At 71.1% G+C, this 57,307-nt stretch carries 49 protein-coding genes, 3 pseudogenes and 1 riboswitch (1 of these 53 only partly in view); of the genes and pseudogenes, 17 read left to right on the top strand and 35 right to left on the bottom strand.

Annotation, left to right across the window (positions count from 1 at the left end):
* The 5 genes and pseudogenes from CTZ28_RS28045 to CTZ28_RS28030 all read right to left on the bottom strand — a co-directional run.
* Positions 1-66 carry part of the coding region annotated (locus CTZ28_RS28045; protein ID WP_472926672.1) for a P-type ATPase actuator domain-containing protein on the bottom strand (this coding region is incomplete at its 3' end). 628 nt of the annotated region lie to the left of the window's left edge, so 66 of the 694 annotated nt are shown.
* A gap of 32 nt (positions 67-98) precedes the next feature.
* Positions 99-1,760, bottom strand: coding sequence for a potassium-transporting ATPase subunit KdpA (gene kdpA / locus CTZ28_RS28040; RefSeq protein ID WP_121892482.1), 1,662 nt, complete (start codon positions 1,758-1,760; stop codon positions 99-101).
* 8 nt (positions 1,761-1,768) lie between these two features.
* Positions 1,769-1,858: a K(+)-transporting ATPase subunit F gene (gene kdpF / locus CTZ28_RS28035; RefSeq protein ID WP_016434100.1), complete on the bottom strand. Its 90-nt coding sequence runs from the start codon at positions 1,856-1,858 to the stop codon at positions 1,769-1,771.
* Between the two features lie 624 nt (positions 1,859-2,482).
* Positions 2,483-2,593, bottom strand: coding sequence for a hypothetical protein (locus CTZ28_RS49670; protein WP_398656869.1), 111 nt, complete (start codon positions 2,591-2,593; stop codon positions 2,483-2,485).
* Between the two features lie 50 nt (positions 2,594-2,643).
* Positions 2,644-2,902 (bottom strand): annotated as a pseudogene (locus tag CTZ28_RS28030) (histidine kinase); the annotation flags it as partial.
* 256 nt (positions 2,903-3,158) lie between these two features.
* On the opposite strand from CTZ28_RS28030, the gene CTZ28_RS28025 reads away from it, so the two are divergent.
* The 5 genes from CTZ28_RS28025 to CTZ28_RS28000 are packed head-to-tail and all read left to right on the top strand — an operon-like array spanning position 3,159 to position 8,750.
* Positions 3,159-4,469 (top strand): helix-turn-helix domain-containing protein, encoded by a 1,311-nt coding sequence (locus CTZ28_RS28025; protein WP_121892499.1) that lies wholly within the window; start codon positions 3,159-3,161, stop codon positions 4,467-4,469.
* Positions 4,466-5,221, top strand: a complete 756-nt coding sequence (locus CTZ28_RS28020) for a toll/interleukin-1 receptor domain-containing protein (protein ID WP_121892481.1) — start codon at positions 4,466-4,468, stop codon at positions 5,219-5,221. The genes CTZ28_RS28025 and CTZ28_RS28020 overlap by 4 nt, the downstream gene beginning before the upstream one ends.
* Positions 5,218-7,209 (top strand): hypothetical protein, encoded by a 1,992-nt coding sequence (locus CTZ28_RS28015; protein ID WP_259471840.1) that lies wholly within the window; start codon positions 5,218-5,220, stop codon positions 7,207-7,209. The genes CTZ28_RS28020 and CTZ28_RS28015 overlap by 4 nt, the downstream gene beginning before the upstream one ends.
* Entirely contained in the window at positions 7,206-8,288 is a 1,083-nt protein-coding gene (locus tag CTZ28_RS47255; RefSeq protein WP_183154618.1) for a hypothetical protein, read from the top strand. Before CTZ28_RS28015 ends, CTZ28_RS47255 begins: the two co-directional genes overlap by 4 nt.
* Positions 8,289-8,318: 30 nt before the next feature.
* Positions 8,319-8,750: a hypothetical protein gene (locus tag CTZ28_RS28000; protein WP_259471839.1), complete on the top strand. Its 432-nt coding sequence runs from the start codon at positions 8,319-8,321 to the stop codon at positions 8,748-8,750.
* Positions 8,751-8,766: 16 nt separating this feature from the next.
* Here CTZ28_RS28000 and CTZ28_RS27995 read toward each other — a convergent pair whose 3' ends face one another.
* The 3 genes from CTZ28_RS27995 to CTZ28_RS27985 form a co-directional block, all read right to left on the bottom strand.
* On the bottom strand, positions 8,767-9,171 hold the full coding sequence (locus CTZ28_RS27995) for a hypothetical protein (protein WP_121892479.1): 405 nt from the start codon (positions 9,169-9,171) through the stop codon (positions 8,767-8,769).
* 124 nt (positions 9,172-9,295) lie between these two features.
* Positions 9,296-10,681: an esterase/lipase family protein gene (locus CTZ28_RS47250; protein ID WP_183154617.1), complete on the bottom strand. Its 1,386-nt coding sequence runs from the start codon at positions 10,679-10,681 to the stop codon at positions 9,296-9,298.
* Positions 10,678-15,111, bottom strand: coding sequence for an NACHT domain-containing protein (locus CTZ28_RS27985; protein ID WP_147481206.1), 4,434 nt, complete (start codon positions 15,109-15,111; stop codon positions 10,678-10,680). The genes CTZ28_RS47250 and CTZ28_RS27985 overlap by 4 nt, the downstream gene beginning before the upstream one ends.
* 131 nt (positions 15,112-15,242) lie before the next feature.
* On the opposite strand from CTZ28_RS27985, the gene CTZ28_RS27980 reads away from it, so the two are divergent.
* Entirely contained in the window at positions 15,243-16,304 is a 1,062-nt protein-coding gene (locus tag CTZ28_RS27980; RefSeq protein ID WP_259471838.1) for a translation initiation factor 2, read from the top strand.
* A gap of 31 nt (positions 16,305-16,335) precedes the next feature.
* Here CTZ28_RS27980 and CTZ28_RS27975 read toward each other — a convergent pair whose 3' ends face one another.
* The gene (locus CTZ28_RS27975; RefSeq protein WP_259471837.1) at positions 16,336-16,773 is read right to left on the bottom strand and encodes a DUF4231 domain-containing protein; all 438 of its coding nucleotides are present in this window, start codon (positions 16,771-16,773) and stop codon (positions 16,336-16,338) included.
* A gap of 115 nt (positions 16,774-16,888) precedes the next feature.
* Here CTZ28_RS27975 and CTZ28_RS27970 point away from each other — a divergent pair, with 115 nt between their 5' ends.
* Together CTZ28_RS27970 and CTZ28_RS48685 are read left to right on the top strand one after the other, a co-directional pair.
* Positions 16,889-17,851 carry an LLM class flavin-dependent oxidoreductase gene (locus CTZ28_RS27970; RefSeq protein WP_121892495.1) on the top strand — a complete coding sequence of 321 codons (963 nt, stop codon included), beginning with the start codon at positions 16,889-16,891 and terminating at the stop codon, positions 17,849-17,851.
* 558 nt (positions 17,852-18,409) lie between these two features.
* A pseudogene (locus CTZ28_RS48685) lies at positions 18,410-18,552 on the top strand (IS256 family transposase); the annotation flags it as partial.
* Between the two features lie 86 nt (positions 18,553-18,638).
* Here CTZ28_RS48685 and CTZ28_RS27955 read toward each other — a convergent pair.
* From CTZ28_RS27955 to CTZ28_RS27940, 4 genes and pseudogenes are all read right to left on the bottom strand, one after another.
* Positions 18,639-18,920, bottom strand: a complete 282-nt coding sequence (locus CTZ28_RS27955) for a hypothetical protein (RefSeq protein WP_259471836.1) — start codon at positions 18,918-18,920, stop codon at positions 18,639-18,641.
* Positions 18,921-19,703: 783 nt separating this feature from the next.
* Positions 19,704-20,714, bottom strand: a pseudogene (locus CTZ28_RS27950) (DNRLRE domain-containing protein); the annotation flags it as partial.
* Positions 20,715-20,976: 262 nt separating this feature from the next.
* A complete protein-coding gene (locus CTZ28_RS27945) occupies positions 20,977-22,317 on the bottom strand; it encodes a class I SAM-dependent RNA methyltransferase (protein WP_121892475.1) in 1,341 nt (446 codons plus the stop codon).
* 207 nt (positions 22,318-22,524) lie between these two features.
* Entirely contained in the window at positions 22,525-24,573 is a 2,049-nt protein-coding gene (locus tag CTZ28_RS27940) for an APC family permease (protein ID WP_121892474.1), read from the bottom strand.
* Positions 24,574-24,962: 389 nt separating this feature from the next.
* Here CTZ28_RS27940 and CTZ28_RS27935 point away from each other — a divergent pair, with 389 nt between their 5' ends.
* A complete protein-coding gene (locus CTZ28_RS27935; protein ID WP_121892473.1) occupies positions 24,963-25,634 on the top strand; it encodes a potassium channel family protein in 672 nt (223 codons plus the stop codon).
* The gene (locus CTZ28_RS27930; RefSeq protein WP_121892472.1) at positions 25,634-26,305 is read left to right on the top strand and encodes a potassium channel family protein; all 672 of its coding nucleotides are present in this window, start codon (positions 25,634-25,636) and stop codon (positions 26,303-26,305) included. The genes CTZ28_RS27935 and CTZ28_RS27930 overlap by 1 nt, the downstream gene beginning before the upstream one ends.
* 94 nt (positions 26,306-26,399) lie before the next feature.
* Here the strand turns inward: CTZ28_RS27930 and CTZ28_RS27925 are convergent, their stop codons facing one another.
* The 8 genes from CTZ28_RS27925 to CTZ28_RS27890 all read right to left on the bottom strand — a co-directional run bounded on the left by CTZ28_RS27925 (position 26,400) and on the right by CTZ28_RS27890 (position 34,026).
* Entirely contained in the window at positions 26,400-27,161 is a 762-nt protein-coding gene (locus CTZ28_RS27925; RefSeq protein WP_121892471.1) for a DUF3159 domain-containing protein, read from the bottom strand.
* Positions 27,162-27,164: 3 nt separating this feature from the next.
* Complete coding sequence (locus CTZ28_RS27920; RefSeq protein ID WP_121892470.1) at positions 27,165-27,563, bottom strand: OB-fold nucleic acid binding domain-containing protein; 399 nt, start codon at positions 27,561-27,563, stop codon at positions 27,165-27,167.
* Between the two features lie 167 nt (positions 27,564-27,730).
* The gene (locus tag CTZ28_RS27915; RefSeq protein ID WP_121892469.1) at positions 27,731-28,417 is read right to left on the bottom strand and encodes a response regulator; all 687 of its coding nucleotides are present in this window, start codon (positions 28,415-28,417) and stop codon (positions 27,731-27,733) included.
* On the bottom strand, positions 28,414-30,969 hold the full coding sequence (locus CTZ28_RS27910) for a sensor histidine kinase (RefSeq protein ID WP_121892468.1): 2,556 nt from the start codon (positions 30,967-30,969) through the stop codon (positions 28,414-28,416). The genes CTZ28_RS27915 and CTZ28_RS27910 overlap by 4 nt, the downstream gene beginning before the upstream one ends.
* 204 nt (positions 30,970-31,173) lie before the next feature.
* Positions 31,174-31,869 (bottom strand): ABC transporter ATP-binding protein, encoded by a 696-nt coding sequence (locus CTZ28_RS27905; RefSeq protein WP_121892467.1) that lies wholly within the window; start codon positions 31,867-31,869, stop codon positions 31,174-31,176.
* Between the two features lie 231 nt (positions 31,870-32,100).
* Positions 32,101-32,865: a DUF3710 domain-containing protein gene (locus tag CTZ28_RS27900; RefSeq protein WP_121892466.1), complete on the bottom strand. Its 765-nt coding sequence runs from the start codon at positions 32,863-32,865 to the stop codon at positions 32,101-32,103.
* Position 32,866: 1 nt separating this feature from the next.
* Entirely contained in the window at positions 32,867-33,445 is a 579-nt protein-coding gene (gene dut / locus CTZ28_RS27895) for a dUTP diphosphatase (protein WP_259471835.1), read from the bottom strand.
* Complete coding sequence (locus CTZ28_RS27890; protein WP_121892465.1) at positions 33,442-34,026, bottom strand: PaaI family thioesterase; 585 nt, start codon at positions 34,024-34,026, stop codon at positions 33,442-33,444. The genes dut and CTZ28_RS27890 overlap by 4 nt, the downstream gene beginning before the upstream one ends.
* 724 nt (positions 34,027-34,750) lie before the next feature.
* On the opposite strand from CTZ28_RS27890, the gene CTZ28_RS27885 reads away from it, so the two are divergent.
* Positions 34,751-35,218, top strand: a complete 468-nt coding sequence (locus CTZ28_RS27885; protein ID WP_121892464.1) for a DUF3093 domain-containing protein — start codon at positions 34,751-34,753, stop codon at positions 35,216-35,218.
* Between the two features lie 37 nt (positions 35,219-35,255).
* Here the strand turns inward: CTZ28_RS27885 and CTZ28_RS27880 are convergent, their stop codons facing one another.
* The 4 genes from CTZ28_RS27880 to CTZ28_RS27865 all read right to left on the bottom strand — a co-directional run bounded on the left by CTZ28_RS27880 (position 35,256) and on the right by CTZ28_RS27865 (position 38,871).
* On the bottom strand, positions 35,256-36,215 hold the full coding sequence (locus CTZ28_RS27880; RefSeq protein WP_183154616.1) for a hypothetical protein: 960 nt from the start codon (positions 36,213-36,215) through the stop codon (positions 35,256-35,258).
* A gap of 13 nt (positions 36,216-36,228) precedes the next feature.
* Positions 36,229-36,525, bottom strand: coding sequence for a DUF4193 domain-containing protein (locus CTZ28_RS27875; protein WP_005481602.1), 297 nt, complete (start codon positions 36,523-36,525; stop codon positions 36,229-36,231).
* Between the two features lie 439 nt (positions 36,526-36,964).
* Positions 36,965-38,212, bottom strand: a complete 1,248-nt coding sequence (locus tag CTZ28_RS27870; protein ID WP_121892463.1) for a sensor histidine kinase — start codon at positions 38,210-38,212, stop codon at positions 36,965-36,967.
* A gap of 5 nt (positions 38,213-38,217) precedes the next feature.
* Positions 38,218-38,871: a response regulator transcription factor gene (locus CTZ28_RS27865; protein WP_007387794.1), complete on the bottom strand. Its 654-nt coding sequence runs from the start codon at positions 38,869-38,871 to the stop codon at positions 38,218-38,220.
* Positions 38,872-39,285: 414 nt separating this feature from the next.
* On the opposite strand from CTZ28_RS27865, the gene CTZ28_RS47245 reads away from it, so the two are divergent.
* The gene (locus tag CTZ28_RS47245; RefSeq protein WP_183154615.1) at positions 39,286-39,459 is read left to right on the top strand and encodes a hypothetical protein; all 174 of its coding nucleotides are present in this window, start codon (positions 39,286-39,288) and stop codon (positions 39,457-39,459) included.
* A gap of 883 nt (positions 39,460-40,342) precedes the next feature.
* Here the strand turns inward: CTZ28_RS47245 and CTZ28_RS27860 are convergent.
* Both CTZ28_RS27860 and CTZ28_RS27855 read right to left on the bottom strand, forming a co-directional pair.
* The gene (locus tag CTZ28_RS27860; protein WP_121892462.1) at positions 40,343-41,158 is read right to left on the bottom strand and encodes an inositol monophosphatase family protein; all 816 of its coding nucleotides are present in this window, start codon (positions 41,156-41,158) and stop codon (positions 40,343-40,345) included.
* An 8-nt stretch (positions 41,159-41,166) separates the two neighbouring features.
* Positions 41,167-42,294 carry a ferrochelatase gene (locus CTZ28_RS27855; protein ID WP_121892461.1) on the bottom strand — a complete coding sequence of 376 codons (1,128 nt, stop codon included), beginning with the start codon at positions 42,292-42,294 and terminating at the stop codon, positions 41,167-41,169.
* A gap of 206 nt (positions 42,295-42,500) precedes the next feature.
* On the opposite strand from CTZ28_RS27855, the gene CTZ28_RS27850 reads away from it, so the two are divergent.
* Together CTZ28_RS27850 and CTZ28_RS27845 are read left to right on the top strand one after the other, a co-directional pair.
* Positions 42,501-43,739 carry an MFS transporter gene (locus CTZ28_RS27850; protein WP_121892460.1) on the top strand — a complete coding sequence of 413 codons (1,239 nt, stop codon included), beginning with the start codon at positions 42,501-42,503 and terminating at the stop codon, positions 43,737-43,739.
* Complete coding sequence (locus CTZ28_RS27845) at positions 43,699-45,018, top strand: D-arabinono-1,4-lactone oxidase (RefSeq protein ID WP_121892459.1); 1,320 nt, start codon at positions 43,699-43,701, stop codon at positions 45,016-45,018. The genes CTZ28_RS27850 and CTZ28_RS27845 overlap by 41 nt, the downstream gene beginning before the upstream one ends.
* On the opposite strand, the gene CTZ28_RS27840 is transcribed toward CTZ28_RS27845, so the two are convergent.
* Entirely contained in the window at positions 44,942-45,703 is a 762-nt protein-coding gene (locus tag CTZ28_RS27840) for a hypothetical protein (RefSeq protein WP_398656854.1), read from the bottom strand. The two genes, CTZ28_RS27845 and CTZ28_RS27840, sit on opposite strands and share 77 nt — an antisense overlap.
* Before the next feature lie 468 nt (positions 45,704-46,171).
* Between CTZ28_RS27840 and sepH the strand changes: the two genes are divergently transcribed.
* A complete protein-coding gene (gene sepH / locus CTZ28_RS27835; protein ID WP_121892458.1) occupies positions 46,172-47,206 on the top strand; it encodes a septation protein SepH in 1,035 nt (344 codons plus the stop codon).
* Positions 47,207-47,285: 79 nt separating this feature from the next.
* On the opposite strand, the gene CTZ28_RS27830 is transcribed toward sepH, so the two are convergent.
* Complete coding sequence (locus tag CTZ28_RS27830) at positions 47,286-48,137, bottom strand: sulfurtransferase (RefSeq protein ID WP_121892457.1); 852 nt, start codon at positions 48,135-48,137, stop codon at positions 47,286-47,288.
* A 322-nt stretch (positions 48,138-48,459) separates the two neighbouring features.
* Between CTZ28_RS27830 and CTZ28_RS27825 the strand changes: the two genes are divergently transcribed.
* Complete coding sequence (locus tag CTZ28_RS27825) at positions 48,460-49,263, top strand: VOC family protein (RefSeq protein WP_121892456.1); 804 nt, start codon at positions 48,460-48,462, stop codon at positions 49,261-49,263.
* A gap of 86 nt (positions 49,264-49,349) precedes the next feature.
* On the opposite strand, the gene CTZ28_RS27820 is transcribed toward CTZ28_RS27825, so the two are convergent.
* The 4 genes from CTZ28_RS27820 to CTZ28_RS27805 all read right to left on the bottom strand — a co-directional run bounded on the left by CTZ28_RS27820 (position 49,350) and on the right by CTZ28_RS27805 (position 54,795).
* Positions 49,350-50,000, bottom strand: coding sequence for a thymidine kinase (locus CTZ28_RS27820; RefSeq protein ID WP_121892455.1), 651 nt, complete (start codon positions 49,998-50,000; stop codon positions 49,350-49,352).
* Between the two features lie 51 nt (positions 50,001-50,051).
* The gene (locus CTZ28_RS27815; protein WP_121892454.1) at positions 50,052-51,251 is read right to left on the bottom strand and encodes an alkaline phosphatase family protein; all 1,200 of its coding nucleotides are present in this window, start codon (positions 51,249-51,251) and stop codon (positions 50,052-50,054) included.
* Positions 51,251-51,847 (bottom strand): DUF5998 family protein, encoded by a 597-nt coding sequence (locus tag CTZ28_RS27810; RefSeq protein WP_121892453.1) that lies wholly within the window; start codon positions 51,845-51,847, stop codon positions 51,251-51,253. The genes CTZ28_RS27815 and CTZ28_RS27810 overlap by 1 nt, the downstream gene beginning before the upstream one ends.
* A 98-nt stretch (positions 51,848-51,945) precedes the next feature.
* Positions 51,946-54,795, bottom strand: coding sequence for a bifunctional acetate--CoA ligase family protein/GNAT family N-acetyltransferase (locus CTZ28_RS27805; RefSeq protein WP_121892452.1), 2,850 nt, complete (start codon positions 54,793-54,795; stop codon positions 51,946-51,948).
* A 176-nt stretch (positions 54,796-54,971) separates the two neighbouring features.
* Between CTZ28_RS27805 and CTZ28_RS27795 the strand changes: the two genes are divergently transcribed.
* A complete protein-coding gene (locus CTZ28_RS27795; protein ID WP_121892451.1) occupies positions 54,972-55,253 on the top strand; it encodes an HPr family phosphocarrier protein in 282 nt (93 codons plus the stop codon).
* A 182-nt stretch (positions 55,254-55,435) separates the two neighbouring features.
* Here CTZ28_RS27795 and CTZ28_RS27790 read toward each other — a convergent pair whose 3' ends face one another.
* The gene (locus tag CTZ28_RS27790; protein ID WP_121892450.1) at positions 55,436-56,131 is read right to left on the bottom strand and encodes a GntR family transcriptional regulator; all 696 of its coding nucleotides are present in this window, start codon (positions 56,129-56,131) and stop codon (positions 55,436-55,438) included.
* Positions 56,132-56,318: 187 nt separating this feature from the next.
* On the bottom strand, positions 56,319-57,074 hold the full coding sequence (locus CTZ28_RS27785; protein ID WP_121892449.1) for a M23 family metallopeptidase: 756 nt from the start codon (positions 57,072-57,074) through the stop codon (positions 56,319-56,321).
* A 13-nt stretch (positions 57,075-57,087) separates the two neighbouring features.
* Positions 57,088-57,277, bottom strand: a riboswitch (cyclic di-AMP (ydaO/yuaA leader).
* Between the last annotated feature and the right edge of the window lie 30 nt (positions 57,278-57,307).

Genomic DNA, 57,307 nt, shown 5'->3' with positions numbered 1-57,307 from the left:
CTCGGCCGGCTTGTGCCCGGTGGGCACGTCACTGTGCGGCGCCCTGGTGGGAGTGGCTGTGGACATGGTGTCCTCTGACTTCTCTCTGCGGGTGGTCTTCACGCCAGCCCCTCGGCGAGCGGACCCAGCGCCAGGGCCGGGAAGTACGTCAGACCGGTGATGATCAGGATCGCGCCCACCAGCAGGCCGGCGAACAGGGGCTTCTCCGTGCGCAGGGTGCCCACGGTGACGGGAACCGGCTGCTGTTCGGCGAGCGAGCCGGCCAGCGCCAGCACGAACACCATCGGCAGGAAACGGCCCAGCAGCATCGCGAGTCCGCTCATGGTGTTGAACCAGTCCGTGTTCGCGTTCAGACCGGCGAAGGCGGAGCCGTTGTTGTTCGCGGCGGAGGTGAAGGCGTACAGCACCTCGGAGAACCCGTGCGCACCCGAGTTCAGCATCGAGTGCGGCGGCGTCGGCAGCGCCATGGAGGCCGCCGAGAAGACGAGCACCAGCGCCGGGGTGATCAGGATGTAGACGGCCGCCAGCTTGATCTGACGCGAGCCGATCTTCTTGCCCAGATACTCGGGCGTACGACCGACCATCAGACCCGCGATGAACACCGCGATCACCGCCATGATCAGCATGCCGTAGAGACCGGAGCCGGTGCCGCCGGGCGCGATCTCGCCCAGCATCATGCCGAGCATGGTGATGCCGCCGCCGAGGCCGGTGAAGGACGAGTGGAAGGAGTCGACGGCGCCGGTCGAGGTCAGGGTGGTGGACACCGCGAAGATCGACGAACCACCGACCCCGAACCGGACCTCCTTGCCCTCCATCGACGCGCCCGCCGCCTGGAGCGCCGGGCCGTGGTGGGCGAACTCGGTCCACATCATCAGGGCGACGAAGGCGACCCAGATGGTGCCCATCGTGGCGAGGATCGCGTACCCCTGCCTCACCGAGCCGACCATCACACCGAAGGTGCGGGTCAGCGCGAACGGGATCACCAGGATCAGAAAGATCTCGAACAGGTTGGAGAACGGCGTCGGGTTCTCGAAGGGGTGGGCACTGTTGGCGTTGAAGTAGCCGCCGCCATTGGTACCCAGCTCCTTGATCGCCTCCTGGGACGCGACCGCACCACCGTTCCACTGCTGCGAGCCGCCCATGAACTGGCCGACCCCGTGGATCCCGGAGAAGTTCTGGATCGCACCGCAGGCCACCAGGATCACCGCCGCGACAGCGGCGATCGGCACCAGGATCCGCACCGTGCCCCGCACCAGATCCGCCCAGAAGTTGCCGATCTCCCCGGTACGCGCACGGGCGAAGCCCCGCACCAACGCCACAGCCACGGCGATACCCACGGCGGCGGAGACGAAGTTCTGCACCGCCAGACCCGCCGTCTGCACGACATGCCCCATGGTCTGCTCGCCGGAGTACGACTGCCAGTTCGTGTTCGTCACGAACGACACCGCCGTGTTGAACGACTGCGCCGGACCGACGGAGGAGAAACCCAGCGAACCCGGCAGCACACCCTGAAGACGCTGCAACAGATACAGGAACAGCACACCGGCCACGGAGAAGGCCAGCACCCCCCGCAGATACGCGGGCCAGCGCATCTCCGTGTCGGGATTGGCACCGATCCCCTTGTAGATCCATTTCTCGACGCGCAGGTGCCGGCCGGAGGAGTAGACCCGGGCCATATAGGTGCCCAGTGGGATGTAGACCAGCGCGAGCGCGGATATGAGCGCCAGTAGCTGGAGAAAGGCAGCAAGTTGGGGACTCATGGTGTCTCTCAGAACCTCTCCGGGAAGATCAGGGCGAGGACGAGATAACCCAGCAGGGCGACGGCCACGACCAGGCCGACAATGTTCTCGGCGGTCACAGCTTCGCCACCCCCTTGGCGACAAGTGCCACCAACGCGAACACCGCGATCGTGGTGACGACGAAGGCCACATCGGCCATCGCGAACTCCTGAAGTGAGGTTCGACAGAAACGGACGGATAGAGGAAAACGCCTCATCGACCGGATCAGGTCGTGCGTTGACGGCTCTCATACGGCCGCCCGCACGCCTTTGACGGACCTCTTACGACGCTCGACCGATACGGCCCGAAGACCGGTGACCCAGGTCACAGCAGCCGGAAGCACGGCCGGCTCTCGGTCCGCATCGCACGCGAGACGGCGCGTATCGTTTCACCGTGTCCCGGAGGGACCAGCCGCCCGGCCGGCAGGGGATGACGACGCCGACCGGGTTGGTGACGTCCACTGCGGGGCCGGCCACCGCATGACGCAGGTGCTGACACGACCCGGGTCCGGCGCATGATCGGGCCCGGATGGACGTGTCCGCCCGGCCGGCCGAGCGCGCCGACCGGTTCGGCCTCCGCCCGCCACAGCTCCGGTGTCTCCCGGGGCAGAGATGAGTGCGGAGGCGTCGTCGTACGCCCGCACGGCCATCGGCGTCGGCACGCAGGCCATCGTCGCCGACGGGGGCGTACGGGGTCCGGGCCCTTCAGTTCCAGGACTCCGCGTACCGGCGGGCCTCCGGCAACGACACCACCATGGTCAGACCGCCGCCCGGAGTGTCCTCCGGGGTGAGGGTCCCGTTCATGGCCTCGGTCAGGCCCCGCGCGAGGGCGAGCCCCAGACCGAGACCGGTGGTGTTGTCGGTGTCACCCGCGGCCGGCGTGCGAGGACCGCCGTCAGGTCCCTCTCCTCGAACCGTTCGCCGCGACGGGTGCCGGAGATCCGGGGAACGGTCTCCAGCCCGTCGAGCATCGCCTCCGTGCGGGCGCGGCCGTGGCACTCCGCGAACCCCACGACCACGTCCGCCCCGCGCGCGGCGCGGCGCATCCAGCATCCGGCAGGTCTTGCCGACCCCGGGGGCCGCCCCGAGGCAGACCTTCAGCCGTCCGGGCCGTACGTCACTCATCGCCGCCGACGCACTCCGCTCACCGATCCGACTCCCCGCACGAGGGGCGCGCTCCGGCGCACGCGTCAGCGCTTCCTTGACACCCCACTCCAGCAACCCGAAGCGCCTGCGCCCGACCCGACACCCAGCGAATGTTGCGTCCCACCACCGGAGAAGGAAACGGGAAACAGCATCAATCACCTTGTCCGTCCTGGCCGGCTTCCCGCACTCTTTCGTGCAGCACCCCGGCCTGGACGGACGGTCTTGGGAGGTTCCCGTGCCACAGCCGTCCACCGATTTCGGCGAGGAACTGAGAAAACGGCGCCTGGAGGCCGGACTGAGCCTCACGGCGCTGTCCGGTGCCGTGCATTACAGCAAGGCGCAGTTGAGCAAGGTGGAACGAGGCCTCAAGGCACCCAGCCGTGACCTCGCCCGACTGTGCGACGCCGTCCTCAGTGCCGACGGAGCACTGATCGCCCTGATACCGACGGTCCCTGCTGACACACCTGCCCGACCGGCACGGGGCGAAGTCAACGAGGAGGACTGGATCATGCAGCTGTCGCCGGACGGCACGAGCCGGTTCCAGCCCATGGGCCGACGAGACATGATGGGCGCAGGCGTCGCCTCATTGATGACATGGCGATCGGACGCCGGTAGCCGGATCTCCCCGGCCGCGGGTGTCGGCATGCTCGAAGCGTCCCGTTCCCTCTTCACGCACTACCGGAGACTCGGCCAGACCATGGAGCCCGGTCTGCTCCTGCCTGTCCTGATCGCGCAGACACACACCCTGCGGGAGCTGTCCGCAGATGCCGGCACCGGCACCCGCCGGGAACTGCTGGCGCTTGGCTCCCGGTACGCCGAGTACGTCGGCTGGCTGGTCCAGGAGACCGGGGACGAACGGGGGGCACTGTGGTGGACGCAGCGGGCGGTCGACCTCGCGGCCGCCGGCGGTGACCGGGCCCTGGCCGGCTACGCACTGGTCCGTCGGGCCCTGGTCACGTTGTACCGGGACGACGCCGAGCAGACGGTCGCCCTGGCCCGTCGCGCGCAGAGCGGCACGCTGCCCCCGCGCATCCGCGGACTGGCCGCGCAACGTGAGGCGCAAGGGCATGCGCTTGCGGGCGACCTCAAAGCCAGTCTGAGTGCTCTGGACCGCGCTCGGGAACTCCTCGCACGCCAGCAGAGCAGTTCCGATGAGCCGGTGATAGGCACCATGCATCTTCCCGATTCCGTCGGCATGGTCACCGGCTGGTGCCTGGTCGACCTCGGTCGGCCACGGGAGGCAACCGAGGAGCTGAACCGGCAACTCGCCCAGGTCGGCCAGGACGCCGTACGTACGCAGGTGCGGTATGGCGTACGCCGGGCGCTCGCCTATGCCACGAGCGGCGAGATCGACCATGCCTGTGCGCTGACGGCCCCGCTGCTCGACGGGGTGGCGACGGTGCGCTCAGCGACCGTCACGACCGACCTCCGGCGCCTGGCCCGGGTCCTGGCCCGCTATTCGGATCACCCTTCGGTACGTCAGCTGGGCCCGCGGCTCGGCACGTTATCGCGCTTGTCCACGTCCAGAGGAGAGACATCGCCGTGAACGAAGTGTTCATCAACTACCGTACGGGGGACGGGGAGAAGACCGCCGCCCTGATCGACCAGGAGCTGTCACGTCGCTTCGGTCGTGAGTGCATCTTCCGTGCGTCGAAATCCATAGCCCCTGGCGAGACCTACCCCGACACTCTGCTGACCGCACTGCGACACAGCTCCGTCCTCCTGGCCGTCGTCGGGCCAGGCTGGACGAACTTCAGGGCGCGGCTGCACGACCCGGAGGACTGGGTGCGCAAGGAGATCGAGGAGGCGTTCACCTGTGAACTCGCGGTCATTCCCATACTGGACGGCCGCAAGACGGACCGGCTGGACAAGGCCGACCTGCCGCCGGAACTGGCTCGGCTCGCCGACCTGCAATCCATCCCGTTCGACACCCACGACACGGAAACAGGCGTCCGACGGATCGGCGATCTGGTGGCCGAGCTGGTTCCCGGGCTGCGCGACCGGACCCGAGCCGATTCGATGTCGCGCCCGCCGGACACCATGACCAACTCGACCCGAGACGTGCACGGAACGGCCGTACAGAGCCGTGACTTCACCGGAGACGTCGGCGGCACCGTCGTGAAGGACTCCCATGGCCCCGTCCACACAGGCAATGGCCACATCTACCAGAACTCCCGCCACGTCTCGGGTGACCGGCACATCTCGGGCAACGGGACGACGTACTTCGAAGGCGACAACCATGGGGCCATCCAGCATCGGTTCGGTGAGCCGGATCGACGCGAGGACGACAGCCGGTGAGTGCGCACAGCGGCACACGGGTCGAGAACCCACGCGGTTTCATGCACATGGGCACCGGCGACATCTACGTCGGCGCCCAGTTGCAGGATTCGGGCAGACCGGCCTTCCGGCGGTTTGCCGATGACCAACTCTGCTGGCTGCGAAGGGTGTTGGTTGCCCCTGTCGGCATGGGCAAGGCCCGTTCCCTGCTCGCCGACACCGGCACCGTCATCCTGGACGGCCCCCGGGGCAGCGGGCGAACCTCTGCGGCACGCGTGCTGCTGCGTGAGTACCACCAGGACAGTGGCTTTTTCCGGGAGCTCCTGCCCGATGAGGAAGACGAACTGCCCCTCCAGGATCCGGCTCTGGTCGAGAACGGGGACCAGTTGCTGCTGGACCTGTCCGCCGTCGGCGACCAGCAGTGGTCCACGGCACGGAACGGCCTCTCCGCCCTCCGTAGGGCCGTCCACGAACAGCACGCGCATCTTGTCGTCGTCATGCCGCACGACGGCATCCTCGACCCGGACCTCCAGAACTACCGGGTTCACATCGGGTGGCCTGAGGGCGAGCACGTTCTCCGACGGCACCTCCGCGTGCACGGCTTGCCGCACGAGCAATACCTTCAGCCCGACCCCGCCGTCGCCGACTTCTTGTCCGAGCGAAGGCCGATGCGGGAGATCGCGGACTTTGCCGACCTCGTGCGCCGCGCCCGCGAGGCCGCTCGACCGGGTGAAGGGTTCACTCAGTGGTGCGCGGCAGCCCGACGTGCAGGGAACGACCGGCGCAAAGACGCAGCCGCACTCGTCGCCGATTTGAGCGAGGCTCCCCAGCGGGCCTTGCTGATCACCGTCGCCATGCTCCATGGCGCTCACGCCGACGTCATCCACCGAGCGGCCGACCTCTTGCTGCGCACGCTCGATTCCCCGCCGGTGGGGCTCCCGTTGCTCCAGCACAAGGACCTTGCCGCACGGCTCACGGAGATCTCAGCCGATACCGGGCCGGACGGGCATGTGCGGTTCACGGAGCTGGACTGGGACTCCGCCGTCCGCGCGCATTTCTGGGACCACATGCCTGGTCTACGGCCCCACCTGGGTACTTGGGCCGCACGCGCCGTGGAACTGAACGATCCGCACATCACCCCCGCCGTTCGCGACGATCTGGTGGCGCGTATCGCCGGGCAGTATCTGCGGACCGGGCGCGGGGACGGTCTGGCGTCCCTCGCCGAAGGCTGGAGTTCCACGACTGCGAGCCGGGCGCGGTTGGAGGCCGCCGTTCACGCGCTCACGTGTGGTCTCGACGATCCGGCTCACGGCAGAGAGTTCCGCGAACGGATCTATCAGTGGTGTGCTCACCGGCGCCTCAGAGGAGAGTTCGCACAGGTTCTCGTCCAGATCTGCGCGGATGTCGTCGCGTCCAGCCATCCGGACCAGGCCCTGCTCAGGCTGTACTACCTGGCCCGGCGCGAGCGCGACCCGGCCCGTGCCCTGCAGGCATTGTGCGACCTGGTGGCCGGCAGCCGCCGGCTGCGCCGCAGGCTGCTCGACTGCCTTGCACGATCCGGCCTCTTGCCGCCCGACCTCCACATCTTCCTGCAAGCCTGCGATCCGGTACCGCTGACGGACCCCTCCGGCACCGCACGCGCGCTGGTGGAGGAGAACGGTGTACAGGGCTCCCTGACCACCTGCTGGCATGCGGTACTGGCCGAGCTGCCGCCGGAGACGTGGCAGCCATATGCGGAGCGCTGGTTCCACCGAGCGGCCGACGGCACCGGACGCCGCGGTGAACTTCTGCTCGACGTTCTCGTCGGTGCGGCCGAACGGTGTCAGGACAGTCGGGGCGCGATCTTCGCCGCGCTGTACGCGAGCGCTCGCGAATCCGAGCGCACCGCCCCGGCGGGCCCGGCGCGCGCCGGCGAAACCACCGCGATGCTCCTCCAGAAAATCACCGCGGCCCAGGGCCTCTGCCCGGCCACCGTGCCGCCGGTGTCAGCCGGGGGGACCCGATCATGACGACTGCACGCAAGACGACGACCGTCTTCCTCACCGTCCTGTGCGGCTTGCTGCTGACCATCGTCGGCCTGACGCAGCGCTGGACCGCGTGGACATGGGTGGCACTGGCCCTGCTCCTCCTCGTTGTCCCCGCAGCGGCCTTCCGGGTCTCCTTGCTGCGGCGCGGGTCCATGCCGGTCAGCTTCGAGGAACAGCTCACGGCGTCCCCCGTGGAACGCACGGAGTACCACGTCAGCCAAGTGGCACTGCCCAGTTGCTGGGACGACTACTACTTCGTGTTCTCGGCGACCGTGCGTTGGTACCTCGTTCCATCGCCCGGCAACGATCCCGTCCTCAATCCAGCGGGTCTCGCCGTCGAAGCGGTCCTGAACCGTGCCCGCGCCATCAGCGAGAAACGGGAACCGGGCCGGGCCTCATTTGTTCAGCACGAGCTCAGCGGTGTCCTCAGCCGGATGTGCCCGGACCCCACAGGACACCTCCAGGCCATGGCGGAGAACATCAGCCTCACCTTGCTCGACCATGACCAGGAGCGCTTGGACAGGCTCGCCGAGGTACGCAAGGACAAAGCGGTCTGGGAGCACCGGCGCAAGTACGAACAGAGCAGGCGCCAGTACCTGGGCGAGGACGTACTGAAGGACACCGGCAGCGCGGTGGTCTGGTGGCTCGCCAAGAACGATGAGCACGTGGAAAGGACGGTGGCGGACCTGGGCCTGCTCGCGAAACTCACTTCGGCGGCCAACGACACCGATATTCCCGAACGGCTGCGCAATCTCGTGCCACAGCAGCACGAGGAGCCGACCGCCCAGGAACCCCTGGGGGAAGACCCCGCTCCCACCGCGCAGGAAGGGACTGCTGCGGATCACCTCGCGGACTTCTTCGACGCCATGGGCTTCGCGCAGGGAGACGCCCGCCGGACGATCGTGGCCAAACAGATCTCCGAGATCATCAAGACACAGGACCGCTACGAAACAGCCGAGGACCTGCTACGCCGGTTCGACCCGCCGACGCCCGTCACGCCGGACAACGGTGAAGGACCGGGCTCCCCGACCGAAGCGCCCGAGGGTACATCCGGGCCCTGATACACGCAGGAGAAGACAATGGACAGCGAGTTGGCCGCGCTCGCCGCGGCAGGAGCAACCACGCTGGTTTCCCTCATGGTCACCGACTCCTGGACGCACGCCCGCGAACAGGTCCGACGGTTCTTCGCGCGGACCGGCTCGGGCATTGCCATGGCCGAGCTGGACGACACACGCAACCGCCTGCTCACCGGCGATGCCGCAGCGGACGAGCCGGACAGGCGTGAGGTCGCGGTCCAGCTGCGTGTCCACCTGCAACAGCTCGTCGAAGCCGGGGACGTCACCGGTGACGACCTGCGCCGTCTACTCACGTCCTTGCACCGGATCGGCGACGCCTCGGCAACGCGCCCAGGCACCGTGCACAACGAAATCACCGGCGGCGTTCAGCACGGTCCCGTCATCCAGTCCGGCCGCATTACCGGCCTGACCGTCCACGGCCACCAGCCCTCAGGGTGGCGGTCCTAAGCGGTGCGGTGTGGTGTCAGGCTCGGGTCTGCCCTCCGTGTCGCCCGGCCAGGGCGGTCGCGGACGAGACGATGGCCGTCCCGACGAGGCTTCCGAGCATGACCAGCGCCACGCCGACCATGAAGAGGCCGCTGGCGTCGTCCGACCAGTCGTAGGAGGCGGCAACGGTGAGGCCGACAGTGGTGCCGAACACAGCACCCGCGACATGGCCCCGGGATGCCGCCCCGTACACGAGCACCAGCAGGGTCAGCACCAGTCCGATCACCTGCCACGCCTCGTACGGGCCGGTCGTGCTGCCGTCGGGGTGCACATCGCGATGCTGGTCCCAGCCCAGCCAGGCGGCCCACACCGCCACGGCCACCCCGGCGGACACGAGGATCGGGAGCAGTTGGGGAAGAGGATTCCATAGTCCTTGACGCATGCCCCAAGCCTTTCCGCTCCCCGCGTCACCGGCCAGAGCGCACGTACTCAGTTCCACCCGAGTACTCGGCCGCTCGCGTCATGAGCGTCCCGCCTCAGCCACGCCTTCACCGGACTGGGCAGAGCTACTGGACAACCAGCAGCACATCCCGGCAGGAGTGGCCGAGAACCTTCGAGCAGACCTCCAGGGTCCACCGCCCGGCCTCGGCACGCAGTTCGGCGCGGAAGCTGTTTCCGCCGTCGCACGGCCGCATCACCTCTTCCGCCACACACCGACCGTCCTCGCCGAGCCGCCGGACCCTCAGCCCCATCGCGGCGTCGGCGTTCGTCGCCCACACGTCGAAGGGCTGTCCGGCCCGGGCGAAGTCGGGGAGTTCGACCGCGACGGGTTCTCCGGTGCTCAGCACGCCGGCCGGTTCGAGGCCGTCGCAGATCCGTCTCAGCTGCTTGAGGGCGTGATCGGCGTTGATGAGATCGGCGTGCCTGCTGTCGAGCCACACCGTCCGGCCGGTGTCCCGCCACTCGGGCGGCGTCTGGGCGACATGCGCCACGGTGCCGTCACCGAACAGCCGCAGGCCCCGGTCCTCGGGATCTCCGGAGTCCGAGAAGTCCTGGTGGAATGCCGGCCTGGCCCCGGAGCGGAAGGAGAGCGCCTGGTCGGTACGGTGTTTGTCGCCTCCCAGCGCGATCAGCGTGTAGCGGTCGCGGCCGTGTACGGCGTCGTTCTCCTCGATCGCGTCCTGCGTCTCCTGGAAGAAGGCGAAGGAGTCGTCGATCATCCGCGTGTCCACCCCCTCGACCGGCTGGCCGTTCAGCCGGCTCCTGCCGCCCGCAGGGTCGATCACCACCCGGTAGGTGGGGATGAGTTGGCCGAGCGAGGGATACGTCGAGCAGACCTCGTGGATCCACTCGTCGAAGGGGCTCGGCACCCACCGCATCCGACCGGTCAGGAACCGCAGCGCCTTGACGCTCCCCGAGAAGGGTGTGCCCAGTGTGGCGACCGACCGGGTCTGCTCCCATCCACCGAGAACCTCGGTGTAGTACCGCACCACCAGACCGCCCATGGAACGGCACAGGAAGATCACCTTCGCGTCCCTGGCCCGTGGAAACCGCTGGGGATCGGCTGTCTCCTGCCATCGGGTCAACCGGTCCTGGACAAAACGTGCCAGCTTCTCGGCCGAATTACGGTTGCTGAGGCGCCAGTCGTAGGGGAATTCCGCGAATCGCTCCTCCTCGATGCCGAGCCGCTCACGCAGGCCCTGGTCCTCCATGGTGGACACCAGGCCCGGAAGCAGACGCCGTCCGTGGATCACACCGCCCAGCTGCAGGGCGTCCGGCGCCTCCGGGTCGTCGTCGCCGATGCCCTCGGGCAGCTTGAGGATCTCTCGCGTGCTCCTGGGCCGCAGGAGCCTGCTCATCGCCTCCGGGGTCAGATCCCAGACGTCGGCTCCGTTCCGGGTCAACGCCGTGCCCATGATGCCCGGAACGAGGACCACCAGGTCGTCCTTCACAGAACGCTCTCCTTGTCGCTTCGAGCGGATGCCGCCGCCCGTTGGCTCACGACCCTCGGCCCTTGGGACGGCTGGTCGACCCGCCAGGGGACGAAGACCTGATCGCAGCGGGCGCTGTGCTGCGCGATGCCCTGGATCATGAGGGTGATGCCCTGCCCGTCGAAGTCCGAGTCCACGCCGGTCACTTCGTATCCCCGGGATTCGATGGGGTCCAGCTCCCGCTCCCGCTGGATGTCCCAGAGGCGGAGGCGACCGGACCTGCGGCTCCAGCCCACGAGCAGCGGCCGCTCCGCCGGCCCCGCCAGAGCCACGCCGTCGAGTTCTCCGCCGGTCCGCCACGGGAGCACCGAGGCCACGCCGTAACCGCCGTCGCACTCGGCGAACTTCACCGTCTGTCCGGTGGTGAAGGCGATCAGCGGAACCGGCCTGTGCCCGCGCCCCAGCAGGCCCGTGGCGACGGCCTTGGCCCTGACGGCGTTGACCGGCTGCGGCTTCGTACCGGGCTCCGTGAGGTCCCAGACCCGTACCACGTTGCCACCCCAGGCCGACAGCCAGGAGGGGCCCGAGGGGAGGCCCACCACCTCGATCCGCTGCACCGCGCCTGCGGCTCCCATCCAGAAGGTGCGCCCTTCGCTCCATGCGCCACGGCGCTGCGTCCCGCGTTCCCAGGTGGCCACGCTCTGCCCTGACGGCCACAGCAGACGCAGCCGATCGGTTCCGATGGCCTGGAGAGCCAGGGAAGGCACCGCCTGTTCGGCCGAGCCCGGCAGTTCGAAGCTCTCGGCTGACCGCAGTTCCAGGTTCGGGCCGAGCTCCCAGAGCTCTACGCGCCTGCGTCCCACCGCCATGGTCAGCCAGTGGTCACCGAGTCTCGTCGCGGCGAGCGCCTCCACCGCATGGGGATGCACGAGCCGGAGCCCCCCGCCGGCCTGTCCCGCGGCCGAGTGCAGGCTCAGCAGCACGTCGTGTCCGTGCGAGCGGCTCAGGAGCAGGGTGCCGTCGGGTCCTCCGCCCGTCACCCGCAGCCGTGGAGTGCCGGCCGCCCGCGCGCCCGTACGGCGGGCGTGGGCCGCCTCGCCGTCCCCCGGCGGATCATGCGGCTCCCAGACGCGGATCCGGGTGTCGTCCGCGACCGCCAGGCGCCCTGTTCCCGAGGGATCGAAGGCCAGGGACTGGTGATGGTGGTCGCACGGCAACGAGACGTACTCCTTGCCCTCCTCGTCCCAGACACGGACCGCGGCGTTCTCCTGGACCGCGGTCAGCAGTCCGCGCGCGCCCCGTCCGACGGTCACGACCCGCCCGGCGCTCTCGGGGCAGGGGCTGAACACGGAGTGCGCCGCTCCCTCGAAGAGGTCGTCCATCCGCCAGGCGTGCAGTGTGTGGCCGTCCAGCGCCGCGATCACGGCCCCGGAGCCTTGGCCGTCCTGCACAGCGGCCCCGGAGCCGTCGCCGTCCCGCGCGGCCAGGGCCGAGACTGCGACGATCTCCTCGATGCCGTCCCCCAGCGTCCGGACACGGTGCAACGGCTTGTTCACCGTCTTCCGGCCGGGCAGCTCCCACACCGTCACCCCCGTGGGGCCGCCGGTGACCGCCGCGACCCGCCCGCCCACCGCGAGGAGGGACACACAGTGGACCGGCACGCTGACGGTGTGCAAACGGAGCCCGTCCCGGGAGTACTCCGCGGTGCTGTCCCACCGCCACAGCCACAGGCGGTCGCCGTCGACCGCGGCGACGAGGACCTCCGTGCCCCACCGCACCGAGTCGACCGCACCGGGGTTTCCGCCCCAGTACAGCTCTTCCACCGGGTACTTGCCGCCGCCGTGCCATATCCGTACGCATCTGCCGTCATGCGTGGCGACCACCCGGCCGTCCCCCCGGCCCGAAGCCGTCACCCCCCGCTGCCGCGGAGGGTCGGCCCAGGTGGCCGGGCCTGTGTCCCGGCCACGGATCTCATGTCCCTCCGCGGTCCACGATCTGACCTCACCGGCGCCCGAAGCATGGATGATCCCGTCGCCCTGCGCCTCCCAGTGCACGGCGAGCGCCCCGCCCGGCGGGGCCGGCCAGCTCCTGTGCAGGGGGAGTCGCACGGCGCTGCTCCACACGTCGTCCCAGAACACCGACGACGGCTTCGGCACGTCGGCGAGGAACTCCCGGGAGAACATCGCCAAAGCGGTGGCACGGAGCATCGCCCACCTCGCCTCTTCCGCTTCGTGCCGGCGGAAATGGCCGGCGGCCCCCAGGTAGAGCGCGCTCTGCGGGGTGGTCGTCAGTCGCGCGGCGACCAGCGGCTCAAGGATGTCGGGCGACGCGGCGACCAGGAAGTGGCAGTCCTCGACCAGATCCTCGAGGAGGTCGTCCCCGCCCAGGGCGGCATGCGCGGTGAGGTGCTGCTTCACATACTGTTCCGCGGTCCGCCAGTCCTCGCCTCTGCGCGGCGTCAGGGCCCGGTAGACCGCTCGGTGCTGTTCGCCCTGCCGCGTCTCGTCTCCCAGCAGATGGGAACCGAAGCTGGGGTGGTGCAGGCGATAGACCTCCTCCCCCGACTCCACGTCCTTCGCGATCGTCACGCCGGTGGCCCTGCGCATCACGTCACGCAGGTCCTCCTCCCCGTACTCCCTGCTGCCCGTACCGCGCACCGCGTTGGTCATCGCCAGCCACACCCTGGGCTGGGGCAGTCCCACTCCCTGGGCCAGGGCGAGCGCGGTCATGAAGTCCCGGACACGAGCGGTGTCCAGCGGATCGAGCCGGATCAACTCCTCGGCCAGCAGGGAGTCCAGGACGGACGTACCCTGCCGTAGTTCCCGGCGCAGTTGCTCCGCGTCGGACGCCACCGGCCGCTTGGCCACATGACGGGCCCACAGAGTGGCCACGAGGAAGAGGCCGTTGCTGCCGGCCGCGATCTGCCGGGCGATGGCGCCGCGTCGCTGCGCCGCATGCGGCAGCCGGTAGGGGGAGTGCTCCCCGGCCAGCAGCCGTTCGACGTGCCGGGCGATGTCCTGCTCGGTCTGATCCGTTCGGTCCAGCTCCATCACGGTGGCGCAGTGCAGCACGTCCAGCAGGGTTTCGGCGCGCAGTTCGCCCGGAAGGCTGCGGCGGGCGTTCGGCCGGGTGGCGACCACCACCCGCACCCCCGGCAGAGCGGCCAGCGGGTTGAGCAGCCCGCGCGCGATGTCGAAGGAGTGCCCCGCGGCTGCCTCGTCGAGCCCGTCGAACATCAAAGTGATACTGCCCTTGAGTTCGGCCAGGGTCTCGATCTGCTGCACGAGGCTGTGCGGGGACCCCTGCTTGATCTCCGCCGTGCGCAGGCCGATCGGGGTGAGCCCCCGCGCCAGCTCTTCGCACAGCGCCGACAGTGTTCTGCCACGGCAGTGGAGCGCGGCGTTGACCGAACGGAGTTCGGGCAGCACACGAGGACGGCGGTCCGCGGGGAGCAGGGCCACGAAGTGCTCGATGGTGAGGTGCGCGACATACGCCAGGAGCGTCGACTTGCCCGCGCCGGACGCGCCCGTCACGGTGAGCATCCCGGATTCCTGGATGCGCAACCAGTCGACCAGATCGGCGAGCACCCGATGCCGCGATGCGAAGTCCCGCAGGTGCCAGCTGTCACCCGAGCCCGAGAAGACGGGCAGTTCGTCGCTCGCGAGCTCCTTCCCGATCCAGGACTCGTCGTCCTCCGGGCGCAGCGCGGACCGCGCCCGCGGGGACCAGTACGGGTTGGGCAGGAACCAGGCACGCAGCGTCCGCGGCTCCTGCCAGAACGGCACCTGTTCCCCGGCCCGCTCCCTGACGGCACTCATCAACTGCTGGAAGGGAACGGCCTCCTTCTCCCGGCTGAACATCCTCACGCTGTCGTCGACGACCAGCTCCGGTGCCGACAGGACCTGCTCCAGACAGTCGACCCAGTGCCCCTCCAGTGCCTCTTGGCGTGATCCGGCGGTCGCGACGACGGCGAATCCCGCCTGCGCAGCGCGGACGCCGGCCCGCTGCCGGGCCTCCTTGACGTGGTCACTGACCTGCTCCACCGCCTCGCCCGAGAAGCAGGCGTCCAGCACCAGCAGCGTGTCCGTGGCGTCCTCGGCGAGCCAGGAGACCAGTTCCTCGGCCGAGACCGCCCGGCGGGGGTCGAACTCCCCTCGCTCGTAACTGTCTTCGCAGGCCAGGTAGAAGGCGCCCGACAGCACTTCGCCGTGGCCCGTCCAGTAGAGGATCTTCTTGTCCGCCGGCTGCTGCCGAAGCCGTGCCACGAGATCGCGGATCTGCTGCCGTCCGGCGATCCGTGCCGCCCCGCCGTCCCCGCCGGAGCTGCCGACGTTCAGTGCGGGAGCGTCGAAGCCCAGCCGTCCGGCCTGCTCCACGAAGCGTGCGGCCGTCCTCCTCAGCCGGGCACGGTCCCTGACCCGCCGCGCGTCACCCAGGTATGTGTCGACCACGACTGTCGCGACCACACCGTCGCGTTTTTGACCCCGGTCCAACCGAACTCTCCCTCCCAAGAGTTCAGCCACGCATCCCTGCCGCACGGCGGCACGGATTGTGGAAACCTGACGTCTCACACCGACACGGTGTGCCGCTTACGCTACTCGACATCGCACAGGGGGACTTCGTGGCGCCGCGCGACCGGATGGTCATCGGGAATCTTGTGACGGACTGTCACATCTTCGAGGGGGACGGCACACACCCGATCCAGGAGGAGAACGTACAGATCCTTTACGAACCGGGGCTCCGCCAGGTGCAGCTCCCCGTCGAAGTCCAGCAGTGGCGGCAGGACATCGAGGCGGAGCAGCAGCGCCGGCAGGCAGCGGGTGAGCGCTACGCCTGGAACAACCCCCGTTTCGCCGTCGAGAGCATCATCGTCTCGCGCACCAACGAAGCCGAAGTCCCGTTGGTACGGATCAGCCTGTGCGACGCGGACTACTACGACTTCCTCGCCACGTCCGTCAATCTCGACGAACCGCTGCGCGAGGGAGAACCGGCCACACTGCGCTCCCAGTACCTGGAGAACGCCGACCCGGTGACGGCGCCCGCCTTCCTGTCCTGCAGCTTCGGCGTCAACGTGGCGGTGGAGACCGGCCCCGACCGGAAAATGGTCTTCGCGCGCCGAAGCGTCATCGTGGAAGGCCACAACAAGGCGCGCTGGAACTCCTCGGTCAACGAGGGGCTCGCGGCCATCCACGACGTCCCCGAGGACGGCTCCCCCATCAGCCTGCGCGCCGTGGCACACCGCGCGCTGCGGGAGGAACTCGGCGTCCAGGACGAGGACAAGGCCGAGCTGGAACTGCTCGCGTTCGCCCTCGACCTGCGCAACCAGCAGTGGGCCGTCTTCTATCGGGCCGTACTCACCGATCTGACGGCCGAGGATCTCGTGGCCCGCCGGAGCCGTGGCATCGAGGACAAGTGGGAGCACGAGCGGTTCGACTTCGTCCCGGCCGACCCCGACAGCGTGCTCGACTTCATCCTGGAGAAGGACCCGACGGAATGGACCCCGTGCGGGCCGGCCCTCTTCTATCTGGCCCTGGTCCGCGCGGCAGTCATCGCCCGCGACGGCAACCGGTCGGGCCGGCTGGACGTCGAGGCCGCCGAACGCCGGGCCGTGACACGGCTCGCGACGCCTGCCGCCCGTCCCTGACCTCGTGGCGCCGCAGCGCCTGGACGACACGTCAGAAGACGTTCCGCTCCCGGTGCTGTCGGCGCAACTCAAGGAATTTCGCCCGCACCTGATCGACCGTCATACCGCCCTCGGCCTGGATTCTCAGGTCCGCCAGCGCGTCCCGGGACTCCATGAAGCCGCGCCACTTCTGCTGGGGCTTCAGCCAGGTGTCCACGGCGGTCATCACCGCGACGACCAGCGCCAGGGCCGGCACCCAGGCGATCAGCCAGCTCCCGTGGCCGCCCCCCAGGTTCTGGTCGGCCGCCACGACGGCGCTGGCGACAATGAGCAGAATCCGGCTGAGGTAGTAGGTGACACCGTAGTTGAAGGTGGCGATCCGCCACCTTCGCATCTCCCTGTCCATCTCCTTGACGAGCGGCCCGGGCAGCATCCCGGCCACCGCGCTCCGCTCGCCTTCCGCCACGGTCCCCGCCACATCCTCGGCCATGCGTCCCCCAACGAGTTCCCTGTCACGACGTGAACTCCGCCCATTTTCACCGATGGACACCCGGCTGCTGACCCCGGCGCTCTTGAAACCCGAACCCGCTGGGGATGTGATCACCATGACGAAACGCAAAGGCGCGATCGGTGTCCTCATGCCCCGCGACATTCCGGCACGGGACATCGTCGCGTTCGCCCGACGCGCGGAGGCACACGGCTTCGACGAACTATGGGTGGTGGAAGACCTCGGCTACCGAGGAGGACTGACCCAGGCGGCCACCGTCCTCGCCGCCACGACCCGGATCCGCGTCGGCGTCGGACTGCTGCCGGCCGCCGCCCGCAACGTGGCCTTCGCCGCGATGGAGATCGCGGGCCTCGCCCAACTGCACCACGACCGCGTCGACATCGCCGTCGGCCACGGCATGCCGGCCTGGATGCGCAGCGTCGGCGCATGGCCCAGGAGCCCGCTCACCCTCCTGTCCGAGTACATCACGGTCCTCAAGGCGCTGCTGAGCGGCCGGCCTGTCCAGCACGACGGCCAGTACGTACGCATCGACGGCCTTCAACTCCACGAGAGCGCCGTACCGGTGGCGGCTCCCGCCGTCCTGGCCGGCGTGCGCGGCCCCAAGTCCCTGGCGGTATCCGGTGACGTGGCCGACGGCACCCTCCTCGCCGAACCCGTGACGCCCGCCTACGTACGCGCGGCCCTCCACCACATCGCCCCCACCCGCCCGCACCGCCTGGTCGCCTACAACATCGCGGCGATCGACGAGGACCCCGCCGCCGCGCTGGCAGCGGTCCGCCCCGCCCTCGAAGTGGTCGGAGAACCGGACTGGCGGCCGCATATCGCGCCGCTGCCCTTCCACGACGATCTCGTCACCCTGCGCTCGCGCTGCGCCGGCCCGCGGGAGTTCGCCCGCGCCCTGCCGGACGAATGGGTCCGGCAACTCACCGTGGCAGGCACACCGGAGCAAGCCAGGTCCGCTCTGGGCGACTTGTTCGACGCGGGCGTCACCAGCGCGGTCCTCACTCCCGTGGGCACGGACCACTTGGCGGCACTGGACACACTGGCGACAGCGCTGTAGCAACTCACCACCAACGGCGTCGTGGAGCGGGCGTCCTGGTCCGCGAGGAGGCGGAGGAGGCGCCTGGCCGCGCTGTCGGGCCGACCGGATGTACGGACGACCGGCGGGCCAGGACGCTGGGGTTCTCCACGGCGTGGACGACAGGACGGCTTCGGTGGCGATGGTGAACCCGCCCGTGGACCGCAGTCGGGCGAGGGCCAGGCCGGCGGCATGGCCGGCCTCGTCGGCGACACTCGCGCGTCCATAGAACTCGTCGGTCCGCCCGCAGACTGTGAAAACGGGCAGTGGCTCCGCCTGAGCGGGTAGCTCCGCGAGCACGGTGAGCACGTCTGTGAGCAGGGATCGGGTGCGCTCCGGTGAGCCGCCGGCCAGGTCCACGGCTCGGCGCGTTCGGCTTCTTGGCGGCGCCGATCGCCCGCGCGGTCTCCGAGGGGGCCGCGAGTTCAGTGACGGTTTCCCGGACCGCACCCCACGATCCGGCTTCGACAGACGCACTCCTGCGTCCTGGTGCTGATGGGTGTGGGCCTGAACGGCACCAAGGAACTGATCGCGCCGGCCGAGGTGTTCCCCGCGACTCGCCACCAGCGATGCCGGGGCCACAAGGCCCGGAATGTCGCGAACACCCTGCCGAAATGCACACAGCCGGGCGCGACGAACTGCTGGCGTTCTACGACTTCCCGGCGGAGCACTGGATGAGTCTGCCGTAATACGGCATCGTCCTTTCCTGCGAGAGGGGCTCAACGCCCTGGAATTCGCCGAGCCCCTCGGCCTCGGCACCGCGACGCTTTCATCCCCTGGGGCGATCGGCCGTACCGGTGTGCCGACGGTGGCTGCGGATCTCCCTGAGCGACAGGAGGACGACCGCGAGGTTCAAGGGGAAGGCGATGGCGTTGGCGACTTCCGGGATGTCGATGGCGCGCAGCAGACTCGCTCCGGCGGCGATCAGGAAGAGTGCGAGCGGCAGGAACCTCCGCCACGGGGGGAGGTCCCGCATCCGGGCGACGGTGACGGAGCACCACAGGGTGAAGCAGAAGAAGGCGACCCCGAAGGCGGCGACGGCAGCAGGCATGGGGGGGATCTCCATGAGGAAGCCGAGGCCGTGCGATGGACGCTGCGGCCTGCGGGCTTGCGGACGGGACAGGGAGGCGGTGCTCCGCGGCAGGTGTCGCGGAGCACCACCCTAGACGCTGGTCAGGGCGGGTTCAGCCCTTGGTGTGGACGATGCGGTAGCTGGACACGTAGCGCCACGAGGTCCTTGTCCAGTTGACGTTCTGCCAGCCGCTGTAGCTCCAGCGGGTGGTAAGCCTGACTGTGGCGAAACTGCGCCCGGTTCAGGCGTGCTTGCGCACCCTGTAGGTCGCGCAGCCGGTGACGGCGTCGCTGTTGACGGGGTCGTGTGGCAACCGCGGGTGACCGGGGCGGCCTCGCAGGCCCCGATGGTCACCGCGCTGGTGGCCGTGATGACGTGCTTGGGACGGGCGAGAACCTTGCCGTCGACGGTGACCACCTCGGAGATCACCTCGGTCGTGGAGTTCGCCTGGCCGTCGATCAGGGACCGGGTGACCGTCCAGGCGTCGGCGGAGGAGTCGACCCGGCTGAACGTGGTGACGTTGCCCTCGGTGTCCGAGAGGATGAAGTCACCATCGGCGGTGACGATGTCGAGTGAGGTTGCCGAGGTCTTCCGCAGCTCGGAGTAGTCGGACTTGACGGCCTGTGCCGTGGTGCCGGCCAGCCACTCCTTGCCGAAGATGGCCGCCTGTCCGTCCTGTGCCGCCCCGGCCTGCGGAGTGCGGGAGGAGACGCTGCGGGTCACCGTCATGTCGAGCACCGAGACGTCGGTGCCGGACAGCGTGTAGTCGCCGGTCAGGAGGTTGAGCGAACCGGGGCCGATCTCGCTGGCGGCCGCGCCGTCGGCATTGCGGCCCACGACGACCGACAGCGCCTGCGTCGCTCCGTAGGCTCCGCCGGGGCCGGTGAAGTCGGCCTTGATCTGGATCGATCCGTCCGGGTCGACGGTGTCGGTGGTGTTCCACACGCCTTCGCCCAGTCGTCCGCCTCTGAGCGACGCCAGGAGAAGGAGACACTGTCGTACTTGCCCGCCTCCGCCTCGGCGACCAGGGGCAGCCGACGTGCAGTGCGCTCACCGTCGGAGGGCTGGATGAAGCCACCGGGCCCGGCGTGGAAGGTGTACGAGGCGGGTTCGGACTTGTTGTCCGCCTTGTCGACGGACCGCACCTGCAGTGTCTGGGTGCCGTCCTTCGCCGGCGCCGGTGTTGAAGTGCGTCCCGTCGTACGGCGAGGTGCGGAACTTGTACGTCTTGCCGTCGCTCAGCACCCCGGACGCGACCGTCACCAGCTTGGGCGGATTCGATGCGGCGTTGGCGGAGTTGACCCGCTTCCATTGCGCAACGACGCTTTCGTTGGAGGCACGCAGGCCCATGTGGCCCCGGAAGGCCTTGGCGGAGGCCCACTCCTGGACGAGGGTGGTCACGTCGGCGCTGATCCAGCCGTCGGGCTGGGTGGAGCACCCGGCGTTGCCCGTGGTCTCGGTGGACGTGGCCTTCGCCGCTGTCCAGGTCGGCTGTGCGGTCCAACGGGAGGATGTCGAGCCGGCGCCGGTCGACGACACCTCCCACGGGTAGAGCTTGCAGTCGGTGTTGCCCGAGTGGAAGTTCCACAAGGACAGCTTCGCGTCCAGGATCAGGGCGTCCCGGATCGGCGAGGTGTTCCAGGAGATGAAGGAGCGCGCCGTGCGCGGGGTGCCGTCGGAGTTCATGGTGCCCGGGTTGCCAAGGTCCAGCTCGGTACCGGCCGACCAGTCGACGGTCTCGCCCTGCTGGACGTAGGTGTCGAAGACGTTGGCGTCCCACCCCACATCACCGGGGCCGGTATGACGGCCTGTGCTGCCTCCTGCCGGGCCCCTGCAACGACCGGCTTTCGGAGTGCCAGTCACCAGGCGCCCATGCTCCGGACCTCACCGGCCCACCTTGGACAGAGCTGGAAAAGTGTCCGGTGGCACAGGAACCAGTAACTCTGCGCTCAGCGTCAAACGAGCGTCATTTCAGCATCAAGAAACCGCCCGTAACGCCCACACCGCACGTAAGGAGCACACACAAAACCGCGACTCAGGAGCCCTTCGGGGCGGGCTCAAGAATCGCCACGCACTCCACATGGTGCGTCATCGGAAACAGGTCGAACGCCCGTAGTGTTCGGACGCGGTACCCGTGCTCGCGGAAATAGCCCAAGTCCCGGGCCAGGGCCGCCGGATCGCAGGCGACGTAGGCGATGCGGCGGGGGGTGAGGGAGGCCAGGTGGGTCACCGTGGTGCGGCCCGCGCCCGCGCGGGGTGGGTCCAGGACGATGAGGTCGACCTCGGTGATACCGGTGCGCGGCAGGGCGGACTCGACCTTGCCCTGCTCGATGCGCACACGCGGGAAGTCCGCGAGGTTGTGGCGGGCGTCCTCGACGGCCCGCTTGCCGGACTCGATGCCGAGCACCGCGCCCTTCTCGCCGAGCCGGTCGGCGAGGGCGGCGGCGAAGAGGCCGACACCGCAGTACAGGTCGAGGGCCATCTCGCCCTTGCGGGGCAGCAGGCCCTGCATGACCGCGGTCACCAGGGTGTCCGCCGCCTTCGGGTGGACCTGCCAGAAGCCGCCGTTGCCGACCCGGTAGGTGCGGCCGTCCGCGCGTTCGCGGACGAAGGGGCGGCCGTGGACGCGGTGCACGCCGCCGGACTTCTCGTCGACCCTGAGGACCGAGACCGGCCTGTCCAGTTCCACGAGCGGCAGCCGGGCGCCGGGGCGCGGGGTGAGGATCACCTGCCGGTCCTGCGAGCCCGTCGCCGCGATCGCCTCGACCGACTCCATGCCGGACCAGTCGCGCTTCTCGACGCCCAGCTGGTCGACGCCCTCGGCCGCGATCATGCAGTGGTCGATCCGCTCCACCTCGTGCGAGCGGTGCCGGCGCAGCCCGGCGTGCCCTTCGGCGTCGACCGCGTACTGCACCCGGGTGCGCCACCGGGGCACCTCGCCCGCCGGGAGCTTGTCGCCCTCGGCCGGCATCACCGTGCCGTCCCAGCCGGCCTCCTCCGGGGTGAGGCCCGCGAGGCGATGCAGCTGCTCGGCGACGACCTCGCCCTTCAGCCGGCGCTGGGCGCCCGGCTTGGCGTGCTGCCAGTCGCAGCCGCCGCAGCGGCCGGGTCCGGCGTAGGGGCAGGGCGCCTCGACGCGGTCCTTGGCGGCCTCCAGGATCCGCACCGCGTCCGCGCGCAGGAAGCGGGCGCCCTCCTCGCCCTCGGTCACCCGGGCCACCACCCGCTCGCCCGGCAGCGCGTGCCGCACGAACAGCACCTGGCCCTCGGAGGTACGGGCGATGCAGTGGCCGCCGTGTGCGACGGGGCCGATCTCGACCTCGTACTCCTCCCCCACGAGCGACCCCGCCTGCGATTTCTTCGGTTCTGCCTGCATGGCGGGGTGACTCCAGATCGGGGGAAGGGAACGGCCCGCTCGGGGGCCGACGACAGCCCACCAGTCTACGTGCTCCGCCCCGGCCCCCAGCCCGGTGCGGGGCTCCGCATTCCCCGGCCCCCGGCCCGGCGCCGGACTCCGCATCCCCCGGCCCCCCTGCCGGCCCCCGCTGCCGGACCCCTCAGCCCGGCACCCCGGGCTCACCCCTCAGTTCCCGGCGCTCGGCTCCTTCGGCCGCTGCTCCGCCGGGCCGCGCCGCACCGTGCCGGGCGCGTGCCACTCCTGCCGCCTGCGGGCCCGGTTCCTGGCCGCCTCGGAGGACTGGAGCTGGTAGGGGACCGAGGTCACCATGACCCCGGGCGTGAACAGCAGCCGTCCCTTGAGGCGCAGGGCGCTCTGGTTGTGCAGCAGGTGCTCGTACCAGTGGCCCACCACATACTCGGGGATGATCACCGAGATCGCGTCGCGCGGGGACTCCTTGCGCAGGCTCTTGACGTACTCGATGATCGGCCGGGTGATCTCCCGGTAGGGCGAGTCGAGCACCTTCAGCGGCACGTCGATGCCGCGCCGTTCCCACTCCTCGCGCAGCACCTTCGTCTCCGCCGGGTCGACGTTGACGGTGAGCGCCTCCAGGGTGTCCGAGCGCATCAGCCGGGCATAGGCCAGCGCGCGCAGCGTGGGCCGGTGGATCTTGGAGATCAGGACGATGGAGTGGACCCGGGACGGCCGTACGCTGTCGTCGCTCGGGCCCTCGGGGGCCGCGATCTCCTCGGCCACGCGGTCGTAGTGCTTACGGATCGCGGTCATCGTCGCGTAGAAGATCACCATGCCGAGCAGGGCGACCCAGGCGCCGTGGGTGAACTTGGTGACGAGGACGACGACCAGGACCAGGCCGGTGAAGAAGGCGCCGAACGCGTTGATCGCCCGGGAGCGGATCATATGGCTGCGCCGGGCCGGGTCCCGCTCCGCCGCGAGGTGCCGGTTCCAGTGCCGGACCATGCCGGTCTGGCTGAGCGTGAAGGACACGAACACGCCGACGATGTACAGCTGGATCAGCCGGGTCGAGTCGGCGCCGTACACGAAGACCAGCAGGGCCGCGGCACCGGCGAGCAGCACGATGCCGTTGGAGAAGGCCAGCCGGTCGCCGCGGGTGTGCAGCTGGCGCGGCAGGTAGCGGTCCTGGGCGAGGATCGAGCCGAGCAGCGGGAAGCCGTTGTAGGCCGTGTTGGCGGCGAGGAACAGCACCAGCGCGGTGGCTGCGGCCAGCACGACGAACAGGAAGCTGCCCCTGCCGAAGACTGCCTCGGCGACCTGTGAGATCACCGGGTTCTGGACATAGCCGGAGCCGAGCGCCACGCCGTCGTGGAGCAGGTCGGCGGCCGGGTTCTCGGCCATGCGGACCTTGGTGGTCATGGCGAGCGCGATGATGCCGCAGAACATCGTCACGGCGAGCAGGCCCATCATGGCCAGGGTGGTCGCCGCGTTCTTCGACTTGGGCTTGCGGAAGGCGGGGACGCCGTTGGAGATCGCCTCGACGCCGGTCAGCGCGGCGCAGCCGGACGAGAAGGCGCGCAGCAGCAGGAAGACGAGCGCGAAGCCCGCGAGGCCCTGGTGCTCGGCCTTGATCTCGTAGCCGGCGGTGGGCGCGCGCATCGTGTCCCCGAGGACCAGGCCCCGGAACGCACCCCACACGATCATGATGAAAACGCCGGTGACGAAGACGTACGTCGGGATCGCGAACAGCGTGCCGGACTCCCGCACCCCGCGCAGGTTCATCAGCGTCAGCAGCACGATCACGGCGACGGCGCACAGCACCTTGTGCTCGACCACGAAGGGGATCGCGGAGCCGAGGTTCTCGATGCCGGAGGAGATGGAGACGGCGACGGTCAGGACGTAGTCGACGAGCAGCGCGCTGGCGACCGTGAGGCCCGCCTTGGGGCCGAGGTTGGTGGTGGCGACCTCGTAGTCGCCGCCGCCGCTCGGGTAGGCGTGCACGTTCTGCCGGTAGGAGGCGACGACGGTGAACATCAGCACGACGACCGCGAGCGCGATCCAGGGGCTGAACTGGTAGGCCGACACGCCCGCGATGGACAGGACCAGCAGGACCTCCCCCGGCGCGTAGGCGACGGAGGACAGCGGGTCGGAGGCGAAGACGGGCAGTGCGACCCGCTTCGGCAGGAGCGTTTCACCCAGCCGGTCGCTGCGCAGTGCGCGCCCGATCAGGATCCGTTTGGGCACGTCGGTCAGTTTGGACACGACAGAGGATCGTAAGGCTTCGAACTGGCAGCCGCCCACCTGCCGTCCCGGATCTGCCTCACGAGTGAACTCCGGGGCCGATGGAACTGCGGATTCCGGGGGCGGCGCGCTCTCCGTTTCTAGATGGCAAACCCCGCCTGTCACCGCACCTCGGAGGTTCCATGCCCGCGACCGCACAGCTGATCGGCGCCGCCGCCGCGCTCGTCGGCCTCGGATTCCTGACGCTGCTGAGCGTGCGCAGCATCACGCGCCGCTGACCACGGGCGTGCCTGCACGGGGGTGCCCGCCCCGGACGGTGCGTGTGTAGCTTGAGCATCGGTCTGAGACCCTGATGGGGCTGACCCCGATGGGGCTGAGCAGTTACTTTTCTGAACATCGGAAGGACGGTCGTGCACATCGTCATCATGGGCTGTGGCAGGGTGGGCTCCGCCCTCGCCCAGACCCTGGAGCAGCAGGGGCACACGGTCGCGGTGATCGACCAGGACCCCACCGCCTTCCGCCGGCTGGGCCCGGGATTCGGCGGCCGCCGGGTCACCGGGATCGGCTTCGACCAGGACACCCTCCGCGAGGCCGGCATCGAGGACGCGGGCGCCTTCGCCGCCGTGTCCAGCGGCGACAACTCGAACATCATCTCGGCCCGGGTGGCCCGTGAGATGTTCGGCGTGGAGAACGTCGCCGCCCGTATCTACGACCCGCGCCGCGCCGAGGTCTACCAGCGTCTGGGCATCCCCACCGTGGCCACGGTCCGCTGGACGGCCGACCAGATGCTGCGCCGGCTGCTCCCGTCGGGCGCCGAACCGCTGTGGCGCGACCCCACCGGTGGCGTCCAGCTCGCCGAGGTGCACACCTCCCCGGCCTGGGTCGGGCACAAGATCAGCAGGCTGCAGGACGAGACGGGGGTCCGGGTGGCGTTCCTCACCCGGCTCGGCGAGGCGATCCTGCCCACCTCGCAGACGGTGTTGCAGGAAGGCGACCTGGTACACGTGATGATGCGGACGGACGACGTCGACAAGGTCGAGGCGGCGTTCGCCGAGGGCCCCGAAGAGGAGGTCGGTCACTGATGAGGGTCGCCATTGCCGGTGCCGGCGCGGTCGGCCGCTCGATCGCGGGCGAGCTGCTGGAGAACGGCCACGAGGTTCTGCTCATCGACAAGGCGCCGACCGCCATCTCGGTCGAGCGGGTCCCGCAGGCGGAGTGGCTGCTGGCCGACGCCTGTGAGATCACCTCCTTGGACGAGGCCGCGTTGCAGCGCTGCAACGTGGTGATCGCCGCGACGGGCGACGACAAGGTCAACCTGGTCGTGTCCCTGCTGGCGAAGACGGAGTACGGCGTGCCGCGCGTCGTGGCCCGGGTGAACAACCCGAAGAACGAGTGGCTGTTCAACGAGGCCTGGGGCGTCGATGTCGCCGTGTCCACCCCGCGGCTGATGTCCGCGCTGGTCGAGGAGGCGGTGAGCGTCGGCGACCTGGTGCGGCTGCTCCGCTTCAGCCACGGCGACGCCAACCTGGTCGAGCTGACCCTGCCGGAGGAGTCGGCCCTGGCCGGCACCCAGGTCGGGGATGTGCAGTGGCCCGAGGACACCTCGCTGGTCACCATCATCCGCGGCACCCGCGTGCTGGCCCCGTCCAAGGAGGACTCCCTGGAGCCGGGCGACGAGCTGCTGTTCGTGGCCGCCCAGGCCCGCGAGGAACAGCTGGAGGACCTGCTGTCGGTGCGCCGCGAGGACGACTGAGCGCAAGGACGCCGAGTACGACGAGTAACGCCGAGTACGCAGCAGGGGGCGCCCGGTTGATCCCGGGCGCCCCCTGCTGCGTCGAGGACGTCGGCTACGCCTCGCGACGGTGCCGGCCGGCCGCCGACTCGCCGCGCTCCGCTGCCTGCGCGGCCTTCCGCTCCTCCTCGGCCCGCTCCTCGGCCTCCATCTCCGCGAACACGTCGATCGGCGCGGGCGCCTTCGCGAGGAACACCCAGGTGAGCCAGACGGCGAGCAGGAACGGCGGGATCTTCAGCGTCACCAGGACCCAGCCGAGCTGGGCGGTGTCCGCCCACCAGTACAGCGGGAAGAGGATCAGGCACTTCCCGAACAGGATCAGCCCCCACGCCCAACTGGCCTTGGCGTACGCCTTCTTGCGGCCGGGGTTGCGGGTGCGCCAGGAGAGGTTCTCCTTGAAGACCGGGCCGAGGATCAGCCCCATCAGGGGCACGCCGGCGAGGGTCGTGACGATGTACGCCAGGGACAGGCCCAGCGTGTAGAGCATGCCGGGGAGGTAGAAGTCCTTGGCGTTGCCCGTGAACATCGCGAACACGACACCGAAGGCCACGCCGAAGACGCCGCTGAAGGCGTGCTTGACGGTGTCCTTCATCACCAGCCGGACCACGACCAGGACCAGCGACACGGCCAGCGCGGCGATCGCCGACCAGTGCAGATCCTTGTTGATCGTGTAGATCGTGACGAAGAGGAGCCCGGGCAGGACCGTCTCGACCATGCCGCGGACACCGCCGAACGCCTCGAAGAGCGCGGCCTCGGTCACCGCCCGGGCGTGGTCCTGCTGAGTGGTGTCTTCGGTCGGCTTGTCGAGTGACGTCACCGGCTACTCCCGTCCGAGGGGTCTCAGTTCGTATTTCGGGTTGAACAGCACCCGGCGGCCCCGGCTCATCGAGATCCGGCCCGATGCGATCAGCTTGCGCCCCGGCTCGATGCCCACGATGGAACGCCTGCCCAGCCACACCACGTCCAGTGCGGCGGAGCCGTCGAACAGCTCGGCCTCCAGGGCCGGGACTCCGGCGCGCGGACGCAGCGTCACCGTGCGCAAGGTACCAGTTACCGTGACGATCTGCCGGTCCTGACAGTCGCCGATGCGTGTACAGCCGGCCGTCTCGGCGTCCTCCCGCAGCTCCTCGGACTCCAGGTCCTCCTGGGAGGAGGAAAGCCGGCCGAGCATGCGCCGGAACCGGCCCACCGGCTTCTCGGGACGCGGAACAGCACTCATATCAGAAGCGTACCGGGGCCCACCGACGACGACGTACCGGTGGGCCGATCCCCGCCCGTCCGCTGCGGTTCGGCCGCGCCCCGAAGGGGCGCGGGGAACTGCGCGACCAGCCACAACGCAGCCGCAGCAGACCGACGACGCAGCACCGCCCCAGCCCAGCGGAGCGCTCAGCGCTCGAACCGGTAGCCCATCCCCGGTTCGGTGATGAAGTGCTTCGGGTGCGACGGGTCGGCCTCCAGCTTCCTGCGCAGCTGCGCCATGTACACGCGAAGGTAGTTGGTCTCCGTCCCGTACGAGGGTCCCCACACCTCCTGCAGCAACTGCTTCTGGCTGACCAGCCGCCCGGTGTTGCGGACGAGCACCTCCAGCAGATGCCACTCCGTGGGGGTCAGCCGTACGTCCCTGCCGCCCCGGTTGACCTTCTTCGCGGCCAGGTCGACGATGAACCCCTCGGTCTCCACCGTCGTCATGTCGTCCTCGCCGGGGCCGACGGGCTCGGCCCGGCGCACGGCGGCCCGCAGCCGGGCCAGCAGTTCGTCCATGCCGAACGGCTTGGTCACATAGTCGTCGGCGCCCGCGTCCAGCGCCTCGACCTTCTCGTCGGAGGAGTGCCGGGCCGACAGGACCAGGATCGGCACCCGGGTCCAGCCGCGCAGGCCCCTGATCACCTCGACGCCGTCCATGTCGGGCAGGCCCAGGTCGAGGACCACCACGTCGGGGTGGCGGGAGGCGGCGAGTTCGAGGGCGGTCCTGCCGTCGGGGGCCGCGTCGACCTCGTACTTGCGCGCCCTGAGGTTGATCACGAGGGCGCGCACGATCTGCGGCTCGTCGTCGATCACGAGCACCCGGGTCATGAGGCCTTCCTTTCCGGTTCTGCTGCGCCCTTTCCGGTGCGGAGGGGCTCGGGACGCGATCCTGCCGCCCGCAGGCTGAGGACCATGGTGAGGCCGCCCCCGGGCGTGTCCTCGGCGTTCAGCGTGCCGCCCATCGCCTCGGCGAAGCCGCGCGCCACCGCGAGGCCGAGGCCCACCCCGGCGCCGCGCGGGGCGTCGCCGTAGCGCTGGAAAGGCTCGAAGATCCGGTCCTTCACCTCGTCGGGGATGCCGGGCCCGCGGTCCACGACCCGCACCTCCACCCGGTCGGCGATGGCACTGGCGGAGACGACCACGCGCCGGTCGGGCGGACTGTACTTGACGGCGTTCTCCACCAGGTTGGCCACCGCACGTTCGAGGAGCCCCGGGTCGACGGCGACCATCGGCAGGGTCTCGCGGATGTCCAGTTCCACGCTGTCCTCGGGCACGCCGACCAGCGCCATCGGGACCACCTCGTCGAGGTCGACCTCGCGGACGATCGCGGTGACCGTGCCGGTCTGCAGCCGGGACATGTCGAGCAGGTTGCCGACCAGATGGTCGAGCCGGTCGGCGCCCTCCTCGATGCCTTCGAGCAGCTCCGCACGGTCCTGCTCGGACCAGTCCACGTCGTCGGACCTGAGCGAGGTGACCGCGGCCTTGATCCCGGCGAGCGGGGTGCGCAGGTCGTGGCTGACGGCGGCCAGCAGCGCGGTGCGGATCCGGTTGCCCTCGGCGAGCGTGCGGGCCCGGTCGGCCTCCTCCTGGAGGCGCCGCCGGTCCAGCACGACGGCCGCCTGCGCGGCGAACGCGGCCAGCACCCGGCGGTCCTCGGCGGGCAGTACGCGGCCGGTCAGCGCGAGCGCCATGTGGTTCCCGGCCGGCACGTCGACGTCGGCGTCCTCGGGCCGCTGGAGCGGCGGGCCGAACCCGGCGCGGCCCGCGCAGGTCCACGGCTCGACGTCGCCCGCCCGCTCCAGCAGGGCGGCGGACTCCATGCCGAAGGTCTCCCGGACCCGTTCCAGCAGCTCCTCCAGGCTGGTCTCGCCGCGCAGCACGTTGCCGGCGAGGAACGAGAGGATCTCGGACTCGGCGCGCAGCCGGGCCGCCTGGTGGGTGCGCCGGGCGGCCAGGTCCACCACGGAGGCCACGGACACCGCGACCCCGACGAAGATCGCGATGGCGACGATGTTGTGCGGGTCGGCGACGGTCAGCCGGTGCAGCGGGGGCGTGTAGAAGTAGTTCAGCAGCAGTGATCCGAAGGCCGCGGAGGCCAGGGCGGGCAGCAGTCCGCCGAGCAGGGCCGCGGCCACGGTCAGCGCCAGGAACAGCAGCATGTCGTTGGCGAGGCCGAGGTCCACGGAGTTGAGCAGCAGCGCCATGGCGGCAGGGCCGAGCAGCCCGACCGCCCAGCCGGAGACGATCCGGGTCCGGCCGAGCCGGGCGCCCCGGGCGACGGGCAGCCCGCGGCCCTTGGCGATCGCCTCGTGGGTGACGATGTGCACGTCGAGGTCGGGGCCCGACTCACGGGCGACGGTGGCGCCGACGCCGGGTCCGAAGACGTACTGCCAGCTCTTGCGGCGCGAGGAGCCGAGGACGATCTGGGTGGCGTTGACGCCGCGCGCGAAGTCGAGCAGCGCGGCGGGTATGTCGTCGCCGACGACGTGGTGGAAGGTGCCGCCCAAGTCCTCCACCAGGGTGCGCTGGACGGCCAGTTCCTTGGGCGAGGCGGCGGACAGGCCGTCGCTGCGGGCTATGTAGACGGCGAGCACCTCGCCGCCTGCGCCCTTCTCCGCCAGCCGCGCCGCCCGGCGGATCAGCGTCCGTCCCTCGGGGCCGCCGGTCAGACCGACGACGATCCGCTCGCGCGAGCCCCAGATCGCGGAGACCCGGTGCTCGCTGCGGTACTGCTTCAGGTACTCGTCGACCCGGTCGGCCACCCAGAGCAGCGCCAGCTCCCGCAGTGCGGTCAGGTTCCCGGGCCGGAAGTAGTTGGACAGAGCCGCGTCCACCTTGTCGGGCTGGTAGATGTTGCCGTGCGCCATACGCCGGCGCAGGGCCTGCGGCGACATGTCGACCAGCTCGATCTGATCGGCACGCCGTACCACCTCGTCCGGCACGGTCTCCTGCTGCCGTACGCCGGTGATCGACTCCACCACGTCACCCAGCGACTCCAGATGCTGGATGTTGACCGTGGAGACCACATCGATGCCGGCCGCGAGCAGTTCCTCCACGTCCTGCCAGCGCTTGGCGTTGCGCGCGCCGGGGATGTTGGTGTGGGCGAGCTCGTCCACCAGGGCGACCTGGGGATGGCGGGCCAGGACCGCGTCCACGTCCATCTCGGTGAAGCGGCCGCCCCGGTACTCCAGCTCCTGGCGCGGCATCTGCTCCAGGCCGTGCAGCATCACCTCGGTGCGCGGCCGGTCATGGTGCTCCACGAAGGCCACCACGCAGTCGGTGCCCCGCTCCACGCGCCGGTGCGCCTCCGACAGCATCGCGTAGGTCTTGCCCACGCCCGGTGCCGCACCGAGGTAGATCCGGAGCTTTCCACGTGCCATGGCCCTATTGTCTTCCCGTCACTGCCGCCTACGCAGCGTCGACCCTACGGCCCGCAGGAGCGACGAAAGGGACGGGCGGTCGGGTGCCGGGCAACTTTGACGTAACCCTGATGAGCTGCTCCCTTTCCCGCTCGCCGCGGGTCGGCACTGGTCAGAGCGGGCCGGGGCAGCCGCCGGGGCGGGGCCGGCGGTCCACCGGGGCGGTCAGCGTTCGGCGATCTTCCCGTCGCTCAGCTCCAGCACCCGGTCGGCCAGGTCCAGCAGGGTGGTGTCGTGCGTGGCGACCAGTGCGGTGACCCGCTCGCTGTGCACGACGGCGCGCAGCAGCTCCATCACGGCGTGACCGGTCTCGGCGTCCAGCTGGCCGGTCGGCTCGTCGGCGATGAGGAGCGCGGGCCGGTTGGCGAGGGCGCGGGCGATGGCGACGCGCTGCTGCTGGCCGCCGGACAGCTCGCCGGGGCGCTGGGCGGCGTGGTCGGCGAGGCCCACCAGGGAGAGCAGCAGTTCGACGCGTTCCTCGCGCTCGCGCGGATCGGCACGGCGCAGCCGCATCGGCACGCCGACGTTCTCCGCCGCGGACAGGATCGGGACGAGCCCGAAGGACTGGAAGACAAAACCGATCCGGTCGCGCCGCAGCTCCAGCAGGCCGTTCTCGTCCAGTGCGGCGAGCTCCCGGCCGTCCACGGTGATCCTGCCGCGGTCGGGTGTGTCGAGCCCGCCGACGACGTTGAGCAGGGTGGTCTTGCCGGATCCCGAGCGTCCTTTGAGGGCGACCAGTTCACCGCGCGGGATCTCGAAGGAGATTCCGCGCAGGGCGTGCACGGCGGCGGCTCCGTGCCCGTACGAGCGGTGTACGTCCTCGACGCGCACCATCGTCTCGGTGACCACCTGAGCGCTCATCCCCACTCCCGCCGTAGACCGGGCGTCAGTATGGCTGCCAGGCGCCCGGCCGTCCAAGCGGTTCGCGTCGGTTCGGGTCGGCGAAGGCGGACTGGCCCTGCCAGTACGCGACGATCTTGTCCCGGGTGTTCAGGTCCTGGCTGGGCACGGTCTTCGGCAGATCGCCGTCGGATGCCGTACAAGAAGGGGCCGCACCCCCGGCCAGGGGTACGGCCCTTGTCGCGTTCGCCGCTATCGGACCTCGGTGATCTCCGGTCCGCGCTGCAGCTGGCCCATGCCGCCGGAGAAGCGCGAGGACTCCTCCTGCTGAACGCCCTCGGGGACCATCTGGGCGTCGTTCGGCAGCTTCAGGACGATCGGGTCACGGGGGGCCATCGGGCCCTCGCCGCGGACCACGACCGCGTCCCGGAAGATCTGCTCCAGCAGCCCGGCCGCCTGCGGCTGCACCGCGCCCTGGCCCGAGATCACTCCGCGCAGGAACCAGCGCGGGCCGTCCACACCGACGAACCGCACGACCTGGAAGCCGCCCGTCCCGTCCGGCAGCTGCACCGGCACCTGGGCACGCAGCTCCCAGCCCAGCGGACCCTCGACCTCGTCGACGATGCCGCCCTGCTGGGTGATGCCGGTCGCGATCTCCTCGCGGACCTCGCCCCAGATGCCCTCGCGCTTGGGCGCGGCGAAGGCCTGCAACTGGATCGCGCTGTCGCGCAGCACGACGGTCGCCGCGACGATCGCGTCGCCCGCGACCTCGACCCGCAGCTCCATGCCGTCCACGCCCGGCACGAACAGGCCACCGAGATCCACCCGGCCCTCGGCCGGGTCGCGCACCTCGGAGTCGTCCCACGGCCCCTCGGGGCGGGGCTCCGGTTCGAGCCGCAGCCGCTCGGGCTCGCCCGCTTCATCCTCGTCCGCCTCGGTGTCGACGCTGTCGACGACCTGCTCGGCCTCGCCGGCCGCGTCCTCGGCGGCACCCTTCTTCTTGCGACGTCCGAACACGTCACTGTCCTTCCCGGTCGGATACGACCGAAGCGTATCGATTCCCACCCGCCTGGCCGCCCTCGGCGACCTGACCGCTTGTGCCGCTCTCGCCGCCCACCGCGGCGTGGCCCCCGGTGGACCCGAAGCCCCCCTCGGCCCGCGCCGAGCCGGGAAGCTCCGCGACCTCCTGGAAGCGGACCCTCTCGACCTGCTGGACGACCAGTTGGGCAATCCGGTCGAAGCGCTCGAACCGCACGGACTCGCGCGGGTCGAGATTCACCACGATCACCTTGATCTCCCCACGGTACCCGGCATCAACCGTCCCCGGGGCATTCACGAGGGCGACACCGCAGCGGGCGGCAAGACCGGATCGGGGGTGCACGAAGGCCGCGTACCCATCCGGGAGGGCGATCGACACTCCTGTGGGCAACACGATCCGCTCGCCCGGCTTCAGTTCGCACTCCTGCGTCGTCCGCAGATCGGCCCCGGCGTCACCGGGAAGCGCGTACTCCGGAAGCGGTACGTCGGGGTCGACACGCCGGATCAGTACGTCCACGGGGGCACGGCCCGCCGGGGGCACGGGGTGCGCGGCGCTCACGGGTTCACCTCGAAGGCGCGGGCGCGCCGGACCTGGTCCGGGTCGCTCAGGGCGGCCTGGATCTCCTCGTTGCGGCCATGGTCGACGAAGTGGTCGACCTTGACCTCGATGAACAGGGCGTCGGCGCGGACCGCCACGGGGCCGTCGGGGCCCCCTATGCGTCCGACCGCGCTGGAGTAGATCTTCCGCCCGGCGACCGCGGTCACCTCGGCGGCCAGGTGCAGCGTCGTCCCGACCGGCACCGGCCGCACGAAGTCGGTCTCCAGCCGGCCCGTCACCGCGATCGTCCGCAACAGCCAGTTCAGGCAGCCCAGCGTCTCGTCCAGGGCGGTCGCCAGCACCCCGCCGTGCGCGAGACCGGGGGCGCCCTGGTGGGCGGGCTGCACGGTGAACTCGGCGGTCAGGGTGACGCCCTCGCCCGCCCTCGCCTCCAGGCGCAGGCCGTGCGGCTGGTCGTGACCACAGCCGAAACACTGTTCGTAATGCGAACCGAGCAACTCGCCGGGCGCGGGCGCGTCGGGATGCCGCACCGGGGCCACGGCATCGGCGGGGGGCTGAAGAGCTGCGGAACTACCACTCACAGCCGCAGACCTTACCCGCCCGTCCACCCCACCCCGGTTCCCCCACCCCGGCGGGTGAACAGCACCGACCGTCGACAACTGGCGGCGCCGGGAACAGCGGTTGTCGCGTCAAGCACCGACCGGTGACGGCAGGTCGACGGGTGATGGGTGTCGACGTGACCCTCACCGAGCCGACCAGCCACCGACAGCCGCCGCGTCGAACACCGGCCGATGACGACCGACAGCCAGCAGACGCGGGCGTCGGCGTCGCCGGGCCGACCACTCACCGCTCACGGCCGACCGCCGACAGACGGCAGACACCGGGAGCAACGGTCGCCGCGTCAAGCACCGAACGGCGACGACAAGTCGACGAGTGGTGGGCGTCGGCAGGAGGCTCACCGAGCCGACCGGCCACCGACAACTGGCAGACGCCGAAGGCGGCGGTCGTCGGGTCGAACACCGGCCGATGACGACCGGCCACCGACCACCGGTGGACGCCGAACTGGGGGTCGGACGGCCACCGACGACCGGCCGTTGGCCGATGAGCGCGTCGCCTGGCTGATTGCCGCGCGACACCGCCCCGTCCGGCCTCGTCCAGGCGCCCCACCCACGACCCCCACCACACCCTCCCCGCCCACCAGCAGCCCTCGCACCGTGCGACCGCGGCGGCAGCCGGCGACGCTCCCCAGGCAGGGGTGGGCGCCCTGGTTCGGGACGTGGGTGGGGCGCGTGCCAAGCTGGGGGCATGGAGCACTCCGGCACCCCGTACGACGAACGCCTCACCGCCCCCCGATCGTGGTGGCTGATCAGCTTCCTGGTCGGCGTCTCGTTGGCTCTGATCCTGCTCCCCTTCGGCACCCTGCCGATGCTGGGCGGGCTGGCCGGCGGCACGGCCGCCGCCGCGGTCATGGCCAGCGCCTACGGCTCGCTCCGCATCCGCGTCGTGGGCGACCACCTGATCGCGGGCGAGGCGAAGATCCCGGTCACGGCGCTCGGCGAGTCGGAGATCCTGGATCCGGAGGAGGCCCGCGCCTGGCGCACCTACAAGGCCGACACCCGCGCCTTCCTCCTGCTGCGCGCCTACATCCCGCAGGCGCTCCGCGTCGAGGTCACCGACCCGGCCGACCCGACCCCGTACCTGTACCTGTCGACCCGCGCCCCTGAGCAGCTGGCGGCGGCGATCGAGGCGGCCCGCAGCCGCGCGGCGGCCTGATCGTCCCCGGCCGTCGACGGGCCTGAGGGGCGCTCCGTCAGCGCCCCAGTTCGCCGGTGATGTCCCCCGGCGTCAGCGGTTCCGCGGGAGGCTCCAGCGGGGGCAGCTCGGCCAGTTCCTCCCAGGGGACCTGGATCTTGCGCAGATCGGCGCGGATCCGCCCGGCCAGTCTCTTGGTGTCCCGGCGGTTCATGACCGCCCCGACCGCGGCGCCGACCATGAACGGCATCAGGTTCGGCAGGTCCCGCAGCATCCGTTTCATGATCTGCTGGCGCAGTTCGCGCTTCATGTGGCCCCCGAGGGCCATGTTGATCGTCGACGGCTTCATCACGTCGATCCCGCGCTCCCCCGACCAGGAGGACAGATACGCGGTGCTGCGGGCCGTCAGGCCGCCCGGCGGCCGTACGCCGTAGACCTCGTGCAGCTCGGCGATCAGCTTCAGCTCGATCGCCGCGACCCCGGTGATCTCCGCGGCCAGTTCGGTCGGCATCGCGGGCGGCACGGGAAGCATCGCCGCCGCGCCGACCCCGGCCCCGACCGTCGAGGTCCCGTAGGCCGCGCCCGCCACGAGCTTGTCCGCGATCTGCTCGGGCCCGAGGCCCGGGAACTGCCGACGCAGCGTCGCGAGGTCCCGTACGGGGATCCGCGGGGCCATGTCGATGATCCGGTCGGCGAGGTACCCCAGCCCCGCCCTGGCACGGCTGCCGCCCTTGCGGGCGCCGTCCCGGGCCAGGTCGCGGGCCTTGCCGCGGGCGACCGCGGTCCTTTCCCACGCTCTCCGTCGCGTTCTGCCAGGGGCCGCCTCCATCGGTGCGACGGGTGCGGACTCCTCCGTCGGCGCCGGGCGGTCACCCCGGTCGGCCGCCGGTTCGAGCGAGGCTCCCTCAATGGGTGAGCCCCGCTCGACGTCACGCGCGCCGTGCGAGCCGTCCTGCGGCCCATGGTCCGCTCCCCGCAAGGGGAAGCGGCGCTTCCGAGGAGGGGTCGAGCCAGTCACGGCCGACCCACCCTCAGTCGCAGTCGCGGCAGATCGGCTGGCCGTTCTTCTCCCGGGCCAGCTGGCTGCGGTGGTGCACCAGGAAGCAGCTCATGCAAGTGAACTCGTCCTGCTGCTTCGGCAGCACCCGGACCGCCAGCTCCTCGTTCGAGAGGTCGGCGCCGGGCAGCTCCAGGCCCTCCGCGGCTTCGAATTCGTCGACGTCGACAGCGGAGGTCGACTTGTCGTTCCGCCGGGCCTTCAGTTCTTCAAGGCTGTCCGAGTCGACGTCGTCATCGGTCTTGCGTGGAGTGTCGTAATCGGTTGCCATGTCGCTCTCCCCCTCTGGGTGTCTGCGGTGTCTCCAGCGCACGTAACGCGTGAGAGGCCGGACTTGTGCCCGACCCGAGGCGGAGATTTTGCCTCACATCAAGGTCTGTTACTCAATCGACACCCAACCGGACTCCTCAAGAGTGATCGGCTTGGATGGCGATGGGGACCGTACACGGTCCGGATGCCGCACCTCAAAGGCGTCTCACCGAGTACTTCCCGTGATCAAGACCCCCGGAAACCAGGACTTTCCCGGCTTTCCACCCCGGTTTATGATCACGGAGAGTAGATGGCTGGAAATCCGCCCATGTGATCGATCACACAGGCGGAGTCCCGTCGACCCACCCGGAAATTCCGCGCAAAGCGAACATCCCCGTGTGTGTCGGCCGCCCTCGATCAAGATCTTCCCCGCTGCGACCAAGATCCACATCCAATTCGCCTCACATCGGCAGGGTGACCCGCATCACGAGCCCGCCTCCCTCACGCGGTTGCGCCGAGATGTGACCGCCGTGCGCGCGCGTCACGGAACGGACGATGGACAGGCCGAGGCCCACTCCCTTGTCGCTGCCCGTGCGCTCCGTACGGAGCCTGCGGAAGGGCTCGAAGAGGTTGTCGATCTCGTACGCCGGCACCACCGGGCCGGTGTTCGCGACGGACAGCACCGCCCGCCCGTGCTGGACCTCGGTGGTCACCTCGACCCAGCCGTCCTCGGGCACGTTGTACCGCACGGCGTTCTGCACCAGGTTCAGCGCGATCCGCTCCAGCAGGACCCCGTTGCCCTGGACCACCGCGGGCTTGCGCTCGCCCGTGATCCGTACGCCCTTGGCCTCCGCCTCCGCGTGTATCTGGTCGATGGCCTGCGAGGCGACCTCGGCGAGATCCACGGGCTTGCGCTCGACGATCTGGTTGTCGCTGCGGGCCAGCAGCAGCAGCCCCTCCACGAGCTGCTCGCTGCGCTCGTTCGTGGCCAGCAGCGTCTTTCCCAGCTGTTGCAGCTCCACGGGCGCGTTCGGGTCGGACAACTGCACTTCGAGGAGCGTGCGGTTGATCGCGAGCGGGGTGCGCAGCTCGTGCGAGGCGTTCCCGACGAAGCGCTGCTGCGCCGTGAACGCCCGCTGCAATCGCTCCAGCATCTCGTCGAAGGTGTCCGCCAGCTCCTTCAGCTCGTCGTCCGGGCCGTCCAGCTCGATCCGCCGGGACAGGTCCGAGCCGGCCACCGCGCGCGCGGTGCGGGTGATCCGGCCGAGCGGCGACAGCACGCGGCCTGCCATCGCGTAGCCGAACGCGAAGGCGATCACCGCGAGGCCCAGCAGGGCCAGCAGCGAGCGGCTGAGCAGGTTGTCCAGGGCGACCTGGCGCTGATGGTCGACGCACTGGCTGATCGCCTCGTTGAAGTCGGACAGCGGCAGGCTGGCGGTGTTGATCGCCGGGCAGTCGTCGCTGGAGACCTTGAGCGCCGTAAAGCTGACGATCTTGAACAGCGGCTGGTTGCCCGTGTTGATCGCCTGCGCGGCCAGCAGGTAGATGATCGACAGCAGCAGGATGCCGGCAATCAGGAACATGCCGCCGTACAGCAGCGTCAGACGTATCCGGATGGTCGGGCGCAGCCAGGGAGACGACGGCTGGGGTCTGCGCGGATCCCAGGTGGGCTTCGGGGGCGCCTGCGGGGGCGCGGGTGTCGCTGCCACGGTGGTCAGATCCGATAGCCGGAGCCGGGCACGGTCACGATGACCGGCGGCTCGCCCAGTTTGCGACGCAGGGTCATGACCGTCACCCGCACGACGTTGGTGAACGGGTCCGTGTTCTCGTCCCAGGCCTTCTCCAGGAGCTGCTCCGCGGAGACCACGGCGCCCTCGCTGCGCATCAGCACCTCCAGCACGGCGAACTCCTTCGGCGCGAGCTGGACCTCCTTGCCGTCCCGGAACACCTCGCGGCGGTTCGGGTCGAGCTTGATCCCGGCCCGCTCCAGGACCGGCGGCAGGGGCACGCTGGTGCGCCGGCCGAGGGCACGCACGCGTGCGATCAGTTCGCTGAACGCGAAGGGCTTGGGCAGATAGTCGTCGGCGCCGATCTCCAGGCCCTCGACACGGTCGCTGACGTCACCGGACGCGGTGAGCATCAGCACGCGCGTGGGCATGCCCAGCTCGACGATCCTGCGGCAGACGTCGTCGCCGTGCACGAGCGGGAGGTCGCGGTCGAGAACGACCACGTCGTAGTCGTTGACGCCGATGCGCTCCAGGGCGGCCGCACCGTCGTACACGACGTCGACGGCCATGGCCTCCCGGCGCAGCCCGGTGGCCACGGCATCCGCGAGCAATTGCTCGTCCTCGACGACGAGTACGCGCACGTCGTATGTCCTTCCTGTGTCCACCCGCGTAGCGCAACCGTGGGCGCACGGGCGGGGTTTCCTCGTGGAGTGTGACTCCATCCTGCCCTTTTCGGCCATAAGTCGGCTGTAAGACAGGGGACCGGACCGGACGAACCGGGGCCCTGGAGCGGGAATGCCAGATTTTCTCCTTCGGTTGAGGTTTCCATGGAAGGAAGCGGGGGGAGGACGGCTTTACACCCCGCGATCACGCTCTGCATGTGCCGCACCACCATGTGGTACGTCGCGGTCCGCTTCCCGCAGAGCGGGCGTGGTGTCCGGCACCGTCGCCGCCCAGCACGGGCAGCGCTGGGCACCCGCAGGAGACGTGATCGCCCCTTCCGAACGGCACACCCCCGTGCCACCGACCCACGACCCAGGACGAGGGGGCGCAGCATGGACGCATTCACCGCAGGACTTCTGCAGCGCATAAAGGCAACCGAGTCCGACTTGTCCCGGGCTCGCGACGAGGGCGACGACTTCCTCGTCGAGGTGGAGCAGGCCGAGCTCGACGACCTGCGACGCCTCGCCGCCGATCACGGTGTGGAGGTCGGCGCGACCAGCGTCTGACAGCCCATGGCACAACGGCAGGACCCCGGCGAATCCAGCGCCGGGGTCCTGCTGCTTTTTTGGGTCGGTCGCCTGCGGGGTGGCAAAGCCGGTGGTGGGGGACCGATCGTGCTCAACCCTCCGGGCCTCCGCGCGTTCGGTCCCCCACCACCGGCGCACCCCTTCGGCTCCCTCCCTGGCCGACGCGCGAGGACAGCCCAACTGGGACGGCCCGCACCGTCCGCCGCAGCCGACCTCGGGCGCCGCGGGCCTCGGCTGGTGGGCCTTTACCCAGCGGGTCTCCCGGTCAGTGACAGCGGGCGCGCCCGCCAGTCGTGCCAGACGCCCGAGAAGATCGCTCTCTCACCACCAACGCGCCCCTTCACGCGGAGACAGCCGAACTGGAACGGCCCTTACCGTCCGCCGCAGCCGGCCTCGGGCGCCGCGGCCTCGGCCGGTGCACCTGCACCCTGCGGCTTTCCCAGCCAGCGCCGGCGGGCGCGCCCGCCGCTAATGCCGGACGCCCTAGAAAATCGCCCTCTCACCACCAACGCACCCCTTCACGCGAGGACAGCCGAACTGGGACGGCCCGCACCGTCCGCCGCGGCCGACCTCGGCTGGTGGGCCTTTACCCTGCGGGTCTCCCGGTCCGTCAGTCGTGCCGGACGCCGGGGAGATCGCCTTCTCACCACCGACGCGCCCCGTCAGCTCCCTCCCGGCCGGCGCCTGGGGACAGCCAGGCCGGGACGGCCCTTGCCGTCAGCCGGGGCGAGCCTCGGGTGCGGTGCGGACTCAGCCGGTGCACCTGCACCCTGCGGCTCTCCCCGCCGGTGACAGCGGGCGCTTCCGTCAGTTGGGCCAGGCACCCGAGAGGATCGACCTCTGCTCGGGTGCGGGGCGTTTGTCAGTCGTGCCAGGCTCCGAGCCCCTCCAGGAGGCGCTGGAGGGGCTCGAAGACGCCCGGGGTGCCGGCGACCGTGAGATCGCGGGAGGGGCGCTCTCCGGGGCGTCCACCGGTCAGGGCGCCCGCCTCCCGGGCGATCAGGTCGCCCGCGGCCATGTCCCACGCGTTCAGCCCGCGCTCGTAGTAGCCGTCCAGGCGGCCCGCCGCCAGATCGCACAGGTCGACCGCGGCCGAGCCGCCGCGCCGGATGTCGCGCAGCAGCGGGATCAGCCGGGCGGCCACCTCGGCCTGGTGGGTGCGGACCTCGGTCACGTAGTTGAAGCCGGTCGACACCAGGGCCTGCTCCAGGGGCGGGGACGGGCGGCAGGACAGCGCGCGCTCGCCCTCCCAGGCTCCGGTCGCCCACGCGCCGCCCCCGCGCACCGCGTGGTACGTCTCGCCGCGCATGGGGGCGGCCACCACGCCGACGACGGTCTCGCCGTCCTGCTCGGCCGCGATGGACACGGACCAGGTCGGCAGCCCGTACAGATAGTTCACCGTGCCGTCGAGCGGGTCGATCACCCAGCGGATGCCGCTCGTGCCCGTGCTGGAGGCGCCCTCCTCGCCGAGGAAGCCGTCGTCCGGGCGCCGGTCGGCGATCAGGCCGGTGATCAGCTTCTCGGCGGCTATGTCCATCTCGGTGACGACGTCGATCGGGCTGGACTTGGTCCGGGCCACCGCGAGGTCGGCCGGACGGCCGTCCCGCAGCAGCTCGCCCGCGCGGCGGGCGGCCTCCCGGGCGAGTGCGAGCAGGTCCGGGTACAGGGTGTCGGTCACGGGGTTCCTCACGCGTAGGGGCTGTCGGCGCCCGCGGCGGCCGGCTTGGGGGCACGGGCCGGGCAGCAGCCGACCGGGCAGACGTCGTGGCTCGCGCCGAGCGCGCCGAGGGCGCACGGCGTGACCGCCCGCCCGCTCTCCGCGGCGGCGCGCTCCAGGATCAGTTCGCGGATCGCGGCGGCGAACCGCGGGTCGGCGCCGACCGTGGCCGAGCGGCGCACCGGCAGGCCCAGTTCCGCCGCCTTGGCCGTCGCCTCCGTGTCGAGGTCGTAGCGGACCTCCATGTGGTCGGAGACGAAGCCGATGGGGGCCATGACGACGGCCGGGACCCCGGCGGCGTGCTGCTCCTCCAGGTGGTCGCAGATGTCGGGCTCCAGCCACGGGATGTGCGGGGCGCCGGAGCGGGACTGGTAGACGAGCCGCCACGGGTGGTCGACGCCGGTGCGCTCGCGGACGGCGTCGGCGATCAGCTGGGCCACGTCCAGGTGCTGCTCGACGTACGCGCCGCCCTCACCGTGGGCCGGCACGGGGCCCGAGGTGTCGGCGGCGGAGGTCGGGATGGAGTGGGTGGTGAAGGCGATGTGGGCGCCGTCGCGGACGTCCTCGGGGAGGTCGGCGAGGGACTCAAGGACGCCGTCGATCATGGGCTCGACGAAGCCGGGGTGGTTGAAGTAGTGCCGCAGCTTGTCGATCCGCGGCAGGTCGAGGCCCTCTGCCTGAAGGGTGGCCAGCGCGTCGGCCAGGTTCTCGCGGTACTGCCGGCAGCCCGAGTAGGAGGCGTAGGCGCTGGTGGCGAGCACCAGGACGCGGCGGCGGCCGTCGGCGACCAGCTCGCGCAGGGTGTCCGTCAGATACGGCGCCCAGTTGCGGTTGCCCCAGTGGACCGGCAGGTCGAGGCCGTGCTCGGCGAAGTCCTTGTGGAGGGCGGCGAGCAGGTCCCGGTTCTGGTCGTTGATGGGGCTGACCCCGCCGAACAGGAAATAGTGCCGGCCGACTTCCTTGAGGCGTTCCTTGGGGATGCCGCGCCCCCGTGTCACGTTCTCCAGGAACGGGACCACGTCGTCCGGGCCTTCGGGGCCGCCGAAGGAGAGCAGGAGCAGGGCGTCGTAGGGGGTGGCATCGAGCGCGTCTGGCATGCCTCGATCCTGCCACCCGGCACTGACGGCCGGGAAACGGCGGGGTGACGAGTGCGGTCGCGGGTGGATTTCCCGCGACTTTCCAGGTGCATTAGGGTGACCTCACTCGTAAGCTGTATGAGCCGTCTTCACGCCTTACCGAGCCGCCGCGTGTCCCGTACTCGCCGTCGGCCGGGCCACCCGCCGCACCGCACTCCGGAGACCTCGTGCCCAGCCCCTACCGCGCCCTGTTCGCCGCGCCCGGCACCAAGGCCTTCTCCGCCGCCGGCTTCCTCGGCCGGATGCCGCTGTCGATGATGGGCATCGGCGTGGTCACGATGATCTCCCAGCTCACCGGGCGGTACGGGCTCGCCGGCGCCCTGTCGGCCACCCTCGCGCTGTCGGCCGCGGCGGTCGGTCCGCAGATCTCCCGGCTGGTCGACCAGTACGGGCAGCGCAGGGTGCTGCGCCCCGCGACCCTGGTGGCGCTCGTGGCGTCCGCCGGGCTGCTGTGCGCCGCGTACTTCTCGTGGCCGGACTGGACGCTGTTCGTGTGCGCCGCCGGGATCGGCTCCGTGCCCAGCCTGGGCGCGATGATCCGGGCCCGCTGGGCGGCCCTGTACCGGGGCACTCCGCAGCTCCACACCGCCTACTCGTTCGAGTCGGTGATCGACGAGGTCTGCTTCATCTTCGGGCCGATCATCTCCATCGGCCTGTCCACGGCCTGGTTCCCGGAGGCCGGGCCGCTGCTGGCCGCCTGCTTCCTGGCCGTGGGCGTCTTCTGGCTGACCGCCCAGCGCGCCACCGAGCCCGAGCCCCACCCGCGCGAGCACCACGGCGGCGGCAGCGCGCTGCGCGCGCCCGGCCTCCAGGTGCTGGTGGCCACCTTCGTCGCCACGGGGGCGATCTTCGGGGCGGTCGACGTGGTCACGGTCGCGTTCGCCGACGAGCGCGGCCACAAGGCCGCCGCGAGCGTGGTCCTGGCGCTGTACGCGGCGGGCTCCTGCCTGGCCGGGGCGGTGTTCGGGCTGCTGCGCTTCTCCGGGGCGGCGGAACGCCGGTGGCTGCTGGGCATATGTGCGATGGCCGTGAGTATGATCCCCCTCCTACTGGTCGGAAACCTGTCGCTTCTGGCCGTGGCGCTGTTCGTTGCGGGTCTGTCCATCGCACCGACGATGATCACGACGATGTCCCTCATCGAAGAGCACGTACCTCGCGCGAAGCTCACCGAGGGCATGACCTGGGTGAGCACCGGCCTCGCGGTCGGGGTCGCGCTCGGCTCCTCCGTGGCCGGCTGGGTGATCGACACGGCCGGTGCGCGCGCCGGGTACGGGGTTCCGGCCGTGTCCGGGGCCGTCGCGGTCGTGGTCGGTTTCCTCGGGTACCGCCGGCTCAGCAGGCCGGTCACGGGTCGGGGAGGCGTCGTTGAGCAGCACAGCGAGCGGAAAGAACGGCACGTGGCGTAACTGGGGCGGCAATGTCGTCGCCCGCCCCGCGCGGGAGGTGACGCCGGCCTCGGTGGAGGAACTGGCGTCGGCCGTGCGCCGGGCCGCCGAGGACGGCCTGACGGTCAAGGCGGTCGGCACCGGGCACTCCTTCACCGCCGTCGCCGCCGCCGACGGTGTGCTGGTCCGCCCTCACCTGTTGACCGGCATCCGCAGGATCGACCGGGACGCCATGACGGTCACCGTCGAGGCGGGCACCCCGCTCAAGAGGCTCAACATGGCCCTCGCGCGCGAGGGGCTGTCGCTCACCAACATGGGCGACATCATGGAGCAGACCGTCTCCGGGGCCACCAGCACCGGCACCCACGGCACCGGCCGGGACTCCGCCTCCATTGCCGCTCAGATCAAGGGACTTGAGCTGGTCACGGCGGACGGATCGGTGCTCTCCTGTTCCGAGCGGGAGAACCCGGAGGTCTTCGCGGCCGCCCGGATCGGTCTGGGCGCCCTCGGTGTCGTCACCGCGATCACCTTCGCCGTGGAGCCGGAGTTCCTGCTGACGGCCCGCGAGGAGCCGATGCCGCTCGACCGGGTCCTCGCCGACTTCGACCAACTCTGGGCCGAGAACGAGCACTTCGAGTTCTACTGGTTCCCGCACACCGGCAACACCAACACCAAGCGCAACAACCGCAGCGCGGGTCCGGAGCGGCCGGTGGGGCAGGTGGCGGGCTGGTTCGAGGACGAGTTCCTGTCCAACGGGCTGTTCCAGGTGGCCCAGTGGGTCGGCCGGGCGGCGCCCGTGACCGTCCCGGCCATCGCGCGGATCTCCAGCAGGGCGCTGTCCGCGCGCACCTACACGGACATCCCCTACAAGGTCTTCACATCCCCGCGCCGGGTGCGGTTCGTGGAGATGGAGTACGCCGTTCCGCGGGCGGCCCTGGTGGACACGCTGCGCGAACTGAAGTCGATGATCGACCGCGCGGGCCTGCGGATCAGTTTCCCGGTCGAGGTGCGCACGGCCCCGGCCGACGACATCACCCTGTCCACCGCGTCGGGCCGGGACAGCGCCTACATCGCCATCCACATGTTCCGGGGCACGCCGTACCAGGCGTACTTCACCGCGGCCGAGCGGATCTTCACGGCGCACGAGGGCCGCCCGCACTGGGGCAAGGTGCACACCCGGGACGCCGCCTACTTCGCCGAGGCCTACCCGCGCTTCGGCGAATTCACGGCACTACGGAACCGGCTGGATCCGGACCGACGGTTCCAGAACGACCACTTGCGGAGGGTGCTGGGGCCGTAGCGGAACCGCTCGGCGTGGGGGCGGCTGTGGATGCCGGGTCCGTCGGGCCGTCCTGCTGCTGGTGCGGGGAGCCGCTCGGTGTGGGCGTCGGGGCGCCGTCGCTCTCCGGCGTACCGCCGGTGATCGCTGACGGGGTGTCCGAGGGCGTCGCCGGGGATGCCGGGGTCGAGGCCGGGGAGTCCTCACCGGACTTCGAGGAGGTCGAGCCGCGGACCGCGTCGCTGACCGTGGTGCCGGTGCCGCCGCTGAAGCTGTCGCCGGACACCAGCTCGTACGTCGTGATGCCGGCCATGGTGACCCCGAACACGAGGGCGGCGGCGAGGACCGGGCGCCGCCAGGAGCGGATCCGCGCGCGGCAGACCGTGCCCTCGGTGAACTCGCCGGGCGCCGGCGGGGCTTGCTCCTTGGGCCTGGCGGCGACCGCCGCGCCGCGGATCTGTTCGCCGGTACGCGAGAAGAAAAGCTGGAAGAGGCTGCCGCCGCAGGTGGCGACGACGCTGACGACACCGGCGCCGAGGATCGTGCCGTACACGCCGAAATAGGACGCGAGTTTGGCGGCCACGACGGCGGCGACAGCACCGCCCGCGACCTGGGGGACGCTCAGTTCGATGCGCCTGCGCCGCGGCTCCCCGCGCTCCTTCCGCCCCCTCGACGCACCACCGGTATCGGGCCTTTCATGCGCCACCGGACCTTTCCTACCTTTCGCATACGCGACCGACAGATTGCACGAGAGGGTGACGTGCAGGCGAAACCAATAGTTCCGTTTCTGTGGATTGCGTGAAGTTCCCCACGGCCGGGGCCGTAAAACCCGGGTCGCGGGCGACCGACCCCCCGCCCTCGCCGGAAGTTGGGCGGCGCGCCAATCCACGCACGTGGCCCAAATGGAGTACTGTTGCGAGCCCTGGGTCCGGTCTCCCTCCAGGGTGTCCGGGGCCTTGTTGGACCGCCGGGAGGGGGCTAGTTGCACAGGGTGACGGAGTTGGTCACTTAGCGTTGCGAATAGGTAACCGTGCCATAACGGCGATCGAGGGCCCACGCCCGACACGCCGGGCAACTCGGCAAGGTTGTGGCAGGCTGCACCCGGGCAGGCCACACTCGACTAGCGGAAGCAGCGACGCAGGTGACGTCGGCAGGCACCACCCGGGAGGTCCCCATGCCCGAACTGCGTGTCGTGGCCGTCTCCAATGACGGCACACGGCTGGTGCTCAAGGCTGCCGACTCTACGGAATACACCCTTCCGATCGACGAACGGCTGCGCGCCGCCGTCCGCGGCGACCGCCCCCGCCTCGGCCAGATCGAGATCGAGGTGGAGAGCCATCTCCGCCCCCGTGACATCCAGGCGCGGATACGCGCTGGCGCGACCGCGGAGGAGGTCGCGCAGCTCGCCGGCATCCCCGTCGACCGCGTACGCCGGTTCGAGGGTCCCGTGCTCGCGGAGCGCGCCTTCATGGCGGAGCGGGCCCGCAAGACCCCGGTCCGCCGCCCCGGCGAGAACTCCGGCCCGCTGCTCGGCGAGGCCGTCCAGGAGCGACTGCTGCTGCGCGGCGCCGAGAAGGACACCGTGCAGTGGGACTCGTGGCGCCGCGACGACGGCACCTGGGAGGTCCTGCTGGTCTACCGGGTGGCGAGCGAACCGCACTCGGCGAGCTGGACGTACGACCCTCCCCGGCGGCTCGTCCAGGCCGTCGACGAGGAGGCGCGCTCGCTGATCGGCGAGTCCGACGACCTCGCCGTACCGGAGCCGAGCTTTCCGTTCGTGCCGCGCATCGCCCGCCTGCCGCGCGACCGCGCGCTGGACCGCTCCCACGACCGGGAGCGGCCGAGCCTGCCGGGCCCGGCGCCCGAGCCCGCCGAGGAGAGCGCGGGCGAGCGTGACTCGCTGACCAGCCTGCTGGAGGCGGTACCGAGCTTCCGGGGCGACATGGTGGTGCCGGAACGCCCGACGGCTGAGCCCGCGGAGGAGCCCGTCGCCGAACCCGCCGCGGAGGAGCCACCCGCCCCGGCGGCCTCGGCCGGTTCCGCCTACGCGGACGTCCTCATGCCGCGCTCGGTCGGCAGCCATCGCGACCGTCTCATCGGGGCCACCGACCGCCAGGCCGAGGCCGACGGCGTCCGCCCGGGCCGCCGGGCGGCCGTCCCCAGCTGGGACGAGATCGTCTTCGGCACGCGCCGCAAGAAGCAGGAGTAACAGGCCCGTACGACCCATGAGGGGGGCTCGGACTTCCGAGCCCCCCCCTCGGGCTGTCACCGCGGGCCCCCTCGGGCCGTCACTGCGGCTCGGGACCCACGGCGACCGGCCGGGACGGATCCGCCGACCACTCGGACCACGAGCCCACATACAGCTCCGCCGGGACGCCCGCGACCGCGAGGGCCAGCACCTGATGGGCCGCCGAGACGCCGGAGCCGCAGTACACGCCGACCCGCGTCCCGTCCGAGGCGCCGAGGGCGGCGAACCGCGCCTTGAGCGCGTCCGCGGACAGGAACCGCCCGTCCGGCCCGACATTCTCGTTCGTCGGCGCCGACACGGCACCCGGGATGTGCCCGCCGACGGGATCGATCGGCTCCACGTCGCCCCGGTACCGCTCCCCCGCGCGGGCGTCGAGCAGCACCCCGGAACGGGCCAGCGCGGCGGCCCCGGCCGCGTCGAGCAGCCCCGTCCTTCGCGGCACCGGACGGAAGTCGCCCTCGGCCGGCTCGGCGGTGCCGGTCGACAGCGGGCCCTCCCAGGCGGCAAGTCCACCGTCCAGGACGCTCACGTTCGGGTGACCCGTCCAGCGCAGCAGCCACCAGGCGCGGGCCGCCGCCCAGCCCTGGCCGCCGTCGTACACGACGACCGGCCGACCCGCCGACACGCCCGCCCGGCGCATCGCGGCGCCGAACTCGGCCAGATCGGGCAGGGGGTGCCGGCCGTGCTCCCCCGGGGCCGAGGCCAGCTCTTTGTCGAGGTCGACGAAGACCGCGCCGGGGATGTGCCCGGCCGCGTACTCGGCCCGGCCGTCGAACGCCGGCGCGCCGCCCGCCGCGGGCACACTGAGCTGCCAGCGGACGTCGAGCAGCACGGGCGGGCCGTCCGCGGTCAGGTCGTGCGCGAGTCGGGATGCGGTGATGATGGCTTCCATGACCCCCATCCATACGCCAGGGGTGGCCGCATCGTCCAGGTCCGACTAGTCTGCTCCGCCGGACAGGCTCGATCACATGGCGTACGGGCGTGAGCACATACCGTGCGGCTCGCGGACACCCGGCGTCAATCGCCTGGAAACGGGTGGGAAACGGCAGACCAGGCATTCTCGCGGCGGTGTACCGCCGGGCGGCGCCGCGGCCGCGGCGGGTGACCCACGGAGGGCGCGGGCAACGGCAGGGAGCGTGCACGCCGCCGCGGCACACCGGTTCCGCGGCGCGGAAGCGACACGGCCACCGCGAGGGGCCGGGGAGAGAGTGACGATGACCGAGTCACGGGGATCGGCCGGCCCGAACGGCGGCACGAACACCCGGCGCACGCCCGGCACGCCCTGCTGGGTGAGTCTCATGGTGCACTCGCTGACCGCGACCGAGGAGTTCTACGGGGCGCTGTTCGGCTGGGAGTTCCGGCCCGGGCCGCAGCAGCTCGGCCCCTATGTGCGGGCCCTGCTCGACGGGCGTGAGGTGGCCGGCATCGGCCGGCTGCCGGCGGACCGGCCCCTGTCCGTCGCCTGGACCCCCTACCTCGCCTCGAACGACGTGAACCGTACTGCCGAAACGGTACGGCTGTGCGGCGGCACGGTGGCGGTCGGCCCGCTGGACGCGGCCGACGCCGGGCGGATGGCGATCGCCTCCGACCCGTCGGGGGCCGTGTTCGGGATCTGGCAGGGCGGCGCCCACGGCGGTGCGGCCGTCACCGGGGTGCCCGGCACCCTGGTCTGGAACGAACTGGTCACCTTCGACACCGCGAGCGTCGTCAAGTTCTACGCGACGGTGTTCGGTTACACGCAGGAGCCGGTGGTGTCCGCCGGCCTCGACCACGTCACCCTGCACATCGACGGCCGTCCGGTGGCCGGTGTGCACGGCATGGGGAACGGGCTGCCGCGGGAGCGCGGCCCGCACTGGCGGACGTACTTCGCGGTGGCCGACACGGACGCGACGCTGCACCAGGTCGTCGGGCTGGGCGGCCAGGTGCTGAAGCCGGCCCACGACAGCGCGCACGGGCGGGTGGCCACCGTGGCGGACCCCGAAGGGGCCAGGTTCTCGGTGATCCAGAGCCCACGCTGACCCGCCGGGGCCGGCCGGGTCCCGGCAAGCGCGCGGTGGCCGCGCCCGAGTACACCGCCCGGGGAGTCCGGGTGACGGCGCGCGGGTCAGCCCGAGGTGACCGGCAGGACGTCGGGTGACAGCACCGCCGCCCGCGCCGTCGCGCTCGTCATCCGCCTGCGATGGTGCCGGCGGCAGAGCACCTCGTAGCCGACGACCTCCTCGGGCCCGCCCACGTCGCCCACCACGACCTGCTCGCCCTCGACGACCATCACCCCGCCCACCGTGCGGGCGTTGTGGGTGGCCCGTGCCCCGCACCAGCACATCGCTTCGACCTGGAGCGTCTCGATCCGGTCCGCCAGCTCGATCAGCCGCTGCGAACCGGGGAACAACTTGGTCCGGAAGTCCGTGGTGATACCGAACGCGAACACGTCGAGCGCCAGGTCGTCCACGATCCGGGCCAACTGGTCTATCTGATCCGTCAACAGGAACTGGGCCTCGTCGACGATGATGTAGTCGACCTTGCCGCCCCGCGACATCTGCTCCACGACGAACGCGTAGAGATCCAGCTCGGGCGCGGCCTCCACCGCGTCGGTGACCAGCCCCAGGCGCGACGACAGCTTGCCGGCTCCCGCCCGGTCCTCCCGCGTGAAGATCACACTGTGCAGACCGCGGGCCGAGCGGTTGTGCGCGATCTGCAGCGCCAGCGTCGACTTCCCGCAATCCATCGTTCCGGAGAAGAACACCAGCTCGGGCATGGGGAGTCGAGGACCTTTCGGCGAGGGAGGAGAAAGGGGGCGGTCGGAGCGTCAGGAGCGTACTTCGAGCAGGGGAACCAACTGCTCGGCAGGGGTCATCGAACCGTGGTTGCCGACCATCGCCGACTCCTTCGGCTCCCGCTCGGAGGCGATGATCAGGACGTCGTCGTGGGCAGCCGCGACCACGTCGCCCAGGCGCGCGTACACCCGTTCGTCGCACGCGCCGGGCGGTCCGAACCAGCCCGCGGCGATCGCCTCGTCCCGCGAGGCCACCCAGAACCGCTCCCCGAGCACCTCGCGCCAGCACGTCAGGACGTCGGCCTCGGCGCCCGGCAGCGCGTAGACATGCCGCGCGCGCCCCTCGCCGCCGAGCAGGGCGACGCCGGCCCGCAGCTCCCAGTCCTCGTCGAAGTCGATGCGGTGCTCCTCGTCGAAGGGCACGTCGACCATGCCGTGGTCGGCGGTGACGTAGAGCGCGCTGCGCGGCGGCAGTTGCTCGGCGAGGCGCTGGGCGAGCCGGTCGACGTACATGAGCTGGCCGCGCCAGGTGTCGGAGGCGACGCCGTAGCGGTGTCCCGCGCCGTCCAGCTCGGCGTAGTACGTGTACACCAGGGCCCGGTCGGCGGCGGCCAGTTGCTCGGCCGCGAGGTCCATGCGCTCCTCGCCGGTGAGCCGCCCGTGGAACGTGCCGCCGCTGAGCGCGACCTTGGTGAGCGGGGTGTTCTCGAAGGCCGGGGAGGAGACCTGGGCGGCGTGCACGCCCGCCTCGTGGGCCAGCTGGAAGACGGTGGGGTACGGCTGCCAGACGGCCGGCGCGGTCCACGGCTGCCAGCGCAGCTGGTTCATCAGCTCGCCGGTGGCCGGGTCGCGCACGGTGTAGCCGGGCAGGCCGTGGGCGCCCGGTGGCAGGCCGGTGCCGACGGAGGCGAGAGAGGTCGCGGTGGTCGCCGGGTAGCCGCTGGTGATCGGGCGGCCGGTGCCGCCCCGCGAGCTGCCGAGCAGCGAGGTCAGGAAGGGCGCCTCGGCGGGGTGGGCGGCGAGCTGCTCCCAGCCGAGCCCGTCGATCAGGAAGACACAGGTGCGGTCGGCGGCGGTCAGCTCCGGGATCGCCGCGGTCATGCCGGGGACGTCCATCCCGGCGGCCAGGGTGGGCAGCAGGTCGGCGAGCGAGCCGCTGCCGTACTCGGGCAGCGGCGCGGTGTCGAGGGCGAGCGGTTCCGGGTGCGGATCCCAGTCTGCGGTCTGCACCATCAGCGCGCGGGGTCCGCGGTCGCCTCGGAGATGGCCTGCGCGAAGGCGAGCGCCTCGCGCACCGTCTCCGGGCCGTCCCCGGCCTCGCTGACGCGCAGGCTGAGGTCGTCCGCCGTGGAACTGCCGGTATAGCCGTGGTCGGCCTCGCAGTTCGGGTCGCCGCAGGCGGCGGGCTCCAGGTCGATACGGGAGACGGCGCCCCAGCCGATCGTCAGCACGACCTCACGGGGCGGCGTGCCCGGCGTGTACTGCTCCGGGTTGGCGACCACGCGGCTGATCACCACGGACGAGATCCGGCCGAGCTTCACGGACTCCGTCGAGGTGGTGGCGTACGGCGTCGGGGAGGTGCTGTCGGCGGTCTGCTCGTCGGTGTGGCTGACGATGAAGCGGGTGTCGGTGAGGACCAGCACGGTCACGTGCCGGCGGACCTCGTTCTGGTCGAACGTCGTCTCCTGGTGGACCAGGTACGACCGCATGGGCTCGCCGCCCACGGCGGCCTCCACCGCCTCGGCCACGAGGGCCGGGTAGTAGCCGCTGCGCTCGATCGCCGCACGCAGCCCCTGGGTCGTCGTACTGGTCTTGGCCATGGCGTCCATCCTAGTCCGTGGGCCCGCAGGCTCCGGCCCGGTCGGCAGGACCGGGTCGGGCGGGCGGGTCCGGGCACGCGTCGACCGGTCGGGCGGGCGGGTCCTGGTCAGTACACGGGGAGCGTCCGGGGCCCGAGGTCGTCGCGGGCCGGCGGGGGCGCGAGCCGCACCGTGGCGCCGAGCACGCTCAGCCCGTGCGGGGCAACGACCACCGGCTCCAGGGTGACCGCCACCACCTCGGGATGGTCGTCGACCAGCCGGGAGACGCGCAGCAGCAGTTCCTCCAGCGCGGGCGTGTCGACCGGCGCGGAGCCGCGCCAGCCGAACAGCAGCGGTGCGGTCCTGATGGCGCGCACCAGCGAGGTCGCCTCCCGGTCGGTCACCGGGATCAGCCGGTGCGCCATGTCGCCGAGCAACTGCGACGCGGCCCCGGCCAGTCCGAAGGAGAGCACGGCCCCGGCCGCCGGATCGATCACGGCCCGTACGACGGTGTCGACGCCCCGGGGTGCCATCGCCTGCACCACCGGGCGCAGTTCGGCGGGCTTTCCGAACAGCTCCGTCAACTCGGTGTAGGCGCGGCGCAGTTGCTCCTCGTCGGCCAGGTCGAGGCGTACCCCGCCCAGGTCGGCGCGGTGCCGCAGGTGCGGCGCGGTCGCCTTGAGGGCGACCGGGTAGCCGAGGGAGCGGGCGGCCTCGGCGGCGTCGTCGGGGGTGGGGGCGGCCGGCGCGCGGCGCACATGGATGCCGTACCGCCCGAGCAGTGCGCAGGTCTCCTCCGAGCCGATCGTGAGGCCCTGTCCGCGGGTGAGCAGGCCGTCGATCAGCTCGGCGGCGCCCTTCTCGTCGATGTCCTCGTACTCGGGCACTCTCCCGGGCCGGGCCGCCTCGCGCCGCCACTGCGCGTACCTGACGGCTTCCGCCAGGGCCCGCACGGCGCGTTCGGCAGCGGGGTAGGCGGGAATGAGGCGGGAGCCCTCGCGCGGCGCTTCGGGTGCGCCGCTCTGCTGGTCCCGCGGCGCGGCGGGCGGCTCCTGGGCCGGGGGGTTCCGGGCGTCGTCGGCGGGTGCGGGCGCCCCGGCCCGGGGTGCCGTGCCGGCCGCGGCCGACAGTGCCTCCGCGAGCCCGCCGAGTTCCACGTGCACGACGAGCACGGGCTTCGCGGGCGCCGCCGCGGCGGCGGACCGCAGGGCCCGCGCCAGCTCCGCGTCCCCGGGGGAGCCCTCCCCGATCGCGGGGATGGCCGTGACGACCACGGCGTCGCAGGTGTCGTCCGCCAGCGCCCGGGACAGCGCCCCGTGGAAGTCCTCCGCCGTGGCCCCGGTCGTCAGGTCAAGCGGGCGCGCCGGGCGCAGCCCCTCGGCCAGGCACCGGTCGTAGGTGAGCAGCCCCAGCGACTCGGAGTTCCCGAGGATCGTCACCCGGGGGCCGGCGGGCAGCGGCTGCCGCGCGAGGAGCAGTCCGGTGTCGACCAGTTCGGTGATCGTGTCGACCCGGACGACTCCCGCCTGCCGCAGCAGCGCGGACACGGTCGCGTGCGGCAGCCGGGTGGCCCGGACCGCGTGGCCCTGGGGCGCGGATCCGGCCCCCTGCACCACGACCAGCGGCTTGGCCGCGGCTGTCCGGCGCGCCAGCCGCGTGAACTTGCGCGGGTTGCCGATGCTCTCCAGGTACATGAGGACGACGTCGGTGTCGGGGTCGTCGTACCAGTACTGGATGAGGTCGTTGCCTGAGACGTCCGCCCGGTTGCCGGACGACACGAAGGTGGACACGCCCGTGACGCCGGTGACCCCTCCCCCGCGCCGGTGCAGCCGGGACAGCAGGGCGATGCCGATCGCCCCGGACTGGGCGAACAGGCCGATCCGCCCGGGGCGCGGCGGCTCGGGCGCGAGCGAGGCGTTGAGCCGCACCTCGGGAGAGGTGTTGATGACCCCGAAGGCGTTCGGCCCGACGAGCCGCATGCCGTACGTGCGCGCGTGCCGGACGAGGGCACGCTGCCGCTCGTGTCCCTCGGGCCCGCTCTCCGCGTATCCGGCGGTGATCACCACGAGGCCCTGCACGCCGTGCTCGCCGCAGTCGGTGACCGCCTCGGTGACCTGCTCAGTGGGGACGGCGACGACCGCGAGATCGACGGGGCCCTCGATGTCACGGACCGAGCGGTACGCGGGTACGCCCTCGACCTCCGTCAGCTCCTCGGGGAAGGCCGTGTTGACCGCGTACAGGCTCCCGGTGAACCCGGCGTCCCGGATGTTGCCGAGGACACCGCGGCCGACGCCGCCGGGCGTGCGGCCCACGCCGAGGACCGCGACGGAGCGGGGCGCCAGCAGCCTGCGCACCGACCGCGCCTCGGCGCGCTGCTCCCGCGCGCGCTGCACGGCGAGCGAGCGCGCGGTGGGCTCCAGGTCGAACTCCAGGCGTACGACACCGTCCTCGAAGCTGCGCTTCTGGGTGTAGCCGGCGTCCATGAACACCTTGATCATCTTGGTGTTGGCGGGCAGCACCTCGGCGGCGAAGCGGCGGATGCCGCGCTCGCGGGCGACGGCGGCGATGTGCTCCAGGAGCGCGGAGGCGACCCCGCGTCCCTGGTGCGCGTCCTGCACCAGAAAGGCGACCTCGGCCTCGTCCGCGGGGGCGGTGGCGGGCGCGCCGGCGGTGCCGATGCGGTCGTAGCGTACGGTGGCGATGAACTCGCCGCCGACGGTGGCCGCGAGTCCCACCCGGTCCACGAAGTCGTGGTGCGTGAAGCGGTGGACGTCCTTGGCGGACAGGCGGGGGTAGGGCGCGAAGAAGCGGTAGTACTTCGACTCGTCCGAGACCTGCTCGTAGAAGCTGACCAGGCGGCCGGCGTCATCGACGGTGATGGGCCGGATGCGCGCGGTGCCGCCGTCGCGCAGTACCACGTCCGCCTCCCAGTGGGCGGGGTACTCGTGCCGGTCGTGCCGGTCCGCCGGGGTCTGCATGGGCCCCAGAGTACGGCTCGCCAACGACAGCGTCGCAGGGCAGTCTGTGGGGGACGGAGTCGGGCCGAGGCCGCGGTCCGACGACACGCCGGAGCGGGCGACAGTCCCGCTCCGGACTCGCTTCACCGTATGGGAAACTGGTCTAGACAACCCTGAACACCGAAGGGCAGCAACACATGGCTGAGCGCCGCGTCAACGTCGGCTGGGCCGAGGGCCTCCACGCCCGTCCCGCCTCCATCTTCGTCCGAGCCGCCACGGCCGCAGGCGTCCCGGTGACGATCGCCAAGGCCGGGGGCGCCCCCGTCAACGCGGCCTCCATGCTGGCCGTCCTCGGCCTGGGCGCCCAGGGCGGCGAGGAGATCGTCCTCGCCTCCGACGCCGAGGGCGCGGACGCCGCCCTGGACCGGCTGGCGAAGCTGGTCGCCGAGGGGCTCGAGGAGCTGCCCGAGACCGTCTGAACCGCATCCGGAAGCCGCGTCGTCCCGAAAGGGTGACGCGGCTTCCGTGTTTTCACGGCCGGCCGAATGAATTCAGCACTGACATACGGAAGACAGCCGGCCATGAATGTAGGACACGCCAGAGAAAAGGGCAGCGGCACGAGCCACTCCTCGAATATCCCTCTTTGTATACGGCGCCCGTGTTAATTCCGCAGGCTCGGCATGTTTACGGCGTGTTGCGAATTCCTCACGCGTTCCGTGCGGCCCCCGCCGGCGGCGAACCGCAGCCGGTGCGCGCCCGTCGCGCGCTCGGTGTGCAGGGCCATGACCGCCCGCGCGCGCTCCGCGTCGCCGCGCGCCACCGCGTCCACGACGGCGCCGTGCTCCGCCCAGGACTCGACGGGGCTGGCGGGCGACTCCACCGCGTACATCCAGGCGATCCTGTGCCGGAGCTGGGTGAGCGTCGAGGTCAGGGCATGGCTGCCGGAGGCCTGGGCGAGCGTCTCGTGGAACCAGCCGCCGAGCGAGCGCAGATCCTCGCTGTTGCCCCTCCTGGCCCGCTCCTGACCCAGTCTGACCAGTCCACGCAGCACTTTGAGGTGGGCCTCGGTGCGCCGCTGGGCGGCCCGGGAGGCGCCCAGCGGCTCCAAGAGCAGGCGCATCTCCAGGAGGTCGGCGGCCTCGTGCTCGGTGGGTTCGGCCACACACGCGCCCGCGTGCCGACGCGTCACCACGAACCCCTCAGCCTCCAGGGTGCGCAGGGCCTCGCGGACGGGGACGCGCGAGACGCCGTAACGACGCGCGAGGAGTTCCTCGGTGAGCCGGCTGCCACGCTCGTAGACACCGGCGACGATGTCGTCCCGGATCGCCGTGCACACCGAGTGCGCCGGAATACGCATGACCGACCTCCGCCTTAATCCCCGTGAAACGTCGACGATTGACGTGTGTTCCGTGACTCTAAGGCAATGAGCCGGAATTTCCGATGGCGGGCCGGAATCCATGGATATTTTTTGGACAGCGGGGCGTTGGAAACGACGAAAACCCCGGCTCGCGAGCCGGGGCCGCGGCAGCCCTCGCCGCCGGTCGTCAGATGTTCACGCCGTGCTTGCGGAGATAGGCGACGGGGTCGATGTCGGAGCCGTAGTCCGGGGTCGTCCGCGCCTCGAAGTGGAGGTGCGGCCCGGTCGTGTTGCCCGTCGAGCCGGAGAGCCCGATCTGCCCGCCCGGAGTGACCCGCTCGCCGGCCGAGACCCCGATGGACGACAGATGGCCGTACTGGGTGTACATGCCGTCGGCCATCCTGATCACGACCTCGTAGCCGTACGCGCCGCCCCAGCCGGCCGACACGACGGTCCCGGAGCCCACCGCGTGGACGGCGGTGCCGGCGGCGGCGTGGAAGTCGACGCCGGTGTGGGTGCCGGAGGACCACAGGGAGCCGCCGGTCCGGTAGCCGGTGGAGACGTAGGAGTGCGCGATCGGCGCGACGAAGGCGTTCAGCCGCCTGCGCTCGGCCTCCCGGGCCGCCCTGACCTCGGCCGCGCGCTCCTTCGCCGCCGCACGCGCCGCCGCGTTCCGCGCTGCCTCCTCGGCCGCCTTCTCGTCGGCGGCCTGCTGCTGCGCGACCGCCTGGGCGTCGATCCGCTCGGCCACCGAGTCGCCGATGCTGACGACGGGGGTGAGGCCGGTCTGCTCCGCGGTGGTCCCGGCCGCCTGCGCCGGGACGGCCGCGAGGGTGCCCATGACGCCGGTGCCGGCGAGGGTCGCGACGCCCGCCGCGCGGGCGGTGGTGCGGTGTATCCGGCCGGGACGACGGTGCTTCCCGGCGGCACGGGTGAACGCCATGGAGTGGCTGGTCCTTTCCTTCCTTCTCGCCTACCGGGTTAGCTGACGGGTTCGGAGCAGGAAGGTCTCCTACGGGCCCGCGTGCGGTGCGGACGCCCGATTCACCCCAGGGGGGACACCTCCGGTCCGCGACAACGGCGGCAGGAGGCTGGGTCCCCGGCTCCCCTGGCTCGCGCCGTACGGGGACTCGGCGATGGCTGTCCGGTGCCGCGGGCGCGGCGCACTGCCTGGCG

Origin of the sequence: Streptomyces shenzhenensis, assembly GCF_003688995.1 — a bacterium.
Classification (GTDB): Bacteria; Actinomycetota; Actinomycetes; order Streptomycetales; family Streptomycetaceae; genus Streptomyces; species Streptomyces shenzhenensis_A.
This window is presented reverse-complemented; position numbering and strand designations above follow the sequence as displayed.

What these genes read in the sequence shown, in the direction of transcription:
- CTZ28_RS27955 (WP_259471836.1), bottom strand. Translation starts at nt 18,920, where the DNA reads ATGCCTGCTGCCGTCGCCGCCTTCGGGGTCGCCTTCTTCTGCTTCACC.
- CTZ28_RS27815 (WP_121892454.1), bottom strand. Translation starts at nt 51,251, where the DNA reads ATGGTGCAGACCGCAGACTGGGATCCGCACCCGGAACCGCTCGCCCTC.
- CTZ28_RS27970 (WP_121892495.1), top strand. Translation starts at nt 16,889, where the DNA reads ATGACGAAACGCAAAGGCGCGATCGGTGTCCTCATGCCCCGCGACATT.
- kdpA (WP_121892482.1), bottom strand. Translation starts at nt 1,760, where the DNA reads ATGAGTCCCCAACTTGCTGCCTTTCTCCAGCTACTGGCGCTCATATCC.
- CTZ28_RS27830 (WP_121892457.1), bottom strand. Translation starts at nt 48,137, where the DNA reads ATGGAAGCCATCATCACCGCATCCCGACTCGCGCACGACCTGACCGCG.
- sepH (WP_121892458.1), top strand. Translation starts at nt 46,172, where the DNA reads ATGCCCGAACTGCGTGTCGTGGCCGTCTCCAATGACGGCACACGGCTG.
- CTZ28_RS27995 (WP_121892479.1), bottom strand. Translation starts at nt 9,171, where the DNA reads ATGCGTCAAGGACTATGGAATCCTCTTCCCCAACTGCTCCCGATCCTC.
- CTZ28_RS27915 (WP_121892469.1), bottom strand. Translation starts at nt 28,417, where the DNA reads ATGACCCGGGTGCTCGTGATCGACGACGAGCCGCAGATCGTGCGCGCC.
- CTZ28_RS27910 (WP_121892468.1), bottom strand. Translation starts at nt 30,969, where the DNA reads ATGGCACGTGGAAAGCTCCGGATCTACCTCGGTGCGGCACCGGGCGTG.
- CTZ28_RS27945 (WP_121892475.1), bottom strand. Translation starts at nt 22,317, where the DNA reads ATGCAGGCAGAACCGAAGAAATCGCAGGCGGGGTCGCTCGTGGGGGAG.
- CTZ28_RS27785 (WP_121892449.1), bottom strand. Translation starts at nt 57,074, where the DNA reads ATGGCGTTCACCCGTGCCGCCGGGAAGCACCGTCGTCCCGGCCGGATA.
- CTZ28_RS27795 (WP_121892451.1), top strand. Translation starts at nt 54,972, where the DNA reads ATGGCTGAGCGCCGCGTCAACGTCGGCTGGGCCGAGGGCCTCCACGCC.
- CTZ28_RS27855 (WP_121892461.1), bottom strand. Translation starts at nt 42,294, where the DNA reads ATGCCAGACGCGCTCGATGCCACCCCCTACGACGCCCTGCTCCTGCTC.
- CTZ28_RS27790 (WP_121892450.1), bottom strand. Translation starts at nt 56,131, where the DNA reads ATGCGTATTCCGGCGCACTCGGTGTGCACGGCGATCCGGGACGACATC.
- CTZ28_RS47245 (WP_183154615.1), top strand. Translation starts at nt 39,286, where the DNA reads ATGGACGCATTCACCGCAGGACTTCTGCAGCGCATAAAGGCAACCGAG.
- CTZ28_RS27905 (WP_121892467.1), bottom strand. Translation starts at nt 31,869, where the DNA reads ATGAGCGCTCAGGTGGTCACCGAGACGATGGTGCGCGTCGAGGACGTA.
- CTZ28_RS27920 (WP_121892470.1), bottom strand. Translation starts at nt 27,563, where the DNA reads ATGAGTGCTGTTCCGCGTCCCGAGAAGCCGGTGGGCCGGTTCCGGCGC.
- CTZ28_RS47255 (WP_183154618.1), top strand. Translation starts at nt 7,206, where the DNA reads ATGACGACTGCACGCAAGACGACGACCGTCTTCCTCACCGTCCTGTGC.
- CTZ28_RS27810 (WP_121892453.1), bottom strand. Translation starts at nt 51,847, where the DNA reads ATGGACGCCATGGCCAAGACCAGTACGACGACCCAGGGGCTGCGTGCG.
- CTZ28_RS27930 (WP_121892472.1), top strand. Translation starts at nt 25,634, where the DNA reads ATGAGGGTCGCCATTGCCGGTGCCGGCGCGGTCGGCCGCTCGATCGCG.
- CTZ28_RS27805 (WP_121892452.1), bottom strand. Translation starts at nt 54,795, where the DNA reads ATGCAGACCCCGGCGGACCGGCACGACCGGCACGAGTACCCCGCCCAC.
- CTZ28_RS27875 (WP_005481602.1), bottom strand. Translation starts at nt 36,525, where the DNA reads ATGGCAACCGATTACGACACTCCACGCAAGACCGATGACGACGTCGAC.
- CTZ28_RS27820 (WP_121892455.1), bottom strand. Translation starts at nt 50,000, where the DNA reads ATGCCCGAGCTGGTGTTCTTCTCCGGAACGATGGATTGCGGGAAGTCG.
- CTZ28_RS27825 (WP_121892456.1), top strand. Translation starts at nt 48,460, where the DNA reads ATGACCGAGTCACGGGGATCGGCCGGCCCGAACGGCGGCACGAACACC.
- CTZ28_RS27975 (WP_259471837.1), bottom strand. Translation starts at nt 16,773, where the DNA reads ATGGCCGAGGATGTGGCGGGGACCGTGGCGGAAGGCGAGCGGAGCGCG.
- CTZ28_RS27885 (WP_121892464.1), top strand. Translation starts at nt 34,751, where the DNA reads ATGGAGCACTCCGGCACCCCGTACGACGAACGCCTCACCGCCCCCCGA.